The organism is Kribbella orskensis (assembly GCF_004342085.1).
GTDB lineage: Bacteria > Actinomycetota > Actinomycetes > Propionibacteriales > Kribbellaceae > Kribbella > Kribbella orskensis.
The window spans coordinates 111,825-168,096 of record NZ_SLWM01000013.1; the positions used below are offsets into that span (position 1 = coordinate 111,825).

A 56,272-nucleotide genomic window follows, 5' to 3' on the forward strand; every position below is an offset into this window, starting at 1 on the left:
CACCTTCGACGCGACCCTGCCGACCGAGGTGGCGGACCCGGAGCGGTGGCTCGACCTGGTCGAGCTGCTCGAGCTCGGCGGCAGCGCCCAGCGAGTGATGGCCGCGCTCGACCTCGGCCCGAAGAACCAGGCATGAGCGACCCGGCCCGGATGATCCGGCCGACGAATCTGCCCGCCGAAGTGGAAGGAAACGCGTGACCAGCACCCTCGAACTCGCCCAGCGCTACGGCACCGAGATCATCCAGCTGCGCCGAGCCCTGCACCAGGTCCCCGAGTACGACCTCGACCTGCCGAAGACCCAGGGACTGATCCTCGAAGCCCTGGAGGGACTCGACCTCGAGATCACCCTGGGCAAGGAGCTCTCGGCGGTGACCGCCGTACTGCGGGGCGGTGGCGGCCCTGGTCCGGTCGTGCTGCTGCGCGGCGACATGGACGCGTTGCCGGTGACCGAGCGGGTCGGCGTGCCGTTCGCCTCGACGCATCCGGGGCTGATGCATGCCTGCGGCCACGATCTGCATGTCGCGGGACTGGTCGGCGCGGTGAAGATCCTGCACGACCTGCGCGACCAGCTCGCCGGTGACGTGGTGTTCATGTTCCAGCCGGGCGAGGAGACCACTGGCGGCGCGCCGATCATGATTCGCGAGGGTCTCCTGGAGGCCGCGGGTCGCCTGGTCGACTCGGCGTACTGCCTGCACGTCCAATCGGCGGGCGATCCGCTCGGTGTCTGGAGCAGCAAGGCCGGGCCGCTGATGGCCGCCGCGGACCAGTTGAGCGTGCGGGTCGTCGGCGCCGGGGCACACGGCTCCGAGCCTTTCCGCGGCAAGGACCCGATCCCCGTCCTGTGCGAGATGGTGGTCGCGCTCCAGACGATGGTGACCCGGCAGTTCGACGTCTTCGACCCGGTGGTGCTCACGGTCGGCCGGATCTCCGGCGGCACGAAGGAGAACATCATCCCGGACGACGCGTTCTTCGACGCGACCGTGCGGATGTTCTCCGCCGAGTCCCGGGCCAGAATGCAGGAGGCGAGCGTCCGGCTGATCGAGAACCTGGCCGCCGCGCACGGGCTGACCGCCGAGGCCGACTATCGCGTCGGCTATCCGGTGACGGTCAACGACGAGACCGAGTACCTGTTCGCCCGGCAGGCGATCGTCGACCTGTTCGGCGCCGAGCGGTTCCGTGAACGCGCGCACGCGGAGTGCGGTGCGGAGGACATGTCGTACGTGCTGAACGAGGTGCCCGGCGCCTACGTCAACCTCAGCGCGTGCGGTGCCGCCGACTCGGAGAACGCGGCCGACAACCACTCTCCGCTCGCCGACTTCGACGACTCCGTCCTGCCGGACGCGTCCGGCCTGCTCGCCGAGCTCGCCGTACGCCGCTTGGCGCGCGGCTGATCTCCGCAGCAAACTGACCGTGGCCGACAACGGCGAGGCCCGGCCGATCCTGTGGGACGTCGGGGTCGGCCAGGTGGAGCTGGATCGGGTGGACGGTGCGCCTCTCGCGTTCCGGCATCCGCGACGGCCGACCACGCCCTGGCTGCTGCAGGAGGGCGCCGATCGCTGGCACACCGTGCTGCATCGCTGGGGTCGCGGTTTCGTCATCACGGATCAAGGCACGTTCCGCTGGGGCGCGCCCGACTCCGTCGATGAAGGCGAGGGTGGGCTGACGACGCACGCGAAGATCGGAGACAATCTCGAGCTGGTGGTCACCCGACGCGGCGGCGCGAAGTTGGCCGAGACCTACGAGCTGTGGAATCGCGGGGCGGCGCCGATCGAAGTACGGAGCCTGGCGATCTCCACCCCGTGGCGCGACGTCTACGACTCGGCGCAGGACAGTCTCGAACGTGCCTGCCACGCGCACGTCTGGACCGGCGGATCCTGGGCCTGGGTGCTGGCCGAGCCGATGGACGGCCTCGGACCTGTACTCGGGTTGACGCTGAGCGAGGGTGCTCTGTGGTCGTACTCCGTCGAGTCGCGCAATCCCGATACCGGCTCGAACATCCGCGGCCATCTCATGCTCCAACCCACCGACCATGCTCGGAACCCGACAGCCAACGGCGGCCAGCCCGTGTACTCCGTGCCGCCCGGCGAGGCGCTGTCCTGGAGTTGGACGGTCGGCTTCTACCAAGACCGCGCGGCCTTCCTCGCGACGACTGATCCCCCGATCTCCTTCGACAGCTACAGCGCCGGCCACGACGAGGCCATCATCGGCGTCCTGCGACGGCCAGCCACGGTCGCCATCGACGGAGTACCGGTCGCCACGGATGGGAACGCAGTACGACTCGAACGATCGCGTGCGGGGACGGCCTTTGTCGACGTAGTCGAAGAGAGTCGTCGCACAGCGCGGACAATGCTGCTCTTCACCGACGGCCTCGAGGCGATCGTCCGTCGGCGGGTCCGCGTGCTTCTGGACGCGCATCGCGATCAGCAGGCCGACGGGTTGCGACAGTTCGCGTTCCTCCCGGTCGACAGCAGTACCGGGCTGACCATGCATTCACCCGACTGGCCGGACTGGACCGACGGAGCCGAGCGGGTCGGTATGGCGGTCCTGGTTCAGCATGCTCGCAGACTCGGCTGGGTCGACGCCGAAGAGTCCACCGCCGCGCTCGACGGCTACGCCCGCTTCGCGAGGACCCATCTGATCGAGGCCGACGGCACAGTCCTCCGCGGCAGCGCCGGCGCCTATAACGGATCCCGGCTCTACAACTACCCGTGGCTGGCGCACTTCTTCGCCGATCACGCGGTGATGTTCGATCGGTCCGAAGACCTCGACCTCGCCGTGCGGATCCTGCATCGCCTGGCCGAGCGAGGCGGCACCCACTTCCTCGCGATCGGCTGGGCCGAGGCCGCGCGCCGGGTCGCCGAACTCTGCAGACACGCCGGGGACGACGCCTTGGCGGACCAAGTGGAGCAGCCTTTGCGCGACTCGGCCGACTGGTTCGTCAGCCAGGGCGTGGAGTTGGCAGCGCATGAGGTGAACTACGAGCAGACGATCGTGTCCCCGCTCGTCACCCTGCTCGCCCTCTACGGCCGACCGGACGACGAGGAGCACCGCGCGGCACTCGAGAATGCCGTCCGCTGGTTGATGGCCTTCGGCGGGCCGCAGCCGCACATCCGGCTCAACTCGGTGCCGATCCGCCACTGGGACGGCTACTGGTTCGGCCGGGAGAAGCTCTGGGGCGATGTCTTCCCGCACTACTGGAGCGTCGTGACCGCGACGGCGTTGTCGGCCCTGCCCGACTGGGCGATCACCGAGGCCTCGACCGAGCAGGTACGACGAATCTGGGACGCCTCGCTCGCCGACTTCGCCGCGGCAGACTTTCCGACCTGCGCCTATGTCTTCCCCAGTTGTATCGACGGCCGCCCGGCGGACCGCCCCGACCCACTCTCGAACGACCAGGACTGGGCTCTCGCGCTCCGGCTCCGCTCTCTCCGGACGACACCCTGATCCCGCCTAGCCGATGAACAAGCTCACGGCCCTTCGCTGGCGGGCATTGGAGCTTGCGTAGGCTGTGAGCCCGAGGCCGGCCAGAGTGACAGCCGCGGCGGCTAGGTAGATGGCGCGAGCGCCCAGACTGCCGCCGATGAACTGCCCACCGAGCCAGCCTGCCGCAGCAGCCGCCAACTGGTACGCCGAGGCGTTGACCGCGATCGCCAGTGTCGGGGCCGCTGTCGCGGTGGTGAGTACTCGCAGCTGCATTCCCGGGATCACCGAGAAACCAACTGCACCGACGACGAACACCAGCACAGCAGTGATCACGAGACTTCCACTGGCCACCCACATCAAGACCAGCGTGATCACGAGCAACGCAAGCAGGCCCAGCTGAGACTTCACCAGGACTCGGTCAGCCAGCCGACCCCCGACGAGATTGCCGACCGTCGCGCCGACGCCGTACACGAGCAGCAGGATCGTCACCGTGTCGGCGGCGAAGCCGGTCACCTCCGTCATCAGCGGCGCGAAGAACGTGAACACAGTCAGCAGACCGATGTTGGCCACCGCGGTGATGGCGATCGCGAGTTGCACCTCGCGATCGCGGAAGACCTTGAGCTCGGCCAGGGCGGACGTGCTCCCGGCCGACTGACGGCCGGGAACCAGGCGCAGGACGAGCAGCACGCCGACCACGCAGACGCCCGCGACCTAGCGGCCGAGGCCGGCGTCGCGGGCCCGGATGATGGCTTCGGCGCGGTCGGCGACGTGCAGTTTGGCGAAGATGTTCGAGACGTTGTTGCGGACGGTCTTGGGAGAGAGGAACAGTTCGGAAGCGATCTGGGCGTTCGAGCGACCGGCCGCGACGAGTGCGAGCACCTCCCGCTCCCGGCTGGTGAGCTGCGGGAACACGCTCTGCTCGGTCGCCACCGGCGCACCGGCGAAGAACTCCGCCACCCGCCGCGCCACCGCCGGCCCGAAGATCGCCTCGCCCTGGGCGACCGCGGTGATCGCGCGCACGATCTCCGCCTGGTTGGCGCCCTTCAGCAGATAACCGCGAGCCCCCGCCCGCATCGCGGCGAACAGCGTCTGGTCCTCCTCGGCCATCGTCAGCACGACGACACCGACGTGCGGGCTGTCGGCGGTGATCCGCCGCGTCGCCTCGATCCCGTCCAGCTCAGGCATCTGCACGTCCATCACCACAACGTCCGGTTGCAACTCCGCCGCCCGGCGGACGGCTTCGAGTCCGTCGGCGGCCGTCCCGACCACCTCGACGCCGTCGAGCGATCCCAGCAGGGCGGCCAGACCATCCCGATAGACCGGGTGGTCGTCGACCAGCATCACCCGCACCGCCTCAGACATGCGCGACCTCCGGTACCGCGTCGAGCGGCAACCGGACCCGTACGACGGTGCCGCCCTCCGCCGGACAGGTGACACTACAGACTCCCCCGAGCTCCGCGGCCCGTTCCCGCAGCGACAGCATCCCCACGCCGGCCACGACGTCCTCGCCGATCCCGACGCCATCGTCCGCCACCGTCACCTCCAGCGCGGGACCGTCCGCCAGCCGCAAGGTGATGTCGCACCGCGAAGCAGCCGCGTGCCGGGCCACATTGGTCAACGCCTCCGACGCGATCCTGTACGCCGCTACTTCCACGCCTGCAGGTAATGCTCCCGGCGAACCATCCACGGAGACCTGGAGACCGCCGAGGCGGAACCGCTCGGCCTGCTGCTCGATCGCCCGCACCAGTCCGAGCTCGTCCAGCGCAGGCGGCCGCAGGTCGTGCACGAGCCTCCGGACATCGGCCAGGGCGGCAGCCACCTCGGTGGTCGCCTGTTCGAGCATCGCGTCGGCCTTCTCGGGAGCAGACCCGGCCAAGTTGCGCGCGGTCTCGATTCGCAGTGCCACCGCACCGAGACTCGGTCCGAGGCTGTCGTGCAGGTCTCGCCTGATCCGGCGGCGCTCTTCCTCGCGAGCCGCCACCAGGCGACTCCGGCCGCGCTGCAGTTCGGTGGTCAGCTCACTCGCATGAGCCGCCGCGGCTGCCTGCCTGACCAGGTCACCCAGCAGCCGTTGGTCCCGCTCGGACAAGGCCGTTCCATCGCCTGGGCAGATCACCAGCCTGCCGACAGACGAACCCCGATAGCCGACTGGCAAGGAGATGGTCTGGCCAGACTGGCGGCCGTGCTCGACGATCGCCAACTGTCCGCTCGACCGCTCGATCTCCACCCGCACATAGGGCAGCCGGAACGCCTCGGCCAAGGTCCGAGCCACCGCGCGCAGTTGCTCGTCGGGATCGGCCGCCGACTCGAGCCTCTCGGCCAGCGCCGACACGGTCGCGTAGGGATCGTCCCGGGACCCGCGAACCAGCCGCCGTACCGCTCGCCACAGACGACTCCGCAGCGGCGCATAGATCACCGCGACGACGGCAATCGCGGCCAGCGCCGCGTCCCGCTCCCCCAGGACGCCACCCGCCACCGCGAACACGGCGAGATCCACCGCCACCACGAGGAGCGCCAGGACGCCGTACAGGAAGGTTGCTGAGAGCAACCGGTCGACGGCGTAGAGGCGGTGTTTGGTGACGGCGATGACGATCGCCGCCGAGGTGAGGGCGATGGCGAGGCCGAAGAGCACGTTCGAGACGACCGGCGGGTTCTCGAGCGGGATGAGGAGCACGAACATGTCCACCAGAGCGGCCCACATCAACCAGCGGATCTGTGCGCGGCGATCGGCCGACGCCGCGCGGTACCGGTGCACGGTGACCGCGAACGGGACGACCAGGCTCACGACCACCGCCGCATAGGCGACTGCCAGCACCGGCTGCCACACCTCGTACGGGAGGTTGATGCTGAACGGGTCCAGCGCGAGGCCGGTGATCTCCGGCGGCAGCGCGGCGTCGTGGTACCGCGTCATGACCTCCATCGGGACCACGATCAGCACCAGCGGCAGCAGAGCCGTCAGCGCCAGGCTCACCATCGACAGCCAACGCCAGAACCGCGCGGTCACCAGCCGGCCGTCCGGAAACAGCAGGATCAGCAGCGGCAGACCGAGTAGCAACACGGCGCCGAAGCGGGAGTAGAACCAGTACGCCGCTGCGGCGCCGGGCAGCCCGGGGTTCGTATAGATCGCGTACGCCGCCCAGCTGGACGCGAAGCCGTCCACGATCCACAGCAGGCCCGAGATCGTCAGGATCCAGGCAATCGGATGCCGGGGCAGTCTGTTGAGCAGGAGCAGGCCTGGGATCGTCTGGGCGAGTCCCGAGAGCACGGCGGCCCAGCCTGAGTCCAGCTCGGCGGCTGCCGGGACCCCGCCGCGGTTGCGCAGGTCCAGCACCACGGTCGCAGCAGAGATCAGCAGCGCGGCCGTCGCCAGCGCCACCGGAACCCACCCCGCGCGTGTGGACCAGCGCGGCTCCCCCACCTCGGTCACCGTTGCATTGTCACCCAGGTTCTGTCCCGTCGTCGCGGGTCAGTTGTCCCGGATCCGGACGGGACAACTTCGGGCGCTCACGGAGGACCAGCGGCCCTGCCGCCCGGGTCGCGCCGGCGCCGAGAGTTCTGGTCAGGGGGCACAGCGAGTGCTCCAGGGGAGGAAGGAACCGTCATGACCGAAACACCGGCGCGGGCCAGGACCGACGTCGACCTGACCGCCGGCCCGGAGGCAGGGTTCTCGAACGCAGCGCTCCCGGGATCCGGAGTACTGCGCTCCGGGGCGGCCGAGCTCACGAGGATCCGCCGGCTCGGGCTCGGGCTGACCGCCGGCACGCTGGCCTGGGCGGCGAGCATCTTCGCGTTCGCCACCGTGAACGAAGGCGTGCAGGAGCGGATCGGCGATCTGACCGGGCTCGCATTCCAGCTCGGGCTGTTCTGCCTGCTGGCGATCCAGTTCCGGACCAGGGCCACCGGGTTGTCGCGGCCGGCGGTCGCCATGCTCAAGGTCGAGGCCGTGGTCCTCGGACTGGCGAGCATCTGGTCGCTGCTGCACGGAGTACTGCCCGGGAGCCTGCAGGACGCCACCTGGCTGATGGTGCTCGACTTCTGCTGGCCGCTGTCGATGCTCGGGATGATGGTGATCGGCATCAAGCTCGCGATCACGGGACGCTGGCGGGGTCTGCTGCGCTGGTGGCCGCTGGTCGCCGAGAGCTGGGTGTTCGTCACGATCCCCGCGATGGTGATCTTCGGCGACGCCGCGAGCCGGTGGGTCGGCGGCGGCCACCTGCTGATCGGGTACGCCACGCTCGGCGTCCTGCTCGCCCTCAAGCCGGAGCTCGTCACGCCGAAGGACTGAGAGACAAGACCGGGCTCGGAGCACAGAGGATGAAAGAGGGGGCGCCACCAGGTCTGGTGGCGCCCTCTCTCCGTCGGGTCAGGCCGGGGTCGTGACGCTTTCCTCCTCGTCGACGCCGGTGAGGGCGCCGCTGAACTGGGCGTTGTAGAGGCGCGCGTAGGCGCCGTCGACGGCCAGCAACTGCTGGTGGTTGCCCTGCTCCACGATCGAGCCGTTCTCCATCACCAGGATCAGGTCCGCGTCGCGGATCGTGGACAGCCGGTGCGCGATCACGAAGCTGGTCCGGTCCGACCGCAGCGCCGCCATCGCCCGCTGCACCAGGACCTCGGTCCGGGTGTCGACGGAGCTGGTCGCCTCGTCGAGGATCAGCAGTTGCGGATCGGCCAGGAACGCCCGGGCGATGGTGAGCAACTGCTTCTCACCGGCGCTGACGTTGCTGCCCTCCTCGTCGATCACCGTGTCGTAACCGTCCGGCAGGCTGTGCACGAACCGGTCCACGTACGTCGCCTTCGCCGCCGCGAGCATGTCCTCTTCGGTCGCCTTCAGGTTCCCGTACATGAGGTTGTCGCGGATGGTGCCGCCGAACAGCCAGGTGTCCTGCAGCACCATGCCGATCCGGGCACGCAGGTCGTGCCGGGTCAGCTCGGTGATATCGACGCCGTCGAGCGTGATCCGGCCGCCCTTCAGCTCGTAGAACCGCATGATCAGGTTGACCAGGGTGGTCTTACCGGCCCCGGTCGGGCCGACGATCGCGACCGTCTGACCTGGTTCGGCGACCAGGCTCAGGTCGGTGATCAGCGGCCTGTCGTCGGTGTAGGAGAACGACACGTGCTCGAACTCCACCCGGCCGCGCGACTCCAGCACCTTCGCCGGCGTCGCGTCGTCCGGCACCTGCTCCTTGGCGTCCAGTACTTCGAACACCCGCTCGGCCGAAGCGACCCCGGACTGCAGCAGGTTCGCCATCGACGCCACCTGGGTGAGCGGCTGGGTGAACTGGCGGGAGTACTGGATGAAGGCCTGCACGTCACCCAGCGACATCGTGCCGGAGGCGACCCGCAGACCGCCGACCACCGCGATCACCACGTAGTTCAGGTTCCCGATGAACATCATCGACGGCATGATCAGCCCGGAGATGAACTGCGCGCCGAAGGATGCCTGGTAGAGCTCCTCGTTCTTCTTCGCGAAGCTCTCCTCGATCTCCTTCTGCCGGCCGAACACCTTGACCAGCTCGTGGCCGGTGAAGGCCTCCTCGATCTGGCCGTTCAGCGCGCCGGTGTGCCGCCACTGGGCGACGAACCGGGTCTGCGAGCGCTTGGCGATCGCCGCCGTCAGCACCATCGAGATCGGGATGGTGACGAGCGCGATCAGCGCCAGCAGCGGCGAGACCACGAACATCATGGTGACCACCCCGATCACCGTCAGCAGGGACGTCAGCAACTGGCTGAGCGTCTGCTGCAGGCTGGTCGAGATGTTGTCGATGTCGTTGGTGACCCGGCTGAGCAGCTCACCGCGCGGCGCACCGTCGAAGTAGCTCAGCGGGAGCCGGTTGAGCTTGTCCTCGACCTCGGAGCGCAGCTCGAACACGGTCCGCTGGACGACGCCGTTGAGGATGTAACCCTGCATCCAGGACAGGAAGAACGAGCCTACGTAGAGGGCCAGGACCAGCATCAGGACGTTGCGCAGGGCATCGAAGTCGATGCCGACACCCGGGATCAGGTCGATCCCGCCGAGCAGGTCGGCGAGCCGGCCGTTGCCGGCCGCGCGGGTCTGCTCGATCACCTGCTCCTTGCTCACGCCGCTCGGCAGCCGCTTGCCGACGGCGCCGGCGAAGATGATGTCGGTGGCGCGGCCGAGGATCTTCGGGCCGAGCACCGCCAGCGAGACGCTGCCGATCGCCAGCAGGATCACCGCGCCGACGTGCACCCGGTGCGGCCGCAACCGGCGCAGCAGCCGCTTCGCCGACGGCGCGAAGTTCATCGACTTGTCCCCGGGAATCCCTCCAGGCGGGCCGAACGAACGCCCGGTCGTCGGCCGCTCGGTGGCCTTCACCGTCGCCGCTCCCTCACCACCTTCGGCGGGCGCCGCGGCCTGGCCGTTGACCGAGACCGCACCGGCGGTCGGCGTCCGCTTCTCGTCGCTCATGCTGCTTCCTCCGCGGACCGCTGGGACTCGACGATCTCGACGTACGTCGGACAGGTCTCGAGTAGTTCGTCATGGGTGCCGTTGCCGACGATCGCGCCGTCCTCGACCACCACGATCTGGTCGGCGTCGATGATCGTCGACACCCGCTGCGCAACGATCACCACACACGCGTCCGCCGTCACCGGAGCGAGCGCGGCCCGCAGCCTGGCGTCGGTGGACAGGTCGAGCGCCGAGAACGAGTCGTCGAACAGGTAGATCTCGGGCTTGCGCACCAGCGCCCGGGCGATCGCCAGCCGCTGCCGCTGACCACCCGACACGTTCGTGCCGCCCTGCGAGATCGGCGCGTTCAGCCCCTCGGCCATGGCCTGGACGAAGTCGCGGCCCTGCGCGATCTCCAGCGCCTCCCACAACTCGTCGTCGGTGGCGTCGGGGTTGCCGTAGCGCAGGTTGCTCGCGACCGTGCCGGAGAACAGGTACGGCCGCTGCGGGACCAGGCCGATCCGCTCCCACAGGGCGTCCGGCTCGATGTCGCGGACGTCGACGCCGTCCACCAGCACCCGGCCCTCGGTAGCGTCGAACAACCTCGGCACCAGCGACAGCAGCGTGGTCTTACCCGCGCCGGTACTGCCGATGATCGCGGTCGTCCTGCCTGGGGACGCGGCGAAGCTGATGTCCCGGAGTACGGGCTCGGCGGCACCGGGGTACTGGAAGCCGGCGTGCTCGAACACGAGTTCGCCGCGGCCGACGAAGTTCTTGATCGGAGTGACCGGCGGACGCACCGAGGACTCGGTACCGAGCACCTCGGTGATCCGGTCCGCGCAGACCGTGGCCCGCGGCACCATGATCATCACGAAGGTCGCCATCATCACCGAGAACAGGATCTGGATCAGGTAGCTGATGAAGGCGGTCAGCGCGCCGACCTCCATCGCCCCGCTCTCCACCCGGGAGGCGCCGAACCAGAGCACCGCCACGGTGGACATGTTCAGGATCAGCATCACCACCGGGAACACCAGCGCCATCAGCCGGCCGGCCCGGATCGCGGTGTCGGTGACGTTCGTGTTCGCCTCGGCGAACCGCTCCACCTCGTGCGGCTCGCGGACGAAGGCCCGGACCACCCGGATGCCGGTGATCTGCTCGCGCAGGACCCGGTTGACCGAGTCGAAGTTCACCTGCATCTTGCGGAACTGCGGCACCATCCGGCTGGCGATCAGGCCGATCGATGCCGCCAGCAACGGTACGGCGACCGCCACCAGCCAGGACAGCCCGATGTCCTCGCGGACCGCCATGAAGATGCCGCCGACCATGGTGATCGGGGCGGCGACCAGCATGGTGCAGGTCGTCACCACCAGCATCTGGACCTGGGTCACGTCGTTGGTGCTGCGCGAGATCAGCGTCGGCGCGCCGAACTGGTTGACCTCACGGGCGGAGAACTCGCCGACCCGGTGGAACACCGCGGCCCGAACGTCGCGGCCGAACAGAGCCGCGGTCTTGGCGCCGAAGTACACCGCGGCGATGGTGCAGACGATCTGCACCACGCTGACGCCGAGCATCCAGCCACCGGTGCGGACGATGTAGGCGGTGTCGCCCTGGGCCACACCGTTGTCGATGATGTCCGCGTTCAGGCTTGGCAGGTAGAGGGAGGCGATCGTCCCGATCAGTTGCAGGACGACGACCATGGACAGGTTGCCGGCGTACGGACGCAGGTGCGTACGCAACAGGCGAAGTAGCATCAGTGGTCCCCAGGTTCATGGATGCGGACGCCGTCGAGCGCGAAGTCGACGATCTCCTCGGCGGTCAGCGGCCGACCGTCCGAGATCATTGGGTGGGTGGCGGAGAAGGTGATCAGCCGCACTCGGCGGACCACCTCCTCAGGTGGCAGGCGCAGCAGCTTCTCGTCCGGGCGGATCAGGGCGACGAAGGCCTCGGTACTGCGCTGCTCGTCGGCCTTGCGGCGCGCCTCCTCCTCCGGATCGGACTTCCACTCCGGCGGGCGTTGCAGCCGGAGCGCGATGAACAGTCTGAAGACCCGGGCCAGCCGGATCTGGGTCGCCTCGATGGCGGCGATCATCCGCTCACGCAGCGGCAGCGTCGTGTCGATCGACTCGAGCGCCTTGATCAGCGGGCTGGGCTCGAACGCGGTCCTGATCGCGGCATCGATCAGGGCCTCCTTGTTGCCGAAAGCGCGGAAGATCGTGCCTTCGGCCACCCCCGCCGCCTCGGCGATCTGCCGGGTGCTCACGTCCCGGCCGTACTGCTCCAGCAACGGCAGCGTCGCGGCGACCAGCGCGGCGCGCCGTTCGTCGGGTGGCAGAGGTGTCGCTCGTGGGCTCACCTGATCGAGGTTAACTGAGTGAGTACTCACTCACAACTGCGTTCACCGGCTCCGCAGCAGCGCGGCGATTCCGTCGAGCACCCGGGCGAGGCCGAACTCGAAGCTGTGCTCGGAGTCGTACGGCGCGTCGAACTCCTGGCCGACGGTGGACCCGACCCGGGAGGCGAGCGGGAACTTCGCGGCGTCGCCGATCTTCTCCAGCAGCGGCTCATGTGCCAGCCACCACTGCTTGTCGGTGATCCCGGACCGCTGGATCACCTGGGCGGCCTCGACCGCGCTCCGCACCGCGCCGTGGACGTAGCCGTTCACCAAGGCGATGGCGGCGTCCATCTCCACATCGGTCAGGCCGATCCCCTCGATCGACCTGAGCTCGTACTCGTACTTCGCCATCAGGTTCGGGCCGAGCGGCGGCCGGCTGGTGGCGACCTGGAGGAGCCACGGGTGGTTCAGGTAGAGCCGGCGGTTCTCCCGGGCGACCTCGTCCAGCCTGGCCCGCCAGTCGCCGTCCACCTCGCGCCGGGGAAGTTCGCCGTACACGGTGTCGAGCATGACGTCGATCAGTTCGCCCTTGCCCGGGACGTACCGGTAGAGGGTCATCGCGCCGACCCCCAGCTCGTCGGCGACCCGGCGCATCGACATCGCCGCGAGTCCTTCGGCGTCGGCGAGCTTCAGCGCCGCCTCGACGATCGCGTCGACCGTGAGGGCCGGTTTCGGTCCGCGCGTTGGGCGCGGCTGCAGTCCCCAGAGCAGCTCCAGGCTCTTGGCGGGGTCACCGCTGCCGCTGTACTCCTGATTCATGTGCGCGATTCTCCCGGATTGGCTACACTCGACGGCTTACCCCGTACAGCGTACTCAGTAAAGGCGTGAGCTTGACCTCTAGCACCGTTGAGGTTCTACGTTCGGAAAGTGTCGGTGGTCCGCGGGACCATCGCTCTACGTTGGCCAACCTAGCTGGAGTGTCGCCGTGAGTATGGAAATGACCGCGTGGACGTCGATGTACCACGCGATGCACGCCCAGGACGAGAAGCGTCCGTTCTCCCGCGCGGCGCTGAAACGCATCCTCGCCTTCGCCAGGCCGCACAAGCGCTACCTGATCGCGTTCCTGGTGCTCAGCGTCGTCGGCGCCGCCCTGGCGGTGGCCACGCCGGTGCTGGCCGGCCAGGTGGTGAACGCGATCGTCGCCGGTGACGACTTCAGCCTGGTGCTGCGGCTGGCGATCCTGATCGCCCTGATCGCGGTGGCGGAGGCGGGGCTGGGCCTGATCACTCGCTGGCTGTCGTCCAGCATCGGTGAAGGGCTCATCCTCGATCTGCGCACGGCCGTGTTCGACCACATCCAGAAGATGCCGATCGCCTTCTTCACCCGGACCCGGACCGGCGCGCTGGTCTCCCGGCTGAACAACGACGTGATCGGCGCCCAACGGGCCTTCAGCGACACGTTGTCCGGCGTCGTCAGCAACCTGGTCATGCTGGTGCTGACTCTCGTCGTGATGCTGGGCGTGTCCTGGCAGATCACCTTGCTGGCGCTGGTCCTCCTGCCGGTGTTCGTGATCCCGGCGCGGCGGATCGGCAACCGGCTGGCCGGCCTCCAGCGTGAGGCCGCCGACTACAACGCCACCATGAGCACGCAGATGACCGAGCGGTTCTCGGCGCCGGGCGCGACGCTGGTGAAGCTGTTCGGACGGCCCGCGCGCGAGTCGAGCGAGTTCGCCGTACGGGCTCGCCGGGTGCGCGACATCGGCGTGCGGACCGCGATGGTGCAGTGGGTCTTCGTCACCTCGCTGACCCTGGTCTCGGCGCTGGCGCTCGCCGTTGTCTACGGCCTCGGTGGCTTCTACGCGCTGCGCGACCAGCTCGACGCGGGTGCCGTGGTGTCGATGGCGCTGCTGCTGACCCGGCTCTACTCCCCCCTGACCGCACTGGCGAGTGCGCGGCTCGAGGTGATGACCGCGCTGGTCAGCTTCGAGCGCGTCTTCGAGGTGCTCGACCTGGAGCCGCTGATCAAGGACAAGCCGGACGCGGAGACGGTGCCGGCCGGTCCGGTGTCGGTCGAGTTCTCGAACGTCCGGTTCGCCTACCCGTCGGCGGACAAGGTGTCGCTGGCGTCGCTGGAGGAGGTCGCGAAGCTCGACACCCGTGGCGGGGTCGAGGTGCTGCACGACGTTTCGTTCCGCGCGGAGGCCGGGCAGATGGTCGCCCTCGTCGGTTCGTCCGGGGCCGGGAAGTCGACCATCGCGCAGTTGATCCCCCGCCTGTACGACGTGGACTCGGGCGCGGTGCGGCTCGCCGGGATCGATGTGCGGGACCTGTCGGCGGAGTCGCTGCGGGCGACGCTCGGCATGGTCACTCAGGACGGACATCTCTTCCACGACTCGATCCGGGAGAACCTGCTGCTCGCGCGGCCGGAGGCCAGCGAGCAGGATCTGTGGGAAGCGCTCACTCGGGCCCGGCTGGCTGACCTGATCCGGTCGTTGCCCGATCAACTGGAGACGGTCGTGGGTGAGCGCGGGTACCGCCTGTCGGGTGGTGAGCGGCAGCGGCTGACGATCGCGCGGCTGCTGCTGGCTCAGCCGCGCGTGGTGATCCTGGACGAGGCGACCGCCTCGCTGGACTCGACGTCGGAGGCGGCAGTGCAGGCTGCTCTGGGTGAGGCGCTGGCGGGGCGGACGGCCGTGGTGATCGCACACCGGCTCTCGACGATCCGCGCCGCCGACCAGATCCTCGTGATCGAGGACGGCCGCATCGTCGAGCAGGGCACCCACACCGAACTCCTCGCCGCCGCGGGGCGCTACGAGGAGCTCCACCGCACCCAGTTCGAGCAGAAGGACAAGGGCGAGGTCGCGGTCGCGGTCGCGGCACCTTGATCCGCACGTGTAAGTAGTAGTGGCTGACGTATGAGGTGAAGGGGCTGGGGAACGCAGGCCGAGGTGGCAGAGCAGTTCGCGGGGCCGCTCGTGCGAGTCCAGGGTCGGTGGTTCAGGTCTCGGAGTCGTTCGAGCCGGTCTCGGGCTCGTAAAACCAAGGTGGATTCACGGAGGGGTGTGGAGTTGGTAGCGACGGTGCACACGGGGGCGCTGGCCGGTCTGGCAGCGGTGTTCGTTCCAGCGGATCCTCCGCGGGATGGCCGGATGGCCTTCTGGGATCCAGCTGGGGGTGAGCTACCACTCGGGGTCGGCGAGCAGACATCCCGCGACCTGGTCGTCAACGGCCCCGACGGCGTGGATCTCCAGTCGGTCCGGATGATCGAGCTGCCCGTCGATGAAGCTGTCCCGATCCTCGGCCGGGCCCGGACAGCCCCGCAGTCCCACCCCGCCGCGGCCTTCTGGGGCGCAGCCTCCCTGATAGCCCTCCAGTTGGTGGCCCGCGGCCGGCTGCTTCCCGGCGTCTCCCCCGCCGGCCACGACGCCTGGCGAGTCGGCCCGCTGGACACCCCGGACATCGAGCGAATCCTCACCCTCGCCGAATCAATCCCCCCAGAAGCCCGAGCCCTACCTCTCCCCCACCCACCAACCAATGGCGTGGGAGCGTCGGGCGGTGGGTCGGCCAGCCCGGGCAACGGCTCGGCAACCTCGACCGACAGCGTGTGGTTGCCGGTGGGTGAGGAGTTGGTGCGGGGGTTTCTGGATGCGGTGGCTGATGGGATGCCTCGGTCGCCGGCGGCTGCCAAGGCTCATGGGACACCTCTCTTCACGGCGAAGGCACCTCAGCAGGCTTCGCGGTTGCGGTCGTGGGCCGACGAGGTCTCAGCCGGGCTCGACACCGGCGTACGGATCTCGCTGCGCGTCGAGTCGTTCGAGGTGGCCGAGTCACTCGGGTTCCGCGTTGTCGTGCAGTTGCACAGCCTGAACGACCCGACCCTGGTGCGAGATGCCGCCGAGGTCTGGGCGGAGGATGTCAGCGGCTTCGGTCCGAGGGCCCGGATCGACGCGACTCTGGCGATCCGTCGAGCCGCCCGGGTCTGGTCGCCGCTGGCCCGCCTGCTCGATTCCGCAGTACCGGACGGAATGGAGCTTTCCGACGAGGAGGTTGCCGGGCTGCTGGTGACCGGCGCGCAGCGGTTGACTGCTGCCGGAGTCGACCTGCACTGGCCGCGCAGCCTCGGCCGCGAATTGACCGCGCGAGCCGCGATCACCTCCGCCGAAGGACCGCCTTCGGACATGCCCAGGTTCTTCGGCGGTGGCGCGACCCTGGACTTCAGCTGGCAGGTTGCCCTGGGCAATGACCCGCTGACCGAGGCCGAGATGGACAAGCTGGCCGAGGCGACCAGACCGGTGGTTCGGCTGCGGGACCAGTGGATGCTGATCGATCCCGAGCTGGCCCGCAAGGCCCGCGAGCGGGTACTCAAACCGGTGACGGCGATCGACGCCCTGAGTGCCGCGCTCACCGGCACGGCCGAGCTCGACGGCCGGCAGATCACGGTCACGCCGACCCGCTGGCTCGACGATCTCCGCGCGAAGATCGCGGACCCGGACCGTTCGGACGAGCTGGTCGAAGCGCCTGCCGCCTTGCAGGGCACCCTGCGCGACTACCAGTTGCGCGGTCTCCAGTGGCTGGTTCGGATGACCTCGCTCGGCCTCGGCGGTTGCCTCGCCGACGACATGGGTCTCGGCAAGACGATCACGCTCATCTCGTTACACCTTCATCGCCAACAGTCTGTCCAGACGTCCGGACCGACCTTGGTCGTCTGTCCGGCTTCCCTACTGGGGAACTGGGAGCGCGAGGTCCAGCGGTTCGCGCCCGGTACTGCGGTGCGCCGGTTCCACGGTTCCGGGCGCTCCCTCGAAGGGGCCGATACCGGGTTCGTCCTGACGACGTACGGGACTCTGCGGAGGGACGCGGCCAGGCTCGCCGAACACCGTTGGGCGCTGCTGGTCGCCGATGAGGCGCAGCACGTGAAGAACCCGACGTCCGGCACGGCGAAGGCGCTTCGCGCGGTGCCGGCGCACGCGCGGGTCGCGTTGACCGGCACACCCGTCGAGAACAACCTGTCCGAGCTCTGGGCGATCCTCGACTGGACGACGCCGGGGCTGCTCGGGCGGCTCGGGACGTTCCGCAGCCGCTGGGCCACGCCGATCGAGGCGGACAAGGACGAGGAGCTCGCCGAGCGGCTCGCGAAGCTGGTCCGGCCGTTCCTGCTGCGTCGCAAGAAGTCCGACCCGGGCATCGCGCCGGAGCTTCCGCCCAAGACGGAGACGGACCAGGCGGTGTCACTCACCCGGGAGCAGGCCGTGCTCTACGAGGCGACCGTCAGGGAACTGCTCGACGCCGTGGCGGCCAGCGACCAGATGGCGCGCCGAGGGCTGATCGTGAAACTGCTGACCGGGCTGAAGCAGATCTGCAACCACCCGGTGCAGTACCTCAAGGAGCCCGACGGCGCGCGCCTCGCCGGGCGATCCGGCAAGCTCGAACTCCTCGACGAACTGCTCGCCACGATCGTCGCCGAGGACGGGGCGGTGCTCGTCTTCACGCAGTACGTCGCGATGGCGCGGCTGCTCGAGCGGCATCTCGCCGACCGCGGCATCGGCACCCAGTTGCTGCACGGCGGGACACCGGTCCGCAAGCGGGAGGAGATGGTCGAGCGGTTCCAGGCCGGGGAGGTTCCGGTGTTCCTGCTGTCGCTGAAGGCGGCCGGGACCGGGCTCAACCTGACCCGCGCGGACCACGTAGTGCACTACGACCGCTGGTGGAACCCGGCCGTCGAGGACCAGGCGACGGACCGGGCGTACCGGATCGGCCAGACCCGGCCGGTGCAGGTGCACCGATTGATTGCCGAGGGCACCATCGAGGACCGGATCGCCGCGATGCTCAGCAGCAAACGCGAACTCGCTGACGCGGTCCTCACCGCGGGCGAGCCAGCCCTCACCGAACTCACCGACAGCGAACTGGCCGATCTGGTCGAGCTGCGAGGTGCCCGATGAGTGGCGAGGAGGCCCGCGGGTTCCCGGCGTTCCCCGCGTCGGCCGGGCGCCGCAGTACGCGCGGGAAGTCGTGGTGGGGACGCGCGTGGGTGCAGGCGCTGGAAGACACCTCGCTCGACTCCGACCAGCTGCGGAAGGGCCGCCGTACCGCGAACTCGGGGCAGGTCGGCACCATCACCATCAGCCCCGGGCGGATCGCCGCGACGGTCTACTCGCCGGACGACACGCACGACGCGGTGGTTCTCGTCGATCAGCTGAGCGACGACGACTGGCGGCTGTTCCTCGACCAGGTCGCCGCCCGGGCCGGTCATATCGCGGCGCTTCTCGACGGCGAGATGCCGCATGACCTGGTGGAGGCGGCCGCCGATGCCGGAGTGCCGTTGCTGCCGGGCATCGGCGACCTCGATCCTTCGTGCACCTGCGACAGCTGGGAACTCCCCTGCCAACACGCAGCCGGCCTCAGCTACCAAACTGGCTGGCTCCTGGACGAAGACCCGTTTGTCCTGCTGCTGATCCGCGGCCGGTCACGTGACGCTCTGCTCGAGGACCTCCAGCACCGCGCTGGTGCGGGCGGCGCATCAGCCTCGGTCGGCGGCATGGCGTCGACCGCCAGCGGGTCGGGCTCCCGCTGCAGGGGGGTGTTGGCTGCTGCGGTGTTCGAGCAGGTGCCTGGTGCGTTGCCTGAGGTGCGGGTGGTTCCGGGGAAGGTCGCGCTGGATGATCTGGTCGTCAGCGGGACAGAGCCGGTGCCTGGGCTGCAGTCGGCGCTTCTGCCACTGCTGGTGCTCGACGCCGCTCGCCGAGCTCGGGCTCAGCTCAGTGCGTTGCTGTCGGGTGCTCCTGATCCGTGGGTGCTCGAGGAGTGGCAGGACGCCGTTCGCCTCGCCGCCGACTATCCCGTGCTGGCCGACCGCCTCGCCTCGGCTACTGGGAAGACCGTCGACCTCGCGCGCGGAGTACAGGCGTGGTCGTACGGCGGAGCGCCGGGGCTCGACGTGCTCGAACACACGTGGGACCCAGATCCAGGCGATCTGGCGAGGGCCCGCACCGAGCTCCTGGCGGCCGCGGACGAGGAACTCGAGATCACCACCGAGCACAATCGGCTGACGACCTCGGGCGCCGTCGTCTGCCAGGTCCGCCTGGATCGGATCGGTCGCTGGCACCCGTACCGCCTGGTCGACAACACCTGGACGCCAGCGGCTCCCGCGGACCGAGACCCGACCGCCGCCCTCGCAGTATCGGAGCCGCTTGCTGAGGACGTGTCCGAGAACGCGAGGGACAACTGACAGGACGCGCTCAGCGGCGCAGGGAGGTCTCCTTCTCCATGTGCGACAGCTTCTCGGGATTGCGCACGGCATAGAGCCCAGTGATCAGGCCGTCGTCGATGCGTAGGGCTGTGACCGTGTCGATCTCGCCGTTGAGCCGGAGGATCAGCGCGGGGTGGCCGTTGACCTGGGCGAGCTGTAGCGACGCCTCGGCCAACCGGGGCAGCCCGACGGCCATCACCCGGGCCACCTTGTCGGCTCCCACGATGGGCGACACGGCGGCCTGAACGAGTCCGCCACCATCGCCCAGGAGCACGACATCCGGCGCGAGGATGTCGAACAGGCGTTGCAGGTCACCCGTTTCGACCGCCCACTGGAACGCCGCGAGGGCTTCTCGGGTCTCGGCCGCGGAAACGGCTCCGCGGGGTCGGCGGTCCGCTACGTGTGCCCGGGCTCGGTGTGCGATCTGGCGGACCGCGGCCGGGCTCTTGTCGACGGCTTCCGCGATCTCGTCGTAGGCCAGCGCGAACACCTCGCGCAGAACGAACACCGCCCGCTCGGTCGGCGCGAGTGTCTCCAGCACGAGCAGCATCGCCATCGAGACGCTGTCGGCCAGCTCGACGTCCTCGGCCACGTCGGGCGTGGTGAGCAGCGGCTCGGGCAACCAGGGGCCGACGTACGACTCCTTGCGGCGGCCGAGCGTTCGCAGCCGGAGCAGCGCCTGGCGGGTAGTGATCCGGACCAGGTAGGCACGCTGAGCCTGCACGGTGTCGAGATCGACCCCGGCCCACCGCAGCCAGGTCTCCTGGAGGACGTCCTCCGCGTCGACGGCGGAACCGAGCATCTCGTAGGCGACGGTGAACAGCAGGCTGCGGTGGGCAAGGAATGCCTCGGTCGCGGGGTCCGGGCGGTCGTCCTCGCTCATGCTTCCCCCGCGATCCTCGGGCGCGGTCTGCGACGTGCCGGCAAGGGGTGGCTCCTCTTCACTCTCGACTGTGGCACCCATCAGACACCGGTCGCGGCCGTTTTGTGACACATCGGGACAGACACCTGTTGGTGGCGCACGTCACGTGGCCCGCGGTGTCACAAGGATCGGGTCGCCGGCATCTCGTGTTCGTTCAGTGCCATTGCACAACACCACGAGTGAGGACGACGTCATGAGCGCTCGATTCAACCTGATGGACAACGAGATCGCCGCCAAGTTCGGCCAGCGGTTCGCCAACGCCAGCCTGGTGATCACTCAATCCACGCTGCCCAAGGCCACCCAGGAACTGGTGAGTCTGCGCGCCAGCCAGATCAACGGCTGCGGTTTCTGCGTCGACATGCACACCAAGGAGGCCGCGGCCGCCGGTGAGCCCCCGGTCCGGGTCAACATGGTCGCCGCCTGGCGCGAGGCCACCGTGTTCACCGACGCGGAGCGGGCCGCGCTCGCGCTCGCCGAGGAGGCCACCCGGCTCGCCGACACCCACCAGGGCGTGTCCGACGAGACCTGGGCCCAGGTGCGCAAGCACTACGACGACGACCAGATCGCCGCACTGGTCGGCCTGATCGCCCTGATCAACGCCGCCAACCGGATGAACGTGATCGTCCGCAACCCGGCGGGTTCCTACGAGCCCGGCATGTTCGCCGCCCTGACGGGCTGACGGACCGCCGACTCGCGGCCGGCCCAGGATCACCCCGATCCGGGGCCGGCGCCGGGCGTCGACGGTGCGTGGGGATTGGGTACTGGGTGGGGATGAGCGAGAACGAGTGTTTGGTGCGGGCCTCGGTGGCGGACGTGTTCGCGGTACTGGGTGACGGGTGGAGCTATGCGGCGTGGGTGGTCGGCGCCTCGCGGATTCGGGACGTGGATGCGGGGTGGCCAGAAGCTGGGCGGAGCATTCACCACTCAGTCGGCGCCTGGCCGCTGCTGCTCAACGACACGACGACCGTGCAGGAGTACGAACCGCTGCGGTTGCTTCGGCTGAAGGTGCGCGCCTGGCCGACCGGCGAGGGTCAGGTGGAGTTCGAGGCCACGGATCGGGCCGGCCAGTGTCACCTGGTGATGCGGGAGAAGGCCCTCAACGGCCCGGCCGCCCTCATCCCCGAGGCGGTCGCCGACCCGATCCTGCACGCACGCAACGACGAGACCCTCCGCCGCCTGGCCCTGCTGGCCGAGGGCCGTCGCCACTGATTTCCCGCACGAGCCTGAGACCAACTCGGTCGAAACCAACGACAGCGGCCGGATGTCCGGCCGCTGTCGGTGCTCACTGCTGTCGGTGGGTCGCTGCTGTTATCGCAGCCACGGGTAGCGGCGGACGATGTCGAGGTTGTTCCAGCGGTCCGCCAGGCCCCAGGTGCGGCCGGCGGCGAGCAGGGCGAGTGTCACCAGGGTGATGGCGCCGATGATGTGGTCGTCGATCAGCGGGTTGGTCGTCGGCGGCAGAGCGGCGCTCCACATCATCAGGTACAGAACGGTTCCCGCGACGGCCGTGAGCCGCAGCGCGACACCGAGGATCAGGGCGAGACCGATCCCGGCCAGGCCGATCATGAACAGCGGCGAGACCCAGAAGTCACCCGCCAGTGAGTGGTAGAACCCGGCGAACGGGCCTTCGGCCCCCTTGAGGAATCCGGCGGTGGGATTGCCGCCGTCGAGCCAGCCCTTGCCGGACTTGGTGGCGAAGCCGAGTCCGAAGACCTTGTCGACGAAGGCCCACAGGAAGGTGAATCCGTACGCGATCCGTAGTACTGCGACCGCGCGGCCGGCGGCGACGCCGAGGTTCGGCGCGGTGCCGGTGGCTGCCGAGGTCCCGGTGGAGACCGGGCTGCCGTGGCGGTTGGGGGTGAGGGTCATGGTCGCTCCTTCAGATTCGCTAGGACGCCTCGAATACTGCTGCCCGGCAGCCCCCTGGCAGCAGGGCCTGTGGTCACCAGCGAAGGTGCCGAAAGCCCTGTCCAGTCGGGACCGACGCCTACTGCGCAGACCCCCCATGGACGCCCGGACGAACGCGAATCAGCCGGTTGGGGGGGTGGGGTGACTCGGCGCGGTGTTTGATGCCGAGGAGGCATTTGCGCATCATCGGGAAGTCGAAGGGCTCCGCGAGGAGCAGGCTGAACAGGATCTCCGGGTGGGTCCAGCGGTAGTGGCTGCGCACCCTTGTCAGCAGTCTGCTGGAGGACATGCCCACGGGCTCGATGGCCCATAGCCAGGTCGTGTAGCCGTGCTTGTCGGCCCCACAGCAACCAGCGGCCCGGGACGAGACCCGTCACGTACAGGCCTCCCCCACCGGGCCCGAGGGGCACCAGGTCGCCGAGACGGAGATGGTGCAACGACGACACGAGCTTCACCGGACCGTTGCGGCCCACGGTGTCGAGCAGGTCGTAGCTGTACCAGCCGGCCCGGTTGAAGCCGAGCTGGACGATCCACGGCCACACATCGGCTGGTGGTGCGTCGATCGACACCGCTCGCGTCGCCGCGAAGGTGGGCGCGTCCACGATCTCGTCCCCCGGCAGCGTGGCGTCGACCTCGGAGTCCGTGGATCCCCACCGCAGATGCCACGGCCGGTACAGCCGGGTGAACACCGCACCACCCACCGCCAGTCCGCAAGCGACCCCCACTCGGCCCCTGGTGACCGTCATCGGAGTCGCACGATCGCGACCGGGCAGTCCGCCACCGCGAGCACCCGGCGTGCGACCGGGTCGTCGGCCGACGGCGTCCCCGCGTGAGCGCCCACCACCAGCAGACCGACTTCCTGAGCCTTGTGGACCAAGGCCGCCACCACCGGCCGGCCGGTGAGATAGCGGGTCACCTGCACCTGGGGATAGTCCGTCGACCGATCGAGTACGGCGGCGTCGAACTCCGCCCGTCGCGCCCGGGCTCCGCTCGGGGACGAGTGCCGTGGAGCAGCATGAACCGCAACCAGGTTGCCGCCGCGGTCGGCCGCCGCCCAGAAGGCGTACTCGACCGCGGCCGAGGACAGCGACGTACCGTCGATCCCGACAGCGACGTCCCGTACGGCGGGGGCCAGCTTCCACGAGCCTGGTACGACGACCACTGGGCAAGTGCTCCGCCGGGCGAGGAGAAGGTTGCCCTTGGCAATGAGCAGGCGCTCCGATCCACGATCCCGGGGGCGTCTGACCACCAGCAGGCGGGCATCGCGGGCCGCCTCGGACAGCACCTCCACCCGCGTCCCCTCTCTGCAGACGACCGCCGGCTTCAGGGCACGGCCGACCTGCCGGCGTACGTGGGCCACGGCGATTCGAAGGAACTCCGCGGTCCGCTCCGCCGGCGGCCAAGGTTGCCGTGCCGAGTCCGCCGGGAGGTGCGGATCGTGGACCGGACGCGATGCCACCAGCACCAACTCCGCGCCACCCCGGATCGCCTCCGTGCACGCGTAGTCGAGCACTCGCAGTCCTTCAGCGGATCCGTCGACCTCGACGACCACCGCTCCCGACCCGACCCGCGTGCGCGTCACAAGGTCTGCTCCTGCGACTCCGGACGGTGGACAACCGCGACCGGACAGACCGCATGCTGCAGCACTCCCCGGGCGACCGAGCCGAGTACCAGGATGGACAACCGGGGACGATGACGTCCGCCGAGTACGACGAGCTGGGCCTGAACCCCCTGAGCCGCTTCCAGCACACCGTCCACCGGGTGAGCACGCCGGACGTCGAGGTGGATGTCGAGCTCGGGGTACTTGCGGCGCCATCGATCGACGAGCGGCTCGAAGTGCCCCTGCACAGCCTCCGCCCAGTCATCTCCCTGGGTGGCGTCAATGGCGGGGTCCCAGCCGTAGACGGCGGGCATGTCCCAGACGTGCACGAGCCGCAGCGGCACGCTGCGTTCGACGGCAGCCTCCACCGCGAACTCGATCGCGGGGTCGTTCTCGCCCGAGTCGTCCAGAGCGACGATCACCGGGCTGCGGCTCGGCGCAGCCGGCCAGCCGGCCGGGACCACGACCACCGGCGCGTCGCCGAGGTTCGCGGCCGCCTCCGAGGTGGATCCGAGCAGCAGCCTCTTGAAGGTCCCGGTGCCACGACGTCCGATCACGAGCATCCGGCTCCCCGAGGCCAGCCGGGTCAGAGTCACCGCCGGTGAACCAGCCACCAGATCGGCGCGGTGGTCGAGGTCGTCCCCGCTGTCCCGCATCCGCTGCCGGACGTCCTCGACCAGGTCCAGTTCCGTCTGCGCGATCTCGGCCGGCTCGTAGTACCGGGTGTGGTGCGTCTGCTCGATGATGTGCACGGCGCGGAGCGGTTCGTTCCGCAGCAGGGACTCCTGCAGCGCCCACTCGAGCGCGCCCGCGGCACGCCAGGATCCATCGATGCCGACGTGGATCACGGGTCGGACGGAAGCCCTTGCCGCCCCGCCGGCAGGTCGCTCCCAGGTGGTTGCGGCGAAATCCGGCCGTTGGGTCGTCGGGGCCACGATTGTTCCTTCCGCTGCGAGGGTGGGCTACCTCCCAACGTGTCCTCGTCAGCCGTCTCCCAGGCAGAGGCCGTGGTCATCTACATAGGTGCCGAAAGACCCCAACTCGCTACCGATACCACCGGCGTCAGGCCGGGCGGCCGTAGGTCTCGAGGAGGCGGAGCCAGATCTCGTTGACCGTGGGATAGGCCGGTACGGCGTGCCAGAGGCGGTCGAGCGGGATCTCGGCGACGACGGCGAAGGTGGCGGCCTGGAGCAACTCGCTGACGTCGGGACCGACGAAGGTAACGCCGAGGATGACCTTGCGCCGCTCGTCGACCACCATTCGCGCAGTACCGCGGTAGCCGTCGGCGCGGACCTTCGCGCCCGAGACCTGGCCGATCTCGTAGTCGACGACGCGGATGTCGTAGCCGGCCTCGCGCGCGGCCGCCGAGGTGAGGCCGACCGACGCGATCTCTGGCTCGGCGAAGGTGACCTGCGGAACGGCCTGGTGGTCGGCGGTCGCCACGTGCGTGCCCCACGGAGCATCCGAGACAGGCGCACCCTTCGCGCGGGCAGCGATGACGTCACCGGCGGCGCGTGCCTGGTTGTTACCCTGGTGGGTGAGCAGCGCGCGGTTGTTGACGTCGCCGGTCGCGTACAGCCAGTCGAAGCCGCGGACGAGCATGGTGTCGTCGGTCTCCAGCCAGGAGCCGGGCTCGAGTCCGATCGCTTCGAGGCCGACGTCACCGGTTCGCGGCGTACGGCCGGTCGCGACCAGCACCTGTTCGGCCTCGACCCTGGTTCCGTTGACGAGTTCGAGGACGACACCGTCCGGGGTGCGGGTGACCTGGTTCGTCTTGGTGTCCAGCAGGACTGTGGCACGCTGCTCCCGGAGCGCCTCGGCCACCCGTTCACCGGCGAAGGGCTCCAGGGTCGTGAGCAACCCGCTCCGCGAGATCACCGTGACCGCCGTACCGAAACCGGCGAACGCGGTCGCCATCTCGACGGCGACGACACCACCGCCGATGATCGCGAGGCTGGCAGGCACCGACTGGGTGCTCGTCGCGTCCCGGCTCGTCCACGGGCCGGCCTCCCGCAGGCCTGGGATGTCCGGGACGAACGCGTCGGAACCGGTCGAGACGACGACCGCGTGGCGTGCAGTGAGCACGGTCGCGCTCCCGTCTGCTGCGGTGACGGTGACCTCCTTCGCGGCGGTGATCCGGCCGTGGCCGCGGACCAGCGAGATACCGGCGCTGTCGAGCCACTCGACCTGACCGTCGTCCTTCCAGTTGCTGGTGAACGAGTTGCGCCGAGCGAGTACGGCCTGGACGTCGAGCTCACCGGTCACCGCCTCGGCGGCGCCGGGGACAGCCCGCGCGGCGCGGAGTACCTGAGCGGAGCGGAGCAGGGCCTTGGACGGCATACACGCCCAGTAGGAGCACTCACCGCCGACGAGTTCGCCCTCCACGATGACGACTGTCAGCCCGCCCTGGACGGCACGGTCGGCGACGTTCTCCCCGACCGCACCGGCACCCAGCACGATGACGTCGTACTCGCTGTCCGTACCCGACTCCATACCCGACTCCTCGCTCCCGCTTGTCTCAGTGCTCATCCTCGTCCGGTCAGCGACCGGGAGACGACTTCGTGAATGGTCCAGCCGTTGCCGTCCGGGTCGCTGAAGGACGCGAAAGAACCGTAGCTGGCACGCTCGGAGTGCAGGCCGGAAACGCGGTTCGCCTCGCCGGAGTGGTGGAAGACGCCATCGGCGTCGTGCCAGATCTCGCTGACCTCCGCGCCGCGGGCCAGCAGTTCCTCCTTGTTCCCTCGGTGGTACGGCCACCGTAGGAACGCCGGTACCACCCTCGCGCCCGTCACATGACGCCATCCCTGTACGTCACCCACCCCTCTGGACGTCGCTCACCCCCGGGCGGCTCACCAGACGGCCAGGTCGAGCCTGCTGACGAGCAGCGCCGCGCGAAGTGTTCGACTACGAGAACTCGCGTAAGTAGGCGAGAGCTGTCACCTCGGCATCAGTACGCCGCTCGACGTCGCCGCGCAGCTCCTGGTACAGCCGGACCGTTGCCCACAACGCCGGAGGCAGTCGGCGCGGTCCGGCATGGCCACGGTCTCGCGCAGCGCCGGGACGCGCTCGGGCGCGATCTGCTCGATCCGTCGGACGCCCGAGGGCTTGGCCACCTTGTCGCTGATCACCAACGGCGCCAGCGCCGAGCCGCGCATCGTGGCCAGCGCGTCCACGGCCTCGAAGCCCCACCTTCGCGGCGAACTCCGGCGCCTCGGCGAGTATCGCCTGGTGATCGGCGTCCGTCGGCGACACCAGGACCAGGTCGAGATCGGAGTATTCGTCCGCGGTACCGGTCACCACCGAGCCGCCTTGCTCGACGTGTAGTTCGAGCAGGTCGGCCGTGTGTTCCGCGCCGTCCTCGTCTTCCCGGAGCGGACTCAGGGCCTTCGGATACGAAGGCATCACCGCACGACGCTCGCTGTAGGCACACCTCAGCCGCCGTGACAGATCGGTGATCCCGAGGTCACCCGCCGCGAACCGGGCGCACCGCCCGTCCTCCCCCATCACGACGCCCTCAGCCTGCACGAACAGCAGATACCGCTCAGCCACAGCCCCGAACACTGTCCGCATCCGCCTGGTCTATGGAAGCCTCCGCCCTCCCGCAACCGACTTGTCCGATCATCGTGCGCCCACAGCCGGTATCACGCTGCTTGCCGAGAGCAACAAATTTTGCCCTTGTGCTGAACCGATTGCGAACAGCCGGTGCCAGACAGCGACTACATCGCCAGACGCCTCGCCTGCGCCGTACTGTGGGTTGCGGTACGCGCGAGGGGGCTTGCGCGTCCGACGATCTGCTGCCTGCAGATCGCACGAGGGGCTTGCGGGGGCGATGAGATGTCGTTGGCGACACATGCACGCAATGGAGTCAACCGAGCACTGCGACCACTCGGGGTGCAGGTGACCCACGGCAGGAGCACGGACCCGGCGATCCAGCCGTTCCTGTCGGCGCGGCGGACGATCGCAGGCGCCAACCGGGCCGGACTTCCGCTCGGCGAGTACATCGATCGCTACAGCGCCGAGCCCGGGTCGACCGCAGTGGCGGTGGAGGCCATGCTGCGGCTGTGCGACTTCGGTGATCAGGTCAGCCGGATCTGCGAGATCGGTCCCGGATCGGGACGGTACGCCGAGCCTGTCATCGCCGCGCTGCATCCTGACGCCTACGAGATCTACGAGACCGCGCCCGACTGGATCCGCTACCTCCAGTCGCTGCCGAATCTGGTCACGCGGCCGGCCGACGGGCACACGCTGGCGGCCACCGGCTCGGAGACCATCGACCTGGTGCATTCCCACAAACTGTTCACCTACGTGCCCTTCGTGACGACCGTCGGTTATCTCGAGGAGATGGCGAGAGTCGTCCGCCCCGGCGGAATCGTCGCCTTCGACATCATCACCGAGGACTGCATGGACGAACAGGCGACGCGGACCTGGGTCAGCGAGAACGCCGCCATCTACATGGTGACGCCCCGCGCCTGGACCATCGACCTGCTCGCCGACCGGGGCCTGACGCTCCTCGGCCAGCACTTCGAACCCCTGAGCGGCGGCAGGACCGAGCTACTCGTCTTCCGCAAGCAGCCTTCAAGTTGACCGAACGCTCACCCACCGGCCGCGGATCACCAGCCATAACGCCAGCAGGAGTTCGCCGAGGAAGGTGAAGGAGGAGACGTCGGTCCATGAGTCCTGGACCGCGATGGCCCCGAAGGTGTCGATGACGTAGCCGAGACCGGCGATGGCGAGCAGGACGCCCAGGACTCTGGGGGCATACCCGGATCGGAAGGCCAGGTAGCCGACGGTCAACAGGTGAAGACCGAACAATCCCAGCGCCAAGGCCCAGACGTCGTTGAAGGCGTTGATCTCCGAGAGAACCTGCGCGTGCACCTGATCCGGGCTGAACGCCGAGGGACCAGCCTCACCGTCGAGTAGCCGGAGTACTGCGAGAAGGTGGCCGACAGCAACCAGATAGATGCCTGAGTAGACCAGCCTGAATGCCATCGCCAGCAACGAGACGCCCTTGTTCACCGGGCTGAACACCCGGTAGAGCGCGCAGGCGATCACCACGTCGAGTGCGATCACCAGGAACAGGCTGGCGATACCGGCCCTGAACAAGCCCTCGGACGCCGTGATGTCGGCGGCTGTCAGCGCCGCATCCCCCTGTGTGACTAGTCCGCCAGTGGCGAAGAAGACGCCGAACGGCGCCAGCGCGGCCATCACCAGGATCCCCACGCCCGCTGTGATGGCTGCTCCGCGAAGCGACCGGCTGCCAGCCGCGGGTGGCGTGACGGGAGTCGTCGGCTGCGTCGGCGGTGGAACGGTGTCGTTGGTCATCGGGATCCCCTCCAGAGGACGCGCTGGCCGCAGCCGGGCGCCGGATTTCGTACTTAGTACGGCCAAGGTATAGTACTAAGTACGAAACCACCAGGGGTCAGGAGTCACATGCCAGAACCAGCCGGCCGTCGTCCTCGCCTGAGCCGCGAGCGGGTACTGCGTGCCGCCATCGAAGTCGCCGACAGGGGCGGCATCGCGTCGCTGACGATGCGTTCACTCGCCGAGGCCCTCGGCGCGAAGCCCATGTCGGTCTACTACTACGTCGCGACCAAGGAAGAGATCCTCGACGGCATCGTCGACCTCGTCTTCACCGACATCGACCTACCGTCGGTAGGCGGCGAGTGGCGCGCCGAGATCCACCGGCGGGCGGTTTCGGCCCGCGAGGTGCTGAGGAAGCATCCCTGGGCGATCGGGTTGCTCGAGACCCGCACCACGCCCGGGCCGGCAACGCTGAGACACCACGACGCGGTTCTCGGCACGCTTCTCCACGGAGGCTTCTCACTCGCGATGACCGCCCACGCCTACGCCCTGATCGACAGCTACACCTACGGGTTCGCGCTGCAGGAGGCCGCTCTGCCCTTCCAGGATCCGGAGTCAGGGGCCGAGGTCGCCGGTCCGATCATGGACCAGATCGCCGCCGGTGAGTACCCGCACCTGACCGAGATGTCGACGAAGTACTACCTCCAGCCGGGCTACGACTTCGGCGACGAGTTCGAACTCGGGCTCGACCTGATCCTCGACGGCCTGGCGGCCTCGCTGCGGTGATCTTGCCCAGAGCAACGAGACTGCCGGCCTCGAGGGAAATGGGTCTGCCCGTTGTCTGCGGCACCGAATCGGAGAACTATGAGGGGTGACGTGCGTCTTGTTGCGTGGAGGCCTGGGAGGTCGTGCCATGGATCGCGAGTTGTTCGCCGAGAGTTGGAAAATGCTGGTGGTTCGCGGGGTGATCGGGATCGTCTTCGGGCTGCTGGCGATCATCTGGCCGCTCGAGACCGCGATAGCACTGATGGTGCTGTTCGGATTCTGGGCCCTGATAGACGGCATCAGTTCGCTGATCGAGGCGTTCCGGTCGGAGACGCAGGGAAGCCGGCTCGGTCTGGCGGTGATGGGTGTCATCGCGATCATCGTGGGGCTCTTCGCGATCTTCAGCCCCTCGGTGGCGGCCAACACCCTGACCTTGATCTTCGGCATCTATCTGATCATCCGCGCGGTGTTCGAGGTCTTCGCCGCCTTCAGCAGCTACCGGCTCACCCCTCGTTGGCTCCTCCTGCTCGGTGCCGCGCTCTCGCTCCTGCTGGGCATCTTCTTCGTCGCCAACCCCGGCCGCGGCACCGTCGGGATCGCGGTCTGGCTCGGCCTGATCGCGCTGTGCTGGGGTCTCGTCTTCGTGGCGATGGGCCTGATCGTGCGCCGTGGGCACGTCAACCCATCCCCCGCGACCCCGGCGACCGCCTGAAATCCGGCCAAGATCATCCGGTAGAGGGGAGGCCGTTCGCCGTCCGAAGCGCCAGTGTTGATCCGACGCGTTCAGCGCTCGCAGAGAGGACGTTGCAATGTCATTCTGGGATGTTGTCTGGTTCATCATCATCGCCTTCGCCTTCACCGCCTACCTGATGATGCTGTTCTCGATCATCGCGGACCTCTTCCGCGACCCCGATATGTCAGGCGTGAAGAAGGCGCTCTGGCTCATCGGCCTGCTCTTCGTGCCGCTGCTCGTCGCCCTCATCTACGTCATCGTGCACGGCAACGACATGGCGCGCAGGACCGCCACCAGCCACTTCGCCGCCCAGCAGCAGCAGGAGGAGTACATCAAGCAGGTGGCCGCCAAGACGAGTCCCACCGACCAGATCGCGCAGGCCAGCGCGATGCTCGACAAGGGCACCATCTCGCAGTCGGAGTTCGACACGCTCAAGGCGAAGGCTCTCGCGGTCTGACCTGTTCACCCGAGAGGAGATCCGGCGATGACGGACGAAGACGAGGTACGGCGGCTGCGCGAACGGGTCGCGCAACTCGAACTCGCGCTGGCAGCAGGTCCACGGCCGCCGACGCCGGAATCTCCTCAGCCCAGGGAACGCCGGGTGATCTGGCGTACCGTCGCGTCCGCCATCCTGATCACGCTGGCCTGCCTGCTCGCACCTCTGTCGGCGACGGCCGTCTGGGCCAGCAGGCAGGTCAGCGACACCGACCAGTACCTCAAGACCGTCGCCCCGCTGGCGGACGACCCGTCCGTTCAGACCACCATCTCCGACGCGGTCACCAACGAGATCCTCGCCGCCATCGACATCCAGGGCATCACCGACGAGGCGCTCAACGCGATCTCCCAGCAGGGCCTGCCGCCGAGAGTGGCGGCCAACCTGCAGGCGCTGAGCGGACCGCTCGTCAGCGGGGTGCAGAGCTTCATCCGCGACCAGGTCGCCAATTTCGTCGCGAGTCCCGAGTTCGCCGCCGTGTGGGAACAGGCGAACCAGACCGCGCACTCGGAACTGGTCAACCTGCTGGAAGGCAACCAGGGCGGCGCGCTCAGCGCCCAGAACGACACGGTGACGCTGAACCTCGCCCCGATCATCGCTCAGGTGAAGGAACGGCTGGTGGCGCGCGGCTTCGGCGTGGCCGAGAACATCCCGGTCGTGAACAAGTCGATCGTCCTGGTGCAGTCGGACGGAGTGACGAAGGCACAAGGTATCTACCGCCTGCTCAACACGCTCGGCGTCTGGCTGCCGATCATCTCCCTGCTCCTGTTCGCCGCCGGGGTGTACGTCGCCCGCAACCATCGCCGCGCCCTGTTGATCGGCGCGCTGGGGTTCGCCGGCTCGATGCTTGCGCTGGGGGTCGGCCTGGCCCTCGGCCGGGCGCTCTACCTGAACGCGTTGCCCTCCGAGGTGATCTCCCGCGAGACCGGCGGCGTCATCTTCGACACCATCGTGCGCTACCTGCGCTACAGCCTGCGAGCTGTCGGGGTGCTCGCGCTGATCGTCGCCTTCGCGGCCTTCTTCACCGGGCCGTCCGTCTCCGCCGTCAAGACTCGCGCAGGGCTCACGAGGGGCATCGGGGCCCTGCGCGGCAACGCCGAATCGGCCGGGCTGAACACCGGCCGGTTCGGCGCCTGGACCTTCGCCCACAAGCGCATGCTGCTGATCGCCAGCATCATCGGCGGCGCCCTCGTGCTGACGTTCTGGTCACAGCCAACGGTTTCCGTCGTCGTGGTCATCGCCTTGATCGTCCTGTTCCTGATCGCGGTGATCGAGTTCCTGGGGCGTCCACCAGCGGCAGCCCCCGTTGCCGGCGGAACTGGTCCCAGCGCTCCTGCTTGAGCCGGACACACCACCAGTCACCCTGGCCTGATCTTCAGGCCAGGGTGACTGGTGCGTTGGGCCTACTACAGACCCGGCTCGGCTTGGAGACGGCCGCTGTCGATGGCATCGAGGAATGCCTGGTAGTCGCTCTCGTTCTGGTCCGCGTACGCCTCGGCGTACTCGACCATGGCATCGGGGAACGCGTCGTCACTGTTGAGGTAGGTCGCCAACGCGATCCGGTCCCCCGTGCGGGCGTGCGCCCTGGCCAGCGTCCAGCCGCAGAGCTGGCCGTACATCATCATGCTGCGCGGGTCCTGCCGCTCCACCACGGCGGAGCCCTTCAGGTCGCGCAACTGCCGCACGTAGAAGTCACGGAGCCGTCCGTCGATACCGCCGACGCGCTGCCAACCGAGGAAGATGTCGCTTGAGGCCTGCATCAGCCGTTGGCCGACCACCACCCGCTCCCCCTCGTTCCTGGGTGCGGACCGCTGCCGCAAGGCCATCGGCACCTTCGTCTTGAGCACCGACGGGCCGGCCTCCTTGACCTCCAGGAACAGCGGATCACCGTCGTCCCTACCGCGCAGGAGCACGATCCAGCAACGGGTGCCGACGCTGCCCACTCCAACCACCTTGCGGGCCAGGTCAACGAACTCGAACTGGTCGAACAGCACCTGGCGTTCGGTCGGCAGAGACCTGCGGTAGCGGATCAGCAGCCCCTTGAGCTGGGTCTCGAGCTCTTCGCGGCCGACATCGGGCAGGAGATCGGCGATCGGAATCATCAAAGGAGGGTCGGCCCTGATCCGCATGCCGTCGTCCGTGATCTCGGTGAGTTTGGCGAAGGATTTCAGGTTTCCGCTGCCGCGTGCCTTGAGGGTGGCCTGGTCGAGACTCTTGCGGCGGCTGGAGCTCATCTTGTTGCGCAGCGTCTCCTGAACCTCGTCGACGTCCGCGCGGGCGTACCAGACGTCCAGAGAGCGCATGGTGGCGAACTCCGCGGTGGCATCGCGATAGCGCCGCACCGTCTCCAGGACGCACTTGTGGCGCTCTTTCCGCGAGAAGCCGTTGCCACGACCGGCCACCGCGACGCTCGCGGCGAGACGTTTGACGTCCCACTCCCACGGGCCGGCGATCGACTCGTCGAAGTCGTTGATGTCGAAGAGCAGGCGTCGCTCAGCGGATCCGAAGAGCCCGAAGTTCGAGAGGTGGGCGTCACCACACAGCTGCGCTCCGAGGCCGGACACCGGGCCCGCGCCGAGGTCGGTCGCCATCCCGAGGGCGTTGCCCCGGAAGAAGGTGAAGGGCGACACCATCATCCTGCCGTGCCGAACCGGCACCAGTTCGGGAACACGGGACCGGGCCTGCTCCTCGATCAGGGCGACGGGATCAGGACGCTTCGCCGGCAGCACCAGTTCTGCCTGCCTGCGCGGCGGCAGCGCGACGCGCGCCGCGAGTCCGCGGCGGGCTCGTTCGGAAGGCGACAGGTGACGGACCGGGGTGACCGGGCCACCGTTGGCGTCGGCTCGTCTCGGTGCGGATACGGCCGTCAGCGTCTCTGCAATCGCGCTCCGTGCAGTCATGAGGCCCTCCGGTCGTGGTCGAGCCGCCCCCATACGGCTCAGTTCCCTGGGCATCCCAGCCAACACCGAAGGCCCGCCGATCAGCATCACCCCCGATGGATGAGCCGACCGGGTTCGGTCCGCGCTTCACTGAGGTGGTGACAGACACCGACCTCCGCTATGAAGAGCTCCCGGTGAGAGTCCGCCGACGGCTCGCCAGCATGTCACTGCTGCGTTCCCTCCTCGTCTCCGTGGCCATCGTCGTCGGCTACTTCCTGCTGCCCATGAGAGGCCTGACGGCGGCCAGGGGCGTTGGCCTGGTCATCGGACTTGTCGTCGTGGCGCTCCTGATCGCTTGGCAGCTCCGCGCGATCACCCGGTCGCCGTACCCCCGGATCAGGGCGATCGGCGCGCTCGCGACCTCCGTGCCCCTGTTCCTCGTGATCTTCGCCACGACCTACAACCTGATGGCAGCGACCCAGCCGGGGAGCTTCTCCGAGCCGATGAGCCGGCTGGACGCGGCGTACTTCACCGTGACCGTCTTCACGACGGTCGGTTTCGGCGACATCGTGGCCACCTCGGAACCAGCTCGCACGGTCGTCACCGTGCAGATGATCAGCGGCCTCGTGATGGTCGGTCTCGTCGCCCGGGCCTTGTTCGGGGCTGTCCAGACAAACATCAGTCGTCGGAGGGAATGAGTGCCGGTCCGGAGCCGGACGGTGGAACGACGGGCAGGCGCACCATCCGGAAGGAGTTCAGCAGGCCGATCAGACCGGCAAGGATCGGAATGCCCAGGGCCACCTGAAGGGCCAGCGGTCGTGCGGTGGTGTTGATGCGGATGATCTCGTCCTGAATCGGCTTGGGTTCGTTGACGAGTAGCTTTTCGAGCTCGGTGTTGCTCATCACCTGTGCGTCCTCCTCCAGCCCCATCGCGACGCGTTCCTGCTCGGCCGGTCCGAGGACGTCACTTGACTCGGCCTCGTGGGTGAAGGCGAAGGAAAGGGTTGCCAGCATGATGGCGCCGGCGAACGCCAACCCGAACGACAAGCCGAACGAGCCCGCCGCCGAGTTCACCCCGGCGGCCTCGCTGACGCGCTCCTGCGAGATCGGGGCCAGCGTGTAGTTGTTGAGCTGGGACACCATGAGACCGAACCCCACACCGGCGAGCACCAGCGGGCCGGCCAGATACCAGCCCGCGTCTGCCCGCGGCACGATCGGGATGATCAGCAGCAGTCCTGTCGTCAGGAGCGCGAATCCCCACCTGATGATATGGCTCGGGGCCCGGTCGCCGAGCTTCCGCTCCGCCAGGATCGCCGTCCCGAACATACTGAGCGAGAGCGGGGCGAGGGACAGGCCCGTCTGCATCGCGTCGTACTCGAGCACCATCTGCAGGTAGATCGGCAGGGCGATCATGCAGCCGCCCAGCGCGATCTGCTGGAGCAACTGCTGGCTGATGCCCAAGCGGAAGACGGCGGACTTGAACAGATCCGGGTCGAGCAGTGTCGCCTTCCCCTGCCGCTTGCGTCGCCTCAGCCAGTAGACGAGGCCGACGAGAGCGATCACGCCTATGAGGATGATCGCGCCGACGGACTCGCCGCCTTCCTGCCACACCAGGATGCCCAGCACGACACCGCCCATGCCCAGCGCGGAAAGCACCGCACCGACCCCGTCGATACTCCGAGATCCTGTGTACGGCACGTCGCTGATCAGTCCCCGACCGAGGACCACGACCGCGATCACGACGACCTCGAGCGCGAACCCCAGGCGCCAGGACAGGTAGGTGGTGATGAAGCCACCGAGCAGCGGTCCGACCGCCGCGGCCAGCGCGGCCGCGGCCCCGACCAGGGCGTAGGCCTTGATCTGAGCAGCCCCTTCGAAGTTCCCGTGGATCAGGGACTGCATCGCCGGCAGCAGGAGCGAGGCGCCGATGCCACCCACCACTGCCCAGAAGATGATGATCGTCAGCAGGTTCTGCGCCACTGTCATCGCCAGTGCGCCGATCGCGTAGCCGGTCAGGCCCAGGAGATACGCCCGCTTGCGCCCGTACAGATCGCCGATCTTGCTCCCGATCAGGATGAACGCGGCGGACACCAGCGCCTCGAGCGCGATCGCGGACTGGACGCCGCTCACCGTCGTGTCCAGGTCCTGAACAACCGAGGCGATCGAGACGTTCATCAGGGACGTGTCGACCACCAGCACGAACATCGCCATCGCGAGCAGGATGGCGAGCCGCGGATTGCCCTTGGCCTCCTCAGCCGCGCGGCCCGCTTCCTCTGTCATGGCAAACGCTCCTGCTCCTCGGTCATCCGGTCAGGAGTCGGGTGGAAGGCGATGCCCTCGTGGGCCACGCGCATCAGCCACTCAGCCGGCGAGGATCTTGGCCTTCTGTGCCTGGAACTCCGCCTCGGTGAGCACACCCGACTCCTTCAGCTCACCCAGGGTCTTCAACCGGTCCAACGGGTCGGCGGCCGGCGCAGGTGGCGGTGCGGCGTCCTGCGGCGGTGCGGCAGACTCCTGCGGCGCGACCTGTTCGTCGTACGCCTGATCACGTTGTGCTGCCGTCTCGGCGTCGCGCTGGGCGAACTTCGAGGCTTGATGACGCTGCACCCGGCCGGCGACAACGGTCGCCGTCCCCGCGACGGCCGCGGTTCGCGCAATTCCTCGCAACAGTCCTGGCATGTCAGTCTCCTCAGGTCGCTTCCACGGTTTCCATGGCGTCGAGTGCTTCCATCACGTCCTCCGCCGGGATGCGTCCACCGGCGATCAGGGTGCCGCCGGACTCCATCGCCGCGGCAACGAACGGAATCGCCCAGGTGTTCTCGTAGACGATCAGCGCCGCCAGCGTGCCCGGCTGCATCGCGCCGGCCGCTTCGTTGAGGTCGTCGTCAGCCAGGAGGCCTGTCCGGGCCCCGTCCAGTTCCGCGAAGCCACCAACGCGGTCGGACGATTCCGCCAGATCGACCGCATAGACGGCGCCGTCGGCGTCCTTGCCGACGATCATCACGTCGTAGACGTGAATGATGCCGCGCTCCATCAGACTGACGACTTCCTCGGCGGCCCGGCCGGTCAGCCGATCGCCGGTGAACTCGAGGAGTACGAAGTCGATGGGTCCGTGAACCTCTGTCTCCGGCATGGCTCTCCATCCCCTCTACCAGACCCTCGCGGCCCAGCGTGTCCTTTGTGCGCCACCCTGCCGTGGCCCACGGATGGCGTCATCACCCTTACCGGATGAGCTCAGGCGGAGACGCTTGTGGCAACCCAGGTCTCGCGCGGAGAGACCAGCCGGATGCTCAGGATGACCAGGCCCGCTGCCTGCAGCATCGCGGCCAGGTCAGCGATGCTCTGGCCGTCGTGGAGTCGCAACTGGAAGGCGCGGGACGTCTCGCTGTGAGTCGGTGGCCGGGCGCAGAAGGCGAGTACGGCCGGCCCCAGTTCGCCGAGCACGACGACCTCGTACGACGACTTGTGTACCTCACTCGTTCTCATCGTCTCCCTCTCCAGGCACGACGGGAATCGATTCCGCCGGTGACGCATCCGGGATCCGGCGCACCTCGACGACCTCGATGCCCAGGGCCCGCAGTCGTGCGAGCAGACCATAGAGTGCCGACTGATCGGGGATGCCGTAGAGCACGGTGTTCACCTGGTCGACGGCCAGCGTCACCGCGCCCATGTCGCGGAGGTCCTGTTCCGGCACGGCGCCCGTCACGCGAATCTCGTACGTCGCCTCGGCCATCGCCCCACTCCGTTCACAGCGTGTACGTTCGACGGTCGCAAACAGCGGGTGGCGCGGCTTCATCCCTCCGGGGTGAACTGGCCTCGCCAGGGGCGAAGCGCTTCGACGACCGAGCGGGTGTACAGACAGGCATCCTGCCGTCTCGATATTTCGTCAATCGGACGGCAAACGCTGGTTTTAACGACGAATCCGTGGTGTCGTCGACATGCGGACCCGCCGTTCACTGCCCCTCACGTGATCGGTCGCGCCGCGAATCGCTAGGAGGGGAAATGCCAAGCGATCAGCAAGCGGGGGTGCAGACAGGACTTCGTCCGGCGTCGGCGCGATGGGCGGAGCAGGCGAACTCCAGGATCCGGCCGGGAACGGTGTTGCGGGGTCGTCTGCTGGATCGCGTCACCAAGGGCGTTGAGCGGCCGCTGACACTGGTCAGCGCACCAGCCGGATACGGCAAGACGATGCTGCTGGCCTCATGGGAGGCGCTCGCCTCGGACCGGACGGTCGTCCGGCACCTCGCGCTGGACGGCACCAGTGAGCACCCCGCGTCCTTGCTGGAATCCGTGCTCGGCGGTTTGCACGGCGGCGGCTCGACCGGGTCCGATGGCCCCGTGCTGTTCGCGCCGGCAGACCAGCCCGGCGAACCGTCGTCGAGCCGAACGACCCTCGGCGAGCAGGACGCGTTGGTACTCGTGGTGGACTGCGGCGATCTGACTGTCACGCCGGAGCTCGGAGACAGCCTTCATCGCCTCATCCGCGGTACTGCGGGGCAGGTCCGGTTCATCCTCCTGACCAGGTCGGATCCACCTCTCCCCCTCCACCTCTACCGCTTGGCGGGCACCCTTGCCGAGATCCGGGCCGCTGATCTGGCGTTCACGGTGGACGAGGCCGCGACGCTGATGCGGTATCAGAAACTCGAGCTGGCTCCCGCGCAGGTGGCCGAGCTCCAGCGACGAACCGACGGCTGGCCCGCGGGCCTCATGTTCGCGGCCATGGGCCTGGCCGGCAAGAGGGACGCGGAGCACGCGATCCGTGAGTTCCGCGGCGATGCCGGCAACGTCGCGGCGTACCTGATGACCGAGGTGCTCGACGCGCAGCCGCCGGCGCTGCGGGAGTTCCTGCTGCGGACCTCCGTCGTGGACGAGGTCCGGCCCGCACTGGCCCAAGCGCTGACCGGCCGCCCTTGCGACCTGCGGTCGTTGGAGTTCCTCTCACATGGCAACGCGTTCATCCAGCCTGTGCCCGGGACCGACGACTGCTACGGCTACCAGCCGCTGTTCCGGGAGTTCCTTCGCACCCAACTGCTCTTCGAGCGGCCGAACCTGGTCCCCGGCCTGCACCGCGCTGCCGCGGTCTGGTCCTCCGAGCATGGTCAGCAGGTCGAGGCGATCCGGCATGCCATCGCGGCTCGTCGGTGGAGCGACGCGGCCCGGTACCTGGTCGAGGACCTCGATTTCGCGGGTCTACTCGTCGGCCGCCGACGCCGGCTCCTCGCAGCGTTGTTCGCCGACCTGCCCGACGACCTGGACGGGCCGGAGGCCGCGGTCGTGCGGGCAGCGCGAGCACTCGGCGACTTCGACGTCACCCGCTGTACGTCGGAACTCCGCAAGGCCCGGGAGTCGCTCGACCACCTTCCCACCCAGACACCATCGTCCGAGCTGGCGATCACGATGCTGCAGGCGGTCGCGGCGAGCCTCGGGGAGAACGTCGACAGAGGACTGGACGCAACCCTCGCGGCAGAGTCGGCCCTCAGAGCCGTACCGCCGAGCCCGGTCGTCGCGCCCCCGGAGCTGAAGTTGCTCGTCGCCGGCTGCAAGGGCCGGGTGCTGCTCCAGCGCGGAGACTTCCGGGCTGCCCTGGCAGCCTTTGCCGAAGGCATCGAAGTCGCCAAGGGAGCGGGGGCGCACGACGCCTTGGCGAACTTCCTCGGCATGGCCGCACTGGTGGAGGCGGCGTGGGGACACCTCAGACGGGCTGCTGAGGTCGCTGCGCATGCGATCGCGCTGGCCGAGTCGGGGGCGCAGCCACAGGAACCCCAGTCCGCGATCGTGGCCCAAGCCTGGGTCAGCGCGGACCAGGGCGATCTGGCGCAAGCCCAGGAGCTGGTCGAGCGCGCCGCGGCGGCCACCACCCCCAGCCAGGACGCCCGCGTGCTGGCAGCCGCACTTGCCCTGGTTCGTGCCCGACTGCTCCATGCCGGTGGAGAGACCGGTCTCGCGAGCGCCGAACTGCGGGCCGCGAGCAACAGCTACGGCGTACAGCACGACGGCTGGCTCGGCCAGTCCCTGATCGTGGACGAGGCGAAGCTGCTCGTGGCACAGAACCTGCCACGTGAGGCCATCGCCGTGATCGAGCACTCCCCTGGCCGGGACCAGGTCGAATCGATCCTGGTGCTGCAACGAGCCGCTGCTGAGGCCGGCGAGCAGGGTCCGGCTCTGCCACCTTCGGCCGCGCAGCACGCTCCCCTGGAGACTCAGGTCGACAGCTGGCTGGTTCAGGCCGCGCAATCGATCAGCACCGGCGACACCGGCCGCAGCGGGCTCTATGTCGAGCGCGCGTTGAGACTGGCTGCGCCCGAGCACCTCCGCCGTCCGTTCTCGGAGGCGCCGCCATCGCTGCGAAGGTTGCTCCAGCCAACCGGCGAACTGATGAGGCGTCACCCCTGGCTCCGCGCGCCGGGACCACAGCACGACCACGCTGCCGATCTATCGACCCGGTCCCGACCCGAGCTGGTCGTCACCGCCTCCTTGACCAGCAAGGAGCACGAGGTGCTGGAGTACCTCGCCGAGCTGCTGACCACTGAAGAGATCGCCAGCACCATGTACGTCTCGGTCAACACGGTCCGCAGCCACGTGCGGAGCATCCTGCGCAAGCTGAGCGCCTCCCGACGCAACGAAGCCGTCCGGCGGGCCTGGGAGCTGGGCCTGTTACCGTCACGGCCCGAGGCGTAGTCGACACCGGCCGATGCGGGTGATCCCCCCGTCACGGGTGACGAGGCAGCCAGTCGTAGATGACCGACGTCCGCAGTACGAGGTCCTGCAGTGAGCGGCGCCCGACGCCGCCGGCACAAAAGAACAGCCCGATCGGGAACATGACATAGAGGACCGCCCTCAGCAGTGCGACGGGCAGCCGCAGCCGCTCTCCGCGCCGGCTGACGACCCGGAGTCCCATCACCTGGCAGCCGTAGGTCCGTCCGATGGTGGACCAGGCGACGGTGAGGTAGAGGACGAGCAAGACCAGGCCCGCCGCGACGCTCAGGATCGGCGAGGCTGCACTGAACTGGAAGCCGCGGGGATGGAACAGGAAGATCAGCCCGTTGGCGCCCACATAGGCAACCAGCAACGAGACCACCACCAGCACCCCATCGATCACGCCGGCGATCAGCCGCGTGACCAGACCTGCTCGCCGTCCCTGGTACGGCCGGGCCTCCCGCGGGACGATCGGGATGACTTCGTCCATCGTCATCGCTATGTGCTGGTCATCTCGGCTTCAGGTGCCGGCGCGGGTTCCGCCGGAGGCTGGTCAGCCGGTGGAGGTGTGGGAGTTGTCTTGCGGCTGAACCGGACCCTCAGCCGAGCCACTGCGTTGCCGACCGCCTCATCGCCGGAGATGCTCTGCATGCGTACGCTTCGGACGGTCTCGGAGGCAACTGAACCGGTGGACTGGCGGATGATCTCGGCGAGGTCGACCTCCGCGATCACGCCCTCGGCGAGCTGCGCCATGTCGATCCGCTGGACTACGGCAGCGACCAGCGGGGGGACCAACTTGTCGAGCATCGCGGACACCTGGCGCTCCACTTCGCCGCGCCCTCGGACACCCTGTCGCGCGAGGGCGTCCAGGTAGGTGCCCGCTTGGTACCGCTCCGTCAGCATCGGCGGCCGAAGGACCACCACGGCGACCGGTTTGACGACGCCCCGGGCCCGGCGCCCCACCATCCGCGCGGTGGCCGCAGCCAGCAGGGCGGCCCCGACTGCCGCGTCGAGCACGAGGATCGCGTCTCGGCTCGTCGGCGGCGCGTCAGGCGGGTTCACGGATTGCTCTGTAGTACCCACGCCACCATCATCAGCGCAGCACCGTGGCGCGGCATCACCCCTGGTGGGGGAAGTTCCGCGGGACTCACGCCTCGACGGCGCGGTCCTCGGGTTGTGTCTCCACGCCGAGCCCGGACCGCACGCGCCGGGCGAACCACCCCTGGCTGCGATCGAACTCGGCGCCCACCACGGTCGCGCCCACCACGATGAGCGCGATGGACAGCAGCCACCCCACCAGTGCCAACGTGACACCGAAGAGGCCGTACCGCTCGCTGTAGCTCTCCATCATCCGCGGCATGTAGATGGTGGACGCGACGCCGTAGACACCGCTGCACAAGGTCGCCACGGCTCCGGTGGGGAGCAGCCTCCGCCAGCGAACCCGGCCGTCGAGAAGCAGCCACGGGATGAAGGTCCACAACAACAGACCGCTCACGAGCGAGATCGGGACGCCGAGCAGCCAGTCCAGCGGCAAGGCCCGCACGAGTGAGCGCGCAAGGGCGAGCAACGCGATGTCCAACAGCAGGGCGCCCAGGCCGAGGAACGTGTTGAACGAACCACGGACGCCCGCACGATGCTCGAGCCGCCAGGCGTCCTGGTACATCCGCTGCATCCGGCGGGCGAGGGAGACCCCGGAGAAGACCAGGATCACGACACTCAGAACCCCGACGCTCGACGCACCCACAGGTTGGGCGAACACCTCCCGGACGGCGTCGGCGGCCTCGCCTTTGAGCTCGAATCTGCGGATGAGCGCTGTTGAAACCACGTCTCGGCGGCTCGCCGGAGCGAGCGTCGACACCAGGAGCAGCAAGGGAATGAGCGCGGTGAGTGCCTGCGCGGAGATCACCATCGCCCGGTCGATACCCCCGAGGGCCAGGAAGGACCTGGCACAGCGGCCGGGGAACGTCTCCTCCAGCCGTCGTGCGAGTTCCTTGAGGTCCGGCACCGTCAGTGCTCCGCCTCCTTCGGCTCAGCGGCGGCGGCACGGTAGTCACTGACCGGGCGATAGCGGTCGTACAGCGTGGTCAGGACGCTGAACAGGAGGACGAAGAAGAGCGTGTCGACCAGCTTCAGGTGGTCCTGCCGGCGCGACGTCAGCACGTCGGCGAGCACGACCAGCACGACGTTGGTCCCGAAGACGGCCCCGAACGACACCATGACGGAGTCCCACGCATAGCCTCGCCGGGTCGACCACAGACCGAGCGCCGAGTTGATCACGACGAAGAACGCGATCGCGAGGAACACTTGGAAGGGGCTCGCCTCGACCCCGGGCAGCACCTGCCCGAAGATCACACTGATCAGCCCGATCAGGAAAGTCTTCTCCAACGCCGTCCCGTCGAGGATCTTGCGGTGCGCCGCCTGGTACGCCGCCCGCTCGTGCGCCTCGTCGATCCCGACCGGCAGCGGGTCCGCACGGAACCGCCAGGACCAGTCGACAGGTCGCAGTCGCGGACGGACGACGAAGTACAGGATCGCGGCCAGGACCAGGGCGGCGGCGATCAGGGCCGGGAGGAACCAGGAGACGTCTCTGATCGTGTCGGTCAGGTCGAGCTGGGCGATGTGGATCCAGTACTCCTGCGGCAGCTTCACGAAGATCCAGATGGCACCGGCGACGACCACCCAGAACTTGAGCCCGTACCGCGCGGGATTCCACCGGGTCCGGATTCCTTCGTAGGCGATGAAGAAGTACTCGAAAGTGTTGGGGAACACCAGCAGGAGCCACCGCAGGCCGGTGAGCTCGAAGGCGACCACGCCGATCTGGCGGTAGAAGAACAGGAACCGACTGACCCGGACCGCTGCAGGGTTGGTCCAGTTCCGCAGACTCGCCAGGAATGCAACCGACAGGTAGAACACGTCCATCGCCTTGTCGTAGCTCTGGTAGAACGGCGGGTCGAAGCCGAACGTCTGGAAGATCGTCTGGTCCACACCGTCGAGCAGCAGACAGCCGATGATCGCCGGCAACGGGAACAGCGGGATCAGCAACGGCAGCGCGAACCGCGCCAGCACCACAGTCCAGAAGACGACCTCGACACTCATCTCAGAACTCCCTTCGGCGACGCATCCGGCGCGGTCTGCCGTCCGGGTCGTAGATCAGCCGGTAGAGCGGCTCCGCCCAGAGCGCCTGCAGCCGGGTCAGGTGTCCCGGCTCGTGCGGGCGGACATGCCCGGGCGGCCGAGGACCCTTCCGTCCGCCCGCGCACCACGCCTCGAGGCTTGCCGCGGTCAGCCGCCAGAGTTCGAAGCCCGCTTCCAGGTCGAGCCCGGCCAGCTCCTCGCGCGGCAGGCCGAGGTGCTCCGACCACACCTCCAGCCGCAGGTCCCGAGCCAGTCGACGGGTGCCATCGGCAACCGAGTGCCGGTCGTCGGGAGTGGCGTCCAGCACCGCGCAGGTGAGCTCGCTGTCACAGGTCCAGGAGCGGCGGTTGAAGTTGTCCGAGCCGCAGGTGAACCAGATGTCGTCGACGATGCAGATCTTGGAGTGCACGTAGATGGGCGCCCCAGCGGTGTTCTCCAGGTTGTAGATCGCGACCCGCCCCGGCGCGGTGCGCCGCAACATCCGTACCGCCCGCAACTGACCGAAGTGCGCCGGCGGCCCACTCAGCGCACCATCGTTGGCGGGGTAGCGCGGCACGACGATGATCACGCGGAGCTCGGGCGAACGCTCCAGGGCATCTTCGATGTCCTGGGCGATCAGCTCGGACCACAGGTACTGGTCCTCCAGATAGATCAGCTTGCGCGCGTTGCCGAACGCCTTGCCATAAGCGCGGGCGATGCTCCGCTCCCCCTCGGGCGCGAACGGATAGCCGGGGCGCTTGTAGGCGTAGGTCCGCAGCACCTGTACTGCGTGTGGCCCGGCCGGCGGCGGATCGGGGAACTCCTCGGTCAGCGACTTGGGATGGCGCGGCATCCGGGCGAGCCGCTGCACGATCATCCGGTACGGCGTCCGCCGGTCGAGCGGGTGACCGTCGTCCCACCGTTCGACGAAGGTGCGGAACAGGTCGCCGACTACCGGTCCCCGCAACTCCAGCGCCGCATCGTGCCACGGTGTCTGGTCGCCGTACCGGCTGTCCATCGGCGCCTGCTGGGGATCCCCGCGGTGCTCGCGGTCGTCCCGGCGCTGGTGCGACAGGTCGATACCGCCGACGAACGCCACGTCGAGTTCTCGTCGGCCCTTGTGCCGGATCACGAACAGCTTCTGGTGGTGCGAGGCCATCCGCCGGACGCGTTGGTCGAGCAGCACCTCGGCGCCGGCCCGGTTGAGCTTCGTCCCCAGCCGCTGGTTCTCCCGGGCGTTGAACTGCAGGTGGTCCGAGTGCGATCTCCAGAGCAACCCCCGGACCTCGATCCCCGATCTGGCCAGATCGGCCAGCACAGTGCCGACCGAGGGGCCCTCGGGCAACAACTTCTCGTCGGAGTCGCCACGCCAGTCGGTGAAGTAGACGTGGTCTCCGGGCCGGAGCGCACAGAGTTCTTCGTACAGTCGGCGGAAGTAGGTCGCGCCGTGGATCAGCGGCCGGACCAGGTTGCCCTCGACCCAGGAGCCGTCCACGTCCCCCATCCGGTCGATGTCCGTGCCGGGATTGCCGCGCTCCTCCGGACTGAGGAACCACTGCCCGGCGCTCTGGTCGATCATCGTCACGCCTCCGGGTCGAGTGTTGCTTCCTGGCCGCTCTGGTTGCTCATCCGCTGTGGGTGAGCCTCGGTCGGACCGACGGTGATAGGCGTGACAGATGGAGCCGGCGCGGTTCGAGCCAGATCCTTCGCCGGTCGCCGCGCGGGACGACCGCATCGCCGGCTTCCGCGCCGCGCGCCGCGTGATCGAGCGCGGCGTTCCTCCGCTCGCGAGTTCGGTCGACGGCCACCGATTCGAGTTCCAGTCCTCTTTGGACGGTCTCGCGCTCCAGGCGGGCGGGTACGTCGGACTGGAAACCGGCGGGGCCGGGCCGCCGACCTTCCAGCAGGGTCACGCCCTGGTCGCCGGCAAGGTCATGCCACACGCCGGCTATGTGCGCTTCAGCTCCCGGACCGCCGAAGAGGGCGGAGCGGACGTCCCTACGTCCTGGGCGGCCTTCCGCTAGTGGCGGAAGTCGCTCGGCCGCCGGCATCTCAGACCTCCGCCGTATCCTGCTTGATCCCGCTGCGCTGTCCGAGCTGCTCGAGGTAGCCGACGAGCACGTGGTGGAGCTCGTCCGCGCCGCGGATCGGCTGCTCCGGGATCAGCAGATCGGGCGGGGCGAGCAGCAACCCCCGTCCCTGCCACCCACCGAGGCCGCCGTGGCTGCCGACCAGACCCTCGAACGCGGAGACTTCCCCGCTGTCCGGGTCGACGGAGCTGTTGACGTACAGATCAGGGGCCTCCGGCATCGATGCCGCTCTCAGCAGATCCGTCCGGGCCAGTGGTCCGAACGGCGCCAGCGGGTCCTCGCCGGTCACCTTCCCGTCGGAGAGCTGATTCACCCCGTCCGGCCCGACGGCCAAGGGGCCGTACTCCGAACTCAGCACCGCGATGAAGCTGATCCCCTCATGGTTCACCAGTCCGGGGATCAGAGCAGGCCAGCGATCAGTGATGTCCTCCATCGTCAACCGGTGCTCCGATGCGGCGTACACCAGGCCGAGGTTGCCCGAGCCGAGGACGACCAGCTCCGAGCCGGCCGTCACCTCCGGTGGCGCCGAGCGCCGCTGCACGCGCTGCGCTGCGCCGTTGGCCATCCGGCCGGTGCTGGTATCAGCGCCGGACAGATCGGCCAGCAGACCGTTGACACGCCCCCAGCCCTCGACGGACTGCTCGACGGCTTCGACCCGGGCTGTGGTCAGCTGCGAGCAGACAGCGGCGAGGTCGACGCCGTACTTGTCGGCGAAGATCGCTCCCTGGGACTGGCCGTGGTCGGACAGGACGACCAGCCGGTACGGCCGGGGTGCTGCCGCGGCGACAGCCTCCAGACACGCGAGCACGTGATCGAGCCGGTCCAGGGCGGCCAACGACTCGGGCCGAAGGGCGCCGGCGTGGTGAGCCACCTCGTCGTAGTCGACGTAGTCCACGTAGACCGCCCGAGTGCCGCGGATCATCTCCTCCGCCACCAGAGCCGTGTTGAGGTCCCGCAGTACGACATTCGTGACGGCGCGCATGCCGGCGAAGAGCCAACCGCGGTGCTGGCGTGGTTGAACATCGCGACGACGTTGACGGCGTGCCTCGAACCGCTCCCGGCCGATCTCCGCGAGCGCGCCGAAGAAGCTGCCCGCGAAGCCGTCGGGCCTGGCCAGATACCAGGCGACGCGGCGCCGGGTGTCTGCCGTGCCACGGGCCAGCTGCATCTTGCTCATCGTCAGCATTGCTCGTTCGGCGTCACCGCTGAAGAGGTTCGAGATACTGACGCCGCCGTCGGCCAGCAGGCCACGGCCGTCGGAGGCGCGGCGTTCGATCTCGGTGGCATCGGCGGCCCGGTTGGCCACCAGCACCCGCCCCAGCTGCCGGTCGTACCATCTGAACGCCGGTACTCCGTCGATGCGGCCGTGCAGGATCCCCAGCTGGCTGGCCGGTGTGGTCGGCGGGAGCACCGGGGTCCACTCCACCAGGCGGTACCCGTCGTTGCGGATCCAGCGACCCACGGTGGGCAGCGTGGCGGCGAGAAGCTGCCACTGCATGACCGGGAAGGGCACGCCGTCGAGCTGAACGAAGATGACGCCCGGAGCCTCGGGATCGTCGAGGGCTTGTCGCCGCCGTCGCGTCCGGCGCACCAGCGCGGCGGTGAAGGCCTCCGGCGTTCCGGAGGTGCACAGCCAGGCGACGACGGTCGCCACGGCCGCCGCGATCCAGGCAGCCGCGAGGACGACCCAGAACGAGTCGGCTTCAACCCCTGGGATCAGGCTGAGAGCCAGAGCGAGGACGACTGCCTGTCCGAGCACCGCCAGTAGGAGCACCGCCAGCCAGCCGACCGCCGCACTGGCGACGACCAGCAGCGGACGCACCAGCGCACCGACCAGCAACGTCGCCGCCGCCGAGAAAAGCAGCTGCTCGAACGAGGAGAAGCTGAGGCCGGGTAGCACAGCCGCCGCGAAGGCCAGCGCCAGAACCGAGCTGACGTACGTGGCGAGGATCCGGCCGAGATCACCGAGGCGGGCCGCGGGCACGGACATGGGATCCCCGGCCGTCAGCTGCGAAGCGCGCGCGGACGTGTCAGGGCCCAGATCACCCAGACGTCGAGAGCGATCAGGAGCAGGGACCAGAACGGCGCATAGGGAATGAAGAAGAAGTTGTCGATCGCACTCAGCACCACCAGGAACACGGCGATCACGCCCGCCCAGACCGCTCGTGAGAACAGACCGATCCCCACCACGATCATGCCTAGTCCAAGGATCAGATGGAGCCAGCCCCAGGCGGTGATGTCCAGATCGAACGCGTAGCCCCTGACGGCCACGAAGAACTCGTCGTTCAGGATCGCGGCGAGGCCGGCGATCACCTGGAACAGGCCGATCATCAACATCATCGCGGCGGCGAACGCGACACCGGTCATGGCCCAGCCCGACTCGGCCTGCGGCTCGATCCCACTGTTCTGGGTCATCTGTGGGTCCACCCCTCCTGCTCGGCCCTCGACGAACGTCGACTGCCCATCGACACTAGGACCGCGGTCGCCAGGCCGCGTCACCCTTGGCGGACGACTAGTGCGACAAGAGTGCCTTCAGCGCGACGATCACCAGACCCAGCACGAGGTAGACGAGACCGGAGACGGCCATGCCCCGCCGGGTGGCCCCCGCCTTGGCCGCGACGTACAGGGCCCAGCCCAGCTGGGATCCCACCGCCACCGCGAGCGCCAGCCACGCGGCTCCCGCGTCCGACAGACCGAGAAGCGCGCCGACACCCGCCGCGGCGGCGGGCGGTACCGCGGCCTGCACGATCGGCCATTCCCGCCTCGCAGAGGCGCGGTACTTGTTCAGGGACAGCAACCCATCGGCCGACCGCTCGCCGAGCACTGCCGCGTAGACGTGGGCGAGCCAGAACACCACGCCGGTCGCGAGCAGCAGGACGATCAATTGGACTACGGGTGCCGGCTCCTGTCCCGGGCTGGTGCCGGCAACGACCGATGCGGCCAGCAGCGATCCGTAGATCGCCCCGGCATAGTCGGATGGCTGCGTTCCCTTGCCCGACTTCGGCGCGCGAGCACTCGACCCGTCTTCCATCCGGCCTCCTCAAGGCGCCGCTGTCTGTCGTCGCCGTGGTGGCGGACATGTCGATGACACGGGATCACCGGCAGCCTCCCGCAGCCGTCCGCCGAACGCCTCACCCCAACCGGATGACCCGGGGCAGCGGCGCCGAACCGCTCTCGAGGAGTCAGCCACCGCCAGGATCATCCGGGGCGGGTGATGCTGCCGGTCGCGATGTGAGCGATCTTCGAAGCCCGGGACCGGTCGGGAAAGGGGTTTCGAGAATGACTGCAGGCTCCTTGGAACCACCTGACGGTCAGCTGCCGGCGGCCACGTCGGCGCCGGCTCCGGCGCCGACGGGTGACTCCTGGGCGCTTCCCCGCGGAGTCGTCGTTCTCATCGGGGCGGGAGGTGGCGTCCTGGCGGTCATGGGTATCCGAACTTTCTCCGACATCATCGGCCCCGTCTTTCTCGCGCTGGTCCTGACGATCGCCGTCAGTCCACTGCGCCGCCTGCTGGTCCGACGAGGCGTTCGAACCTGGCTCGCCGCGCTGATCGCGCTGGTGACCGTGAACGTCTTCCTCCTCGGCATGGCAGCCGCCGTGGCCTACTCGGTCGCCAAACTGGCCACCCTGCTGCCGACGTACCAGGACAAGTTCGCCGAGCTGGTCGATGACGCGCGCGGTTGGCTGGCGGACCACGGGGTGGGAGAGCAGCAACTCCAGGCGGCCTTGGAGAAGCTTGATCTGGGCAAGTTCTTCGACCTGCTCCAGAGCCTGCTCTCCGGACTTGTGGGGACGCTGTCCGATCTCAGCTTCGTCGTCATAGTGCTGTTCTTCATGGCCCTGGACGCCACCCAGTTCCCGGACCGTCTCCGCGAAGCCGGGCGAGACAGACCGGACATCATCAACGCCCTGTCCGGCTTCGCCCGGGGAACCACGCGCTACCTGATCGTCTGCACCGTCTTCGGGTTCGTCGTCGCCGCGATCGACGTCGGGGTCCTCTACCTGCTGGACATCCCGCTCCCCTGGCTGTGGGGCCTGCTCGCCTTCATCACCAACTACATCCCGAACGTCGGATTCTTCATCGGCGTCGTTCCGCCCGCGCTGCTGGGGCTGCTCGACCAGGGGGTGGCGACGATGCTGTGGGTGATCGCTGCCTACTGCGTCATCAATTTCATCATCCAGTCGATCATCCAGCCGAAGGTCGTCGGCGATGCGGTCGGTCTGTCCACCACGCTCAGCTTCCTGTCCCTGATCGTCTGGGCCTGGATCCTCGGCCCGGTGGGCGCCGTACTCGCCATCCCGGCGTCACTGCTGGTGAAGTCGGTGCTCATCGATGCCGACCCGTCCACCCGCTGGCTCGGCGGGCTCATCTCGGGTGGCCAACTCCCGGAGCCTGCCGAAGACACCGACCCCGCCGAGACCTCGGCGGATCTTCCACCGGTGGAGGATTCCGGTGAGCGCGTCGGCTAGCCGCCGAGCTCGCAATCCGGGCTGAGGTCACCAGCCGGCGTTCGAGTCGCGCACCTCGCGGCCGTGGACTGTCAGGGCCCAGATCACCAGGATGTCGATCGCGATCACGATCGTCGACCAGATCGGGTACGCCGCGAGGAAGGCCACGTTCACCAGGATGCTCAGGACGGCCAGCACGACGCCGGCGATGCGGCCCCACAGCTGCCCCGCGAGGAGACCGATCGCGGCAGCACAGACCAGCACGCCGAAGATCACGTGGGTCCAGCCCCAGGCGTTGTAGTTCACGTGAATGGTGAGACCGTTGTTCCCCACCTGGTAGTAGTCGTCGTCGAACAGGGCGACCAACCCCTGGAAGATGTGCAGGCCGCCGATCACGATCATCATGATTCCGGCGAAGACGATCCAGCCGACCCACGCGGTGGGCTCCGGATCCGACCGCTCGGTCGCGGCCTGGGGTGGCAGGTGTCGCGCGGCCGGCGAAGCAGGGTTTGTGTCCGACATGATGAGCTCCTCATCGAGTTGTTGGGTTCAGGATCACTGGTTTCGCCGGCGGCAATCCTCACCCCGACCGGATGAGGCGAACCAGGAACTCAGGGCAATAGGTTGAACGGACGGACGCCCCGGGAGGTGAGTCATGGTCCCGGCTCACGGGCCGGCCGCGTGCCGGTTCGAACATCTCGAGACGGAGGCGGGGCAGTGACCGAGGCCACGTTCGCGGTGCTCGCGCTCCTCATGCTGGTGTGGGCGGTCACCTCTGGCCTCCTGGCCCGCCTCAACATCACCGGTCCGCTGGTGTTCGCCGTTGCCGGCTACGCACTGGGCAACCCTGACTGGGGCCCACTCTCGGTCGACGTGGAGGCCCCGTCCATCCATCTGATCGCAGAGCTGGCTCTGGCGCTTCTGTTGTTCTCGGACGCTGCCAGAGTCAACCTCTCGAGGCTGAAACGAGACATTCGCCTACCTGGCCGGCTGCTGGCCATCGGCCTCCCCCTGTCCTTGGTCCTGGGCTCTCTCCTGGCCGCCTGGCTCTTCGACGATTTCACCTGGGCGCTCGCGGGCTTCGTGGGCGCCACGCTGGCTCCGACCGACGCCGCTCTCAGCGCACAGGTGATCAACGATCGCCGGATCCCCACGCGTCTGCGTCGCGCACTCAATGTGGAAAGTGGACTCAACGACGGCATCGTCACCCCGGTCGTCACTCTCTCGCTGGCTGTCGCCGCCGGCCAGCTCGGGGTGGAAAGTCACGACGGCGTCTCCGATCACGGAGGCGGTGCGCTGCTCGAGCTCGCCGTCGGTGTCATCGTCGGCCTGGCGGTCGGGGTAGCGAGCGCCAGGCTCATGACGGTCGGCTCTCGCCGGCGCTGGATGACTACGGGCGCACGGCGGCTCGGAACACTTGCGGCCGCACTCGCGAGCTTCGCGCTCGCCGTCACGTTCAGCGGCAACGGATTCATCGCGGCGTTCGTGGCCGGCATCGCCTTCAGAGCAGCTCTGGACGAGGACGTTGTCGACACGGACAACGTCGTCGAGCCACCGGAGCTTCTCGGTGAGGTCCTGGCACTCGCCGTCTGGTTCCTCTTCGGAGCCGCGCTGGTGCCGATCGCCCTGCACAACTTCGACCTCACGCTGCTCGCGTACGCCGTACTGAGTCTGACCGTGGTCCGCATGCTTCCGGTGGCCCTGTGCCTGCTCGGAACGGGTCTCGACCGCCGGACCGTCTTGTTCGTGGGCTGGTTTGGGCCCCGCGGCCTGGCGTCGGTCGTGTTCGCACTACTGGCAATCGAGCAGCTCGGCGAGATCCCGGTGGTCGAGCAGGCCGTCTCCGTCGTCGCGCTCACTGTGTTGCTCAGTGTGGTGCTCCACGGTGTCACGGCCGGTCCTCTCGGCAGCCGGTACGTCGCCTTCGAGCAGGCCGACGAGGAGCCAGGCGCCGACCCCCGTTCACGACGCCTCGCCCATCATTCGCCGGAGTCCGCGTCACCCCGTCGAAGCGACCAGCCGTGAGATCAGTCCCGACGGTCCTGGCGGTCGTCTCGGCGGTCCCCGCGGTCGTCCCCGCGGTCGTCTCGGCGGTCCTGTCGGCGGTTGACCCCGTGGACGACTACAGCAGCTGTCGCGGCCGTGGTTGCTACTCGTGCCACCGGGGCGCCGACCACGCCAGAGCGGCGCATCCGTCGTCGTGCGATACCCATCTCAGCTGCCTTCCTTGGCAAGTTCTTCTTCGTCTTCCTGAATGACTGCCAGCAGGGCCTGGATCGGGATCCGTCCACTGGCCACCAGTTGTCCGCCGGCCCGACGTACGGCCGACCCGAACGGTGCTGCCCAAGTGTTCTCCCAGACAAGTACAGCCGCGGTACTGCCCGGCTCCACGGCGGCAGCGATCGCGGTCACGTCGTCCTCGCTGAGCAGCATGGCCAGTTCCGTCTCGTAGGTACGCAAGGCGCCGAGCTCAGGGTCGTCGAGTTCGGAGAGCTCGAAGGCCTCCAGGGTGCCGTCCTCGTCCTTCCTCATGATCAGAAGATCCAGGACGCGCACGATGTTGCGCTCCACGAGGGCTTGCAGTTCCGGCGCGATCTCGCCCTTGAACTTGCCTCCCGGGAACTCGACCACGATCCAGTCGACCGGCCCCAGCTCGTCAATTTCGTCTCTCGTCACATTGCTGGTCTCAGTCACGACACGCTCCTCGGCTGCACGGTCAGTTCCACCACCGAACCAGGGGCGGACTCACCTCCGGAGTGCAGCGGCGAGTTCAACCTAATCCGCAGGGATCCGCGCAGCCTCCTCCGCCGAGGATGAAGCGCTCCTGACGGCGTTGAGTGGACGCTGTCCGCGGTTGAGGTAGTTTGCGTTGACTGCGGGTCGTGCCGACTCCGCCGGACCAGGGGGTGTGGAGCTGCGGTGACGTTCTCCGAGGTGATGGACCAGGCGGCGGAGGTATTCGAGGGTCTGGGCGCAGTGATTCTGACGCTCGGGTTCGTCTGGTCGGTCGTGCTGGCCGCGGCGGTGTGGCGGCGTACGAAGGACGGCAGTGAGGCATTCGCGACGCTGCGGCAGTCGTTCGGGGCGGCGCTCCTGCTGGCTCTGGAGGTCCTGGTGGCAGCCGATCTCATCCGCACGGTGGCAGTGGCCCCGACGCTGGAGAATGTCACCGTCCTGGCCGTGATCGTGCTGATCCGCACCGTCCTCAGCTTCTCGCTGGAGGTGGAGATCGAGGGCGTTGTCCCGTGGCGGCGGGCACTGGTCACCGGCCCGACCCGTATCGCCCAGGTCTCCAGGCGCTCCCGCGAGAGCAACCCAGAGTGAACGCCGGCGCGGTCAGCTGCGGATCTTGCGGGTCTGCGTGAGCGCCCAGATGACCCAGACGTTGAGGGCGATGATGAGGATCGACCAGAACGGCGCGTAGGGAATGAAGAAGAAGTGGTCGATCGCACTCACCACGGAGAGCACGAGCGCGACGATCCCGGCCCAGGCCTTGTTGGCGAACAGACTGAAGCCCGCCAGCACGAGGGCGATGCCCAGCACCAGGTGGATCCAGCCCCACGCCGTCGTGTCGAGATCGAATGCGTAGCGCCTGCTGACGACGATGTAGCCGTCGTCGAAGATCGCGGCGATGCCGGCGACGATCGAGAAAGACCCGACCATGACCATCACGGAGGCGGCGAAAGCGAGCCCGCCCACCATCCAACCCGAGCTGGTCTCCAGCTCGTCTGTCTCGTCCTGGATAGGCACCGCTCACCCCTCCGCCATCGTCCGGCCAACCCGGTTGTTCTCGACCATAGGCCCGCCGTCCGCGTCCGCGCTTCACCCTTGGCGGACGACCTCGCCACGCCGCTCCCGTCGCATCGTCCCTCCAGGATGAGGTCCCGGTGAGAGCCGGCACCTAGGCTCGACAACCAATCCTCGGGGTGAGGAGAGCTCGGTCATGGGAATCCTGCGACGAAACGGTGGCAACGACGTCGAACCGCGCCGGTACCGGATGAGGACGAAACTGGCCTCGATCGGTGACGACTTCTGGATCGAGGACGGTGAGGGCACCCGCGCGTACAAAGTGAACGGGAAAGCATTGCGACTTCGCGACACGTTCGTGCTCGAAGACCTGTCCGGCCACGAGGTCGCGAAGATCCAGGAACGGAAGCTCAGCGTGCGCGACAAGGTCGCCATCGAGCGCGACGGCGAGCGCATTGCGACGGTCCACAAGGCACTGGTCGGCATCAGGGACCGGTTCGCCATCGACGTCGACGACGGGCCGGATCTCAAGGCCCACGGCAACATCGTCGACCACGAGTACGAGATCAAACGCGACGGCGACACGGTGGCACACATCTCGAAGCGATGGTTCCGGGTCCGCGACACCTACGGAATAGAGATCGCGCCGGACGAGGACGAGGCCCTCCTGCTCACGACCGTTGTGGCGCTCGAGCAGCTGACCGACTAGGCCGGCGGGCACTCGAAACGGCGGACGCGTGGCACCGGACCCTCCGGCGCTTCGAGGTGGGCTCATCTGAAGGAGGCAACCCGGTGTGAGCGCGCTCCCCGTAGGCCGTTGGCTGCGGTCGGTGCGACCTGAGCGGCGGGACCTGCGCGCCGATGTGGTCGCCAGTCTTCCCCGCGCGATCAGCAGCGTGCCCGACGGGATGGCAGCCGCGGTACTCGTCGGCGTGAACCCGATCCACGGCCTGTATGCGAGCTTCGCCGGCCCGATCGCCGGCGGGCTGTCTTCGAGCACCCGGCTCATGGTGATCACCACGACCTCGGCCGCGGCGCTGGCGGCCGGATCGGCCCTGCAAGGGGTGGAATCCGCGGACCGTCCCCAAGCCCTGTTCCTGCTGACGATCATGGCCGGTGCGGTGATGATCGTGGCGGGGATCGCGCGGCTGGGGCGTTACATGCGATTCGTGTCGCACTCGGTCATGATCGGCTTCCTGACCGGGGTCTCGGCCAACATCTTCTTCGGCCAGATTCCCGACCTCACCGGCGCGGAGGCCAGTGGACAGTTCGCGCTGGCGAAGGCGGTCGACGTCCTGGTCCATCCATCCCGGATCGACATCGCATCCCTGCTGGCCGGGCTCGCGGCGCTCGCCATCCTCGTCGGCTTGTCGCGGACCCGGCTGGCAACGGTGAGCGCGCTGGTCGCACTAGTCGTCCCGACTGCGGCTGTGGCGATCGCCGGTGCCGACTCGGTCGCACGGGTGGAGGACGTCGGGGAGATCCCGAGCGGCATCCCGGTGCCCCAACTGCCGGACCTCAGCCTGCTGTCGCTGCCACTGGTCACGGGGGCCCTGGCCGTCGCGGCCATCGTCCTCGTCCAGGGCAGCGGGGTCGCCGAGGCTGCGCCGAACCGGGACGGGACTGTCTCGAACCCGAACCACGACTTCATCGCCCAGGGCGTCGGCAACCTCGCGGCCGGCTTCTTCCGCGGTCAACCGGTCGGCGGCTCGGTCGGCCAGACCGCGCTGAACCAGACGGTCGGCGCCCGCAGCAGGTGGGCGGCGATCTTCTCAGGCCTGTGGATGCTGGTGATCCTCGCGGCCTTCTCCGGCGTGGTCGGACTCGTCGCCATGCCGACGCTGGCGGCGGTGCTCATCTTCGCCGCCGCGGCATCGCTCAGGCCAGGTGAGCTGAGGACGATCCTGCGCACCGGCCCGACCTCTCAGATCGCGATCATCTCCACCTTCTGCGCGACCTTGTTCCTGCCGGTCGCCGCCGCCGTCGGCATCGGGGTGACTCTGTCGCTACTGCTGCAACTCAACCAGGAGGCGATGGATCTCAAGGTCGTCGAGCTGAAATCCGCTGGCGGCGGCCGATGGACCGAACACCCGCCCCCCGAGCGGCTGCCCAGCCACCAAGCGACCGTGCTCGACGTGTACGGCAGCCTTCTGTACGCCGGTGCCCGGA

General features: G+C 68.5%; 54 protein-coding genes (2 of these 54 only partly in view). 22 read left to right on the forward strand and 32 right to left on the reverse strand.

The window, feature by feature from the left end; all coding sequences use genetic code 11:
* The 3 genes in view from EV644_RS28890 to EV644_RS28900 are tightly spaced (at most 58 nt apart) and all read left to right on the forward strand, a layout consistent with a single transcriptional unit that may run on beyond the window.
* Positions 1 to 136, forward strand: partial view of a 5'-3' exonuclease gene (locus EV644_RS28890; RefSeq protein WP_132192208.1) — the 3' end only. It extends 791 nt beyond the left edge of the window; the window shows 136 of its 927 coding nt (coding positions 792-927); its start codon lies off the left edge, out of view; the stop codon is at positions 134 to 136.
* Between the two features lie 58 nt (positions 137 to 194).
* Complete coding sequence (locus EV644_RS28895) at positions 195 to 1,391, forward strand: M20 metallopeptidase family protein (RefSeq protein WP_132192115.1); 1,197 nt, start codon at positions 195 to 197, stop codon at positions 1,389 to 1,391.
* 19 nt (positions 1,392 to 1,410) lie between these two features.
* A complete protein-coding gene (locus EV644_RS28900) occupies positions 1,411 to 3,444 on the forward strand; it encodes a hypothetical protein (protein WP_132192116.1) in 2,034 nt (677 codons plus the stop codon).
* A 6-nt stretch (positions 3,445 to 3,450) separates the two neighbouring features.
* Here the strand turns inward: EV644_RS28900 and EV644_RS28905 are convergent, their stop codons facing one another.
* The 3 genes from EV644_RS28905 to EV644_RS28915 are packed head-to-tail and all read right to left on the reverse strand — an operon-like array spanning position 3,451 to position 6,850.
* On the reverse strand, positions 3,451 to 4,119 hold the full coding sequence (locus tag EV644_RS28905; RefSeq protein WP_132192117.1) for an MFS transporter: 669 nt from the start codon (positions 4,117 to 4,119) through the stop codon (positions 3,451 to 3,453).
* Positions 4,120 to 4,134: 15 nt separating this feature from the next.
* Positions 4,135 to 4,785: a response regulator transcription factor gene (locus tag EV644_RS28910; protein ID WP_132192118.1), complete on the reverse strand. Its 651-nt coding sequence runs from the start codon at positions 4,783 to 4,785 to the stop codon at positions 4,135 to 4,137.
* Positions 4,778 to 6,850 carry a sensor histidine kinase gene (locus EV644_RS28915; RefSeq protein WP_132192119.1) on the reverse strand — a complete coding sequence of 691 codons (2,073 nt, stop codon included), beginning with the start codon at positions 6,848 to 6,850 and terminating at the stop codon, positions 4,778 to 4,780. Before EV644_RS28915 ends, EV644_RS28910 begins: the two co-directional genes overlap by 8 nt.
* A 174-nt stretch (positions 6,851 to 7,024) precedes the next feature.
* On the opposite strand from EV644_RS28915, the gene EV644_RS28920 reads away from it, so the two are divergent.
* The gene (locus tag EV644_RS28920) at positions 7,025 to 7,708 is read left to right on the forward strand and encodes a hypothetical protein (protein WP_132192120.1); all 684 of its coding nucleotides are present in this window, start codon (positions 7,025 to 7,027) and stop codon (positions 7,706 to 7,708) included.
* Positions 7,709 to 7,786: 78 nt separating this feature from the next.
* Here the strand turns inward: EV644_RS28920 and EV644_RS28925 are convergent, their stop codons facing one another.
* Genes EV644_RS28925 through EV644_RS28940 form a run of 4 tightly spaced genes read right to left on the reverse strand, consistent with a single transcriptional unit; the run spans position 7,787 to position 12,980 of the window.
* Positions 7,787 to 9,850 (reverse strand): ABC transporter ATP-binding protein, encoded by a 2,064-nt coding sequence (locus tag EV644_RS28925; protein WP_370451484.1) that lies wholly within the window; start codon positions 9,848 to 9,850, stop codon positions 7,787 to 7,789.
* The gene (locus EV644_RS28930) at positions 9,847 to 11,580 is read right to left on the reverse strand and encodes an ABC transporter ATP-binding protein (protein WP_132192121.1); all 1,734 of its coding nucleotides are present in this window, start codon (positions 11,578 to 11,580) and stop codon (positions 9,847 to 9,849) included. Before EV644_RS28930 ends, EV644_RS28925 begins: the two co-directional genes overlap by 4 nt.
* A complete protein-coding gene (locus EV644_RS28935) occupies positions 11,580 to 12,182 on the reverse strand; it encodes a TetR/AcrR family transcriptional regulator (protein WP_241998941.1) in 603 nt (200 codons plus the stop codon). The genes EV644_RS28930 and EV644_RS28935 overlap by 1 nt, the downstream gene beginning before the upstream one ends.
* A 42-nt stretch (positions 12,183 to 12,224) precedes the next feature.
* On the reverse strand, positions 12,225 to 12,980 hold the full coding sequence (locus EV644_RS28940) for a TetR/AcrR family transcriptional regulator (protein ID WP_132192122.1): 756 nt from the start codon (positions 12,978 to 12,980) through the stop codon (positions 12,225 to 12,227).
* Between the two features lie 178 nt (positions 12,981 to 13,158).
* On the opposite strand from EV644_RS28940, the gene EV644_RS28945 reads away from it, so the two are divergent.
* The 3 genes from EV644_RS28945 to EV644_RS28955 all read left to right on the forward strand — a co-directional run bounded on the left by EV644_RS28945 (position 13,159) and on the right by EV644_RS28955 (position 19,385).
* A complete protein-coding gene (locus tag EV644_RS28945; RefSeq protein WP_199240051.1) occupies positions 13,159 to 15,045 on the forward strand; it encodes an ABC transporter ATP-binding protein in 1,887 nt (628 codons plus the stop codon).
* Positions 15,046 to 15,222: 177 nt separating this feature from the next.
* Entirely contained in the window at positions 15,223 to 18,099 is a 2,877-nt protein-coding gene (locus EV644_RS28950) for an SCO1167/SCO6262 family helicase (RefSeq protein WP_132192124.1), read from the forward strand.
* Positions 18,096 to 19,385 (forward strand): SWIM zinc finger family protein, encoded by a 1,290-nt coding sequence (locus EV644_RS28955; RefSeq protein ID WP_132192125.1) that lies wholly within the window; start codon positions 18,096 to 18,098, stop codon positions 19,383 to 19,385. The genes EV644_RS28950 and EV644_RS28955 overlap by 4 nt, the downstream gene beginning before the upstream one ends.
* Positions 19,386 to 19,395: 10 nt before the next feature.
* Here EV644_RS28955 and EV644_RS28960 read toward each other — a convergent pair whose 3' ends face one another.
* Positions 19,396 to 20,289: an RNA polymerase sigma-70 factor gene (locus EV644_RS28960; RefSeq protein ID WP_199240038.1), complete on the reverse strand. Its 894-nt coding sequence runs from the start codon at positions 20,287 to 20,289 to the stop codon at positions 19,396 to 19,398.
* Between the two features lie 232 nt (positions 20,290 to 20,521).
* Here EV644_RS28960 and EV644_RS28965 point away from each other — a divergent pair, with 232 nt between their 5' ends.
* Together EV644_RS28965 and EV644_RS28970 are read left to right on the forward strand one after the other, a co-directional pair.
* A complete protein-coding gene (locus tag EV644_RS28965) occupies positions 20,522 to 21,007 on the forward strand; it encodes a carboxymuconolactone decarboxylase family protein (protein WP_132192127.1) in 486 nt (161 codons plus the stop codon).
* Between the two features lie 92 nt (positions 21,008 to 21,099).
* Complete coding sequence (locus tag EV644_RS28970) at positions 21,100 to 21,537, forward strand: SRPBCC family protein (protein ID WP_132192128.1); 438 nt, start codon at positions 21,100 to 21,102, stop codon at positions 21,535 to 21,537.
* A gap of 99 nt (positions 21,538 to 21,636) precedes the next feature.
* Here EV644_RS28970 and EV644_RS28975 read toward each other — a convergent pair whose 3' ends face one another.
* From EV644_RS28975 to EV644_RS29000, 6 genes are all read right to left on the reverse strand, one after another.
* Positions 21,637 to 22,197 (reverse strand): hypothetical protein, encoded by a 561-nt coding sequence (locus EV644_RS28975; protein WP_132192129.1) that lies wholly within the window; start codon positions 22,195 to 22,197, stop codon positions 21,637 to 21,639.
* 781 nt (positions 22,198 to 22,978) lie between these two features.
* The gene (locus EV644_RS28980; protein WP_158292952.1) at positions 22,979 to 23,818 is read right to left on the reverse strand and encodes a universal stress protein; all 840 of its coding nucleotides are present in this window, start codon (positions 23,816 to 23,818) and stop codon (positions 22,979 to 22,981) included.
* Positions 23,815 to 24,771: a universal stress protein gene (locus tag EV644_RS28985; RefSeq protein ID WP_132192131.1), complete on the reverse strand. Its 957-nt coding sequence runs from the start codon at positions 24,769 to 24,771 to the stop codon at positions 23,815 to 23,817. Before EV644_RS28985 ends, EV644_RS28980 begins: the two co-directional genes overlap by 4 nt.
* A 127-nt stretch (positions 24,772 to 24,898) precedes the next feature.
* Positions 24,899 to 26,329 (reverse strand): dihydrolipoyl dehydrogenase family protein, encoded by a 1,431-nt coding sequence (locus tag EV644_RS28990; protein WP_132192132.1) that lies wholly within the window; start codon positions 26,327 to 26,329, stop codon positions 24,899 to 24,901.
* Positions 26,330 to 26,361: 32 nt separating this feature from the next.
* On the reverse strand, positions 26,362 to 26,628 hold the full coding sequence (locus EV644_RS28995) for a hypothetical protein (protein ID WP_132192133.1): 267 nt from the start codon (positions 26,626 to 26,628) through the stop codon (positions 26,362 to 26,364).
* 112 nt (positions 26,629 to 26,740) lie between these two features.
* Complete coding sequence (locus EV644_RS29000; RefSeq protein ID WP_132192134.1) at positions 26,741 to 27,406, reverse strand: nucleotidyltransferase domain-containing protein; 666 nt, start codon at positions 27,404 to 27,406, stop codon at positions 26,741 to 26,743.
* A 327-nt stretch (positions 27,407 to 27,733) separates the two neighbouring features.
* Here EV644_RS29000 and EV644_RS29005 point away from each other — a divergent pair, with 327 nt between their 5' ends.
* Positions 27,734 to 28,420, forward strand: coding sequence for a methyltransferase domain-containing protein (locus EV644_RS29005; RefSeq protein ID WP_241998943.1), 687 nt, complete (start codon positions 27,734 to 27,736; stop codon positions 28,418 to 28,420).
* On the opposite strand, the gene EV644_RS29010 is transcribed toward EV644_RS29005, so the two are convergent.
* Positions 28,412 to 29,158: a DUF4386 domain-containing protein gene (locus tag EV644_RS29010; RefSeq protein ID WP_132192136.1), complete on the reverse strand. Its 747-nt coding sequence runs from the start codon at positions 29,156 to 29,158 to the stop codon at positions 28,412 to 28,414. The genes EV644_RS29005 and EV644_RS29010 overlap by 9 nt on opposite strands.
* 108 nt (positions 29,159 to 29,266) lie before the next feature.
* Here EV644_RS29010 and EV644_RS29015 point away from each other — a divergent pair, with 108 nt between their 5' ends.
* The 4 genes from EV644_RS29015 (at position 29,267) to EV644_RS29030 (ending at position 32,469) form a co-directional block, all read left to right on the forward strand.
* Entirely contained in the window at positions 29,267 to 29,923 is a 657-nt protein-coding gene (locus EV644_RS29015; RefSeq protein ID WP_132192137.1) for a TetR/AcrR family transcriptional regulator, read from the forward strand.
* Positions 29,924 to 30,050: 127 nt separating this feature from the next.
* Positions 30,051 to 30,614 (forward strand): HdeD family acid-resistance protein, encoded by a 564-nt coding sequence (locus EV644_RS29020; protein WP_132192138.1) that lies wholly within the window; start codon positions 30,051 to 30,053, stop codon positions 30,612 to 30,614.
* A 97-nt stretch (positions 30,615 to 30,711) separates the two neighbouring features.
* Entirely contained in the window at positions 30,712 to 31,092 is a 381-nt protein-coding gene (locus tag EV644_RS29025; protein ID WP_132192139.1) for an SHOCT domain-containing protein, read from the forward strand.
* Between the two features lie 27 nt (positions 31,093 to 31,119).
* Positions 31,120 to 32,469 carry a hypothetical protein gene (locus tag EV644_RS29030; RefSeq protein WP_132192140.1) on the forward strand — a complete coding sequence of 450 codons (1,350 nt, stop codon included), beginning with the start codon at positions 31,120 to 31,122 and terminating at the stop codon, positions 32,467 to 32,469.
* Between the two features lie 65 nt (positions 32,470 to 32,534).
* Here EV644_RS29030 and EV644_RS29035 read toward each other — a convergent pair whose 3' ends face one another.
* Positions 32,535 to 34,028 carry a DUF2252 domain-containing protein gene (locus EV644_RS29035; RefSeq protein WP_132192141.1) on the reverse strand — a complete coding sequence of 498 codons (1,494 nt, stop codon included), beginning with the start codon at positions 34,026 to 34,028 and terminating at the stop codon, positions 32,535 to 32,537.
* 95 nt (positions 34,029 to 34,123) lie between these two features.
* On the opposite strand from EV644_RS29035, the gene EV644_RS29040 reads away from it, so the two are divergent.
* On the forward strand, positions 34,124 to 34,705 hold the full coding sequence (locus EV644_RS29040; RefSeq protein WP_199240039.1) for a potassium channel family protein: 582 nt from the start codon (positions 34,124 to 34,126) through the stop codon (positions 34,703 to 34,705).
* Here EV644_RS29040 and EV644_RS29045 read toward each other — a convergent pair.
* From EV644_RS29045 to EV644_RS29065, 5 genes are all read right to left on the reverse strand, one after another.
* Entirely contained in the window at positions 34,686 to 36,287 is a 1,602-nt protein-coding gene (locus EV644_RS29045; RefSeq protein ID WP_132192142.1) for an MFS transporter, read from the reverse strand. The genes EV644_RS29040 and EV644_RS29045 overlap by 20 nt on opposite strands.
* A gap of 81 nt (positions 36,288 to 36,368) precedes the next feature.
* A complete protein-coding gene (locus EV644_RS29050) occupies positions 36,369 to 36,686 on the reverse strand; it encodes an SHOCT domain-containing protein (protein ID WP_132192143.1) in 318 nt (105 codons plus the stop codon).
* A 10-nt stretch (positions 36,687 to 36,696) separates the two neighbouring features.
* On the reverse strand, positions 36,697 to 37,140 hold the full coding sequence (locus tag EV644_RS29055) for a DUF6325 family protein (RefSeq protein WP_132192144.1): 444 nt from the start codon (positions 37,138 to 37,140) through the stop codon (positions 36,697 to 36,699).
* 101 nt (positions 37,141 to 37,241) lie between these two features.
* Complete coding sequence (locus EV644_RS29060) at positions 37,242 to 37,493, reverse strand: hypothetical protein (RefSeq protein WP_132192145.1); 252 nt, start codon at positions 37,491 to 37,493, stop codon at positions 37,242 to 37,244.
* Positions 37,480 to 37,740 (reverse strand): DUF8691 family protein, encoded by a 261-nt coding sequence (locus EV644_RS29065; protein ID WP_132192146.1) that lies wholly within the window; start codon positions 37,738 to 37,740, stop codon positions 37,480 to 37,482. The genes EV644_RS29060 and EV644_RS29065 overlap by 14 nt, the downstream gene beginning before the upstream one ends.
* A 269-nt stretch (positions 37,741 to 38,009) precedes the next feature.
* Here EV644_RS29065 and EV644_RS29070 point away from each other — a divergent pair, with 269 nt between their 5' ends.
* Positions 38,010 to 40,685 (forward strand): helix-turn-helix transcriptional regulator, encoded by a 2,676-nt coding sequence (locus EV644_RS29070; protein ID WP_132192147.1) that lies wholly within the window; start codon positions 38,010 to 38,012, stop codon positions 40,683 to 40,685.
* A 31-nt stretch (positions 40,686 to 40,716) separates the two neighbouring features.
* Here EV644_RS29070 and EV644_RS29075 read toward each other — a convergent pair whose 3' ends face one another.
* The 5 genes from EV644_RS29075 to EV644_RS29095 all read right to left on the reverse strand — a co-directional run bounded on the left by EV644_RS29075 (position 40,717) and on the right by EV644_RS29095 (position 45,396).
* Entirely contained in the window at positions 40,717 to 41,199 is a 483-nt protein-coding gene (locus EV644_RS29075; RefSeq protein ID WP_199240040.1) for an RDD family protein, read from the reverse strand.
* A gap of 2 nt (positions 41,200 to 41,201) precedes the next feature.
* Positions 41,202 to 41,786, reverse strand: coding sequence for a hypothetical protein (locus EV644_RS29080; RefSeq protein ID WP_132192148.1), 585 nt, complete (start codon positions 41,784 to 41,786; stop codon positions 41,202 to 41,204).
* 64 nt (positions 41,787 to 41,850) lie between these two features.
* Positions 41,851 to 42,708: a YhjD/YihY/BrkB family envelope integrity protein gene (locus tag EV644_RS29085; protein ID WP_132192149.1), complete on the reverse strand. Its 858-nt coding sequence runs from the start codon at positions 42,706 to 42,708 to the stop codon at positions 41,851 to 41,853.
* Positions 42,709 to 42,710: 2 nt separating this feature from the next.
* Positions 42,711 to 43,799, reverse strand: coding sequence for a hypothetical protein (locus EV644_RS29090; protein ID WP_132192150.1), 1,089 nt, complete (start codon positions 43,797 to 43,799; stop codon positions 42,711 to 42,713).
* Between the two features lies 1 nt (position 43,800).
* Positions 43,801 to 45,396: a phospholipase D family protein gene (locus EV644_RS29095; RefSeq protein WP_132192151.1), complete on the reverse strand. Its 1,596-nt coding sequence runs from the start codon at positions 45,394 to 45,396 to the stop codon at positions 43,801 to 43,803.
* A gap of 97 nt (positions 45,397 to 45,493) precedes the next feature.
* Here EV644_RS29095 and EV644_RS29100 point away from each other — a divergent pair, with 97 nt between their 5' ends.
* Positions 45,494 to 45,841 carry a hypothetical protein gene (locus tag EV644_RS29100; RefSeq protein ID WP_132192152.1) on the forward strand — a complete coding sequence of 116 codons (348 nt, stop codon included), beginning with the start codon at positions 45,494 to 45,496 and terminating at the stop codon, positions 45,839 to 45,841.
* Positions 45,842 to 45,869: 28 nt separating this feature from the next.
* On the opposite strand, the gene EV644_RS29105 is transcribed toward EV644_RS29100, so the two are convergent.
* The 3 genes from EV644_RS29105 to EV644_RS29115 all read right to left on the reverse strand — a co-directional run bounded on the left by EV644_RS29105 (position 45,870) and on the right by EV644_RS29115 (position 48,938).
* Entirely contained in the window at positions 45,870 to 47,897 is a 2,028-nt protein-coding gene (locus EV644_RS29105; RefSeq protein WP_132192153.1) for a phage holin family protein, read from the reverse strand.
* A 14-nt stretch (positions 47,898 to 47,911) separates the two neighbouring features.
* Positions 47,912 to 48,322 carry a DUF7144 family membrane protein gene (locus EV644_RS29110; RefSeq protein WP_199240041.1) on the reverse strand — a complete coding sequence of 137 codons (411 nt, stop codon included), beginning with the start codon at positions 48,320 to 48,322 and terminating at the stop codon, positions 47,912 to 47,914.
* 97 nt (positions 48,323 to 48,419) lie between these two features.
* Positions 48,420 to 48,938 (reverse strand): hypothetical protein, encoded by a 519-nt coding sequence (locus EV644_RS29115; RefSeq protein WP_132192154.1) that lies wholly within the window; start codon positions 48,936 to 48,938, stop codon positions 48,420 to 48,422.
* A 392-nt stretch (positions 48,939 to 49,330) separates the two neighbouring features.
* On the opposite strand from EV644_RS29115, the gene EV644_RS29120 reads away from it, so the two are divergent.
* Positions 49,331 to 50,377 carry an AI-2E family transporter gene (locus tag EV644_RS29120; protein ID WP_206751505.1) on the forward strand — a complete coding sequence of 349 codons (1,047 nt, stop codon included), beginning with the start codon at positions 49,331 to 49,333 and terminating at the stop codon, positions 50,375 to 50,377.
* A gap of 27 nt (positions 50,378 to 50,404) precedes the next feature.
* Here EV644_RS29120 and EV644_RS29125 read toward each other — a convergent pair whose 3' ends face one another.
* Complete coding sequence (locus tag EV644_RS29125; RefSeq protein ID WP_132192156.1) at positions 50,405 to 50,878, reverse strand: DUF7144 family membrane protein; 474 nt, start codon at positions 50,876 to 50,878, stop codon at positions 50,405 to 50,407.
* 195 nt (positions 50,879 to 51,073) lie between these two features.
* On the opposite strand from EV644_RS29125, the gene EV644_RS29130 reads away from it, so the two are divergent.
* Entirely contained in the window at positions 51,074 to 52,381 is a 1,308-nt protein-coding gene (locus EV644_RS29130; protein ID WP_132192157.1) for a cation:proton antiporter, read from the forward strand.
* A gap of 189 nt (positions 52,382 to 52,570) precedes the next feature.
* Here EV644_RS29130 and EV644_RS29140 read toward each other — a convergent pair whose 3' ends face one another.
* Positions 52,571 to 53,050, reverse strand: coding sequence for a DUF6325 family protein (locus EV644_RS29140; RefSeq protein ID WP_132192159.1), 480 nt, complete (start codon positions 53,048 to 53,050; stop codon positions 52,571 to 52,573).
* A 225-nt stretch (positions 53,051 to 53,275) separates the two neighbouring features.
* Here EV644_RS29140 and EV644_RS29145 point away from each other — a divergent pair, with 225 nt between their 5' ends.
* Positions 53,276 to 53,680, forward strand: a complete 405-nt coding sequence (locus tag EV644_RS29145; protein ID WP_199240042.1) for a DUF1622 domain-containing protein — start codon at positions 53,276 to 53,278, stop codon at positions 53,678 to 53,680.
* A 12-nt stretch (positions 53,681 to 53,692) separates the two neighbouring features.
* Here the strand turns inward: EV644_RS29145 and EV644_RS29150 are convergent, their stop codons facing one another.
* Positions 53,693 to 54,106, reverse strand: a complete 414-nt coding sequence (locus EV644_RS29150; protein WP_132192160.1) for a DUF7144 family membrane protein — start codon at positions 54,104 to 54,106, stop codon at positions 53,693 to 53,695.
* A gap of 193 nt (positions 54,107 to 54,299) precedes the next feature.
* Here EV644_RS29150 and EV644_RS29155 point away from each other — a divergent pair, with 193 nt between their 5' ends.
* Positions 54,300 to 54,812: an LURP-one-related/scramblase family protein gene (locus EV644_RS29155; protein ID WP_132192161.1), complete on the forward strand. Its 513-nt coding sequence runs from the start codon at positions 54,300 to 54,302 to the stop codon at positions 54,810 to 54,812.
* Positions 54,813 to 54,897: 85 nt separating this feature from the next.
* Positions 54,898 to 56,272: the 5' portion of a SulP family inorganic anion transporter gene (locus EV644_RS29160; protein ID WP_132192162.1), read on the forward strand. It continues 326 nt past the right edge of the window; 1,375 of the gene's 1,701 nt are visible here — the first part of the coding sequence; it begins with the start codon at positions 54,898 to 54,900; its stop codon lies off the right edge, out of view.

Coding starts and splice junctions, on each gene's coding strand:
- EV644_RS28910 (WP_132192118.1), bottom strand. CDS start 4,785: ATGTCTGAGGCGGTGCGGGTGATGCTGGTCGACGACCACCCGGTCTAT.
- EV644_RS28920 (WP_132192120.1), top strand. CDS start 7,025: ATGACCGAAACACCGGCGCGGGCCAGGACCGACGTCGACCTGACCGCC.
- EV644_RS28925 (WP_370451484.1), bottom strand. CDS start 9,850: ATGAGCGACGAGAAGCGGACGCCGACCGCCGGTGCGGTCTCGGTCAAC.
- EV644_RS28930 (WP_132192121.1), bottom strand. CDS start 11,580: ATGCTACTTCGCCTGTTGCGTACGCACCTGCGTCCGTACGCCGGCAAC.
- EV644_RS28940 (WP_132192122.1), bottom strand. CDS start 12,980: ATGAATCAGGAGTACAGCGGCAGCGGTGACCCCGCCAAGAGCCTGGAG.
- EV644_RS28945 (WP_199240051.1), top strand. CDS start 13,159: ATGACCGCGTGGACGTCGATGTACCACGCGATGCACGCCCAGGACGAG.
- EV644_RS28955 (WP_132192125.1), top strand. CDS start 18,096: ATGAGTGGCGAGGAGGCCCGCGGGTTCCCGGCGTTCCCCGCGTCGGCC.
- EV644_RS28960 (WP_199240038.1), bottom strand. CDS start 20,289: ATGAGCGAGGACGACCGCCCGGACCCCGCGACCGAGGCATTCCTTGCC.
- EV644_RS28965 (WP_132192127.1), top strand. CDS start 20,522: ATGAGCGCTCGATTCAACCTGATGGACAACGAGATCGCCGCCAAGTTC.
- EV644_RS28970 (WP_132192128.1), top strand. CDS start 21,100: ATGAGCGAGAACGAGTGTTTGGTGCGGGCCTCGGTGGCGGACGTGTTC.
- EV644_RS28975 (WP_132192129.1), bottom strand. CDS start 22,197: ATGACCCTCACCCCCAACCGCCACGGCAGCCCGGTCTCCACCGGGACC.
- EV644_RS28990 (WP_132192132.1), bottom strand. CDS start 26,329: ATGGAGTCGGGTACGGACAGCGAGTACGACGTCATCGTGCTGGGTGCC.
- EV644_RS29000 (WP_132192134.1), bottom strand. CDS start 27,406: ATGCGGACAGTGTTCGGGGCTGTGGCTGAGCGGTATCTGCTGTTCGTG.
- EV644_RS29010 (WP_132192136.1), bottom strand. CDS start 29,158: ATGACCAACGACACCGTTCCACCGCCGACGCAGCCGACGACTCCCGTC.
- EV644_RS29015 (WP_132192137.1), top strand. CDS start 29,267: ATGCCAGAACCAGCCGGCCGTCGTCCTCGCCTGAGCCGCGAGCGGGTA.
- EV644_RS29020 (WP_132192138.1), top strand. CDS start 30,051: ATGGATCGCGAGTTGTTCGCCGAGAGTTGGAAAATGCTGGTGGTTCGC.
- EV644_RS29025 (WP_132192139.1), top strand. CDS start 30,712: ATGTCATTCTGGGATGTTGTCTGGTTCATCATCATCGCCTTCGCCTTC.
- EV644_RS29030 (WP_132192140.1), top strand. CDS start 31,120: ATGACGGACGAAGACGAGGTACGGCGGCTGCGCGAACGGGTCGCGCAA.
- EV644_RS29035 (WP_132192141.1), bottom strand. CDS start 34,028: ATGACTGCACGGAGCGCGATTGCAGAGACGCTGACGGCCGTATCCGCA.
- EV644_RS29040 (WP_199240039.1), top strand. CDS start 34,124: ATGGATGAGCCGACCGGGTTCGGTCCGCGCTTCACTGAGGTGGTGACA.
- EV644_RS29045 (WP_132192142.1), bottom strand. CDS start 36,287: ATGACAGAGGAAGCGGGCCGCGCGGCTGAGGAGGCCAAGGGCAATCCG.
- EV644_RS29050 (WP_132192143.1), bottom strand. CDS start 36,686: ATGCCAGGACTGTTGCGAGGAATTGCGCGAACCGCGGCCGTCGCGGGG.
- EV644_RS29055 (WP_132192144.1), bottom strand. CDS start 37,140: ATGCCGGAGACAGAGGTTCACGGACCCATCGACTTCGTACTCCTCGAG.
- EV644_RS29060 (WP_132192145.1), bottom strand. CDS start 37,493: ATGAGAACGAGTGAGGTACACAAGTCGTCGTACGAGGTCGTCGTGCTC.
- EV644_RS29065 (WP_132192146.1), bottom strand. CDS start 37,740: ATGGCCGAGGCGACGTACGAGATTCGCGTGACGGGCGCCGTGCCGGAA.
- EV644_RS29070 (WP_132192147.1), top strand. CDS start 38,010: ATGCCAAGCGATCAGCAAGCGGGGGTGCAGACAGGACTTCGTCCGGCG.
- EV644_RS29075 (WP_199240040.1), bottom strand. CDS start 41,199: ATGACGATGGACGAAGTCATCCCGATCGTCCCGCGGGAGGCCCGGCCG.
- EV644_RS29090 (WP_132192150.1), bottom strand. CDS start 43,799: ATGAGTGTCGAGGTCGTCTTCTGGACTGTGGTGCTGGCGCGGTTCGCG.
- EV644_RS29095 (WP_132192151.1), bottom strand. CDS start 45,396: ATGATCGACCAGAGCGCCGGGCAGTGGTTCCTCAGTCCGGAGGAGCGC.
- EV644_RS29100 (WP_132192152.1), top strand. CDS start 45,494: ATGGAGCCGGCGCGGTTCGAGCCAGATCCTTCGCCGGTCGCCGCGCGG.
- EV644_RS29105 (WP_132192153.1), bottom strand. CDS start 47,897: ATGTCCGTGCCCGCGGCCCGCCTCGGTGATCTCGGCCGGATCCTCGCC.
- EV644_RS29110 (WP_199240041.1), bottom strand. CDS start 48,322: ATGACCCAGAACAGTGGGATCGAGCCGCAGGCCGAGTCGGGCTGGGCC.
- EV644_RS29115 (WP_132192154.1), bottom strand. CDS start 48,938: ATGGAAGACGGGTCGAGTGCTCGCGCGCCGAAGTCGGGCAAGGGAACG.
- EV644_RS29120 (WP_206751505.1), top strand. CDS start 49,331: ATGGGTATCCGAACTTTCTCCGACATCATCGGCCCCGTCTTTCTCGCG.
- EV644_RS29125 (WP_132192156.1), bottom strand. CDS start 50,878: ATGTCGGACACAAACCCTGCTTCGCCGGCCGCGCGACACCTGCCACCC.
- EV644_RS29155 (WP_132192161.1), top strand. CDS start 54,300: ATGGGAATCCTGCGACGAAACGGTGGCAACGACGTCGAACCGCGCCGG.